Consider the following 56,104-nt stretch of genomic DNA (forward strand, 5'->3'; position numbering starts at 1 on the left):
GTGCCATCCCGCCGGCACGGCACGCACGACGGACTGCAAGCCGAATCACCTGCGCCGCTTGTCAATTCCCGATTCCGCGGGGGCACCGGCTCTCGGCCCCGGCGTCACCCTCGCCCCGCCGACATGGTGGTGGCGGCCGCGCGGACCTAGACTCCGATCATGACCACCGACGCCACCCCGGAACTGGTCGTCTACCGCCGCCCGGGTTGCCCTTACTGCTCCCGCATGCGCCGAGTGCTCAATCGCCACGGCATCGTCCACCGCGAGGTCGACATCTGGCAGGACCCGGAGGCGGCCGCCTTCGTCCGCTCGGTGGCCGACGGCAACGAGACCGTCCCCACGGTCGTCCTGCGCACTGGCGACTCCGAACGGAACTGGGTGAACCCGCATCCCAAGCAGCTGATCGCCACCGTGACCGCGGACGCTCCGAGCCTCACGGGCGGCCCGCGAAAGTTCTGGTCGTTCTAGCCGGGAATCCTTGGCGGGCAACGAATCTCATCGTGACATAGAGTCGCACCGCGACGCGGAGAGCCCGCCGCGATCATGGAATCGCGGCGGGCTCTCGGTTGTCCGGCGGGCGTCAGCCCAGCAGGCGCCAGTCCTCCAGGCCGTCGTACAGCGGGAAGTCCTGCGCCAGCGTGGAAACGCGCTGACGCAGCGAGTCCAGGTCGGCGGAGCCGGTGAGGGCGGCGGCGATGATGTCGGCGACCTCGGTGAACTGCTCGTCGCCGAAGCCGCGGGTGGCCAGCGCCGGGGTGCCGATGCGCAGGCCGGAGGTGACCATCGGCGGGCGCGGGTCGAACGGAACGGCGTTGCGGTTCACGGTGATTCCGATTTCGTGCAGCAGATCCTCGCCCTGCTGGCCGTCCAGCTGCGAGTTGCGCAGGTCCACCAGCACCAGGTGCACGTCGGTGCCGCCGGTGAGCACGGTGATGCCCTTGGCCTTGGCGTCGGGTGCGGTCAGGCGCTCGGCGAGGATCTTGGCGCCGGAGATGGTGCGCTCCTGGCGCTCCTTGAACTCCGCGCTGCCGGCGATCTTGAAGGCCACGGCCTTGGCGGCGATGGCGTGCATGAGCGGGCCGCCCTGCTGACCGGGGAAGACCGCGGAGTTCAGCTTCTTGGCGAATTCCTGCTTGGCCAGGATCAGACCGGAGCGGGGGCCGCCCAGGGTCTTGTGCACGGTCGAGGACACCACGTCCGCGTGCGGCACCGGCGACGGGTGCAGCCCGGCCGCGACCAGACCGGCGAAGTGCGCCATGTCGACCCACAGGTAGGCGCCGACCTCGTCCGCGATCTCGCGGAAGGCGGCGAAGTCCAGGTGCCGGGGGTACGCCGACCAGCCGGCCACGATCACCTTCGGGCGGGTGTCGCGGGCGATCTTGCGCACCTCGTCCATGTCGACGCGGTGGTCTTCCTTGGCGACGCCGTAGGCGTGCACCTCGTACAGCTTGCCGGAGAAGTTCAGGCGCATGCCGTGGGTGAGGTGACCGCCGTGCGCCAGATCCAGGCCGAGCAGCTTCTCGCCCGGGTTCATCAGCGCCATCAGCACCGCGGCATTGGCCTGCGCGCCCGAATGCGGCTGGACATTCGCGAATTCCGCGCCGAACAGCTCCTTGACGCGGGCGCGGGCCAGATCCTCGACGATGTCGACGTTCTCGCAGCCGCCGTAGTAGCGGCGACCCGGGTAGCCCTCGGCGTACTTGTTGGTGAGCACGCTGCCCTGCGCCTGCAGCACCGCGCGCGGCACGAAGTTCTCCGAGGCGATCATCTCGAGGGTGTCGCGCTGGCGAGCGAGTTCGCCGCCCATCGCGGACGCGACCTCGGGATCGAGTTCGGCGAGGGACTGGCTGTTGACAGAGGCGCTCGTCTGGGTCACGCCGCCGAGTCTATTGGCCGCTGCCACGGAGCCGATCCGGGGGTTCTCTGTCTCGTTCATCGCGCACCTCCGTTGTCCGGGTACCCCGAATACGGTTCGGGGGTCGCCAGGCACCCAGGCGCGCGGTGCCGGACTTCGGTGCTTCCCGGTGGTTGCTTCCACCTCGAGTGCGCCAGTCGCGGTCCGGTCATCCTATCCCGCGACCGGCGGAGACCATCCGCCGGTCGCCACGCGCGGACGAATCGTGCCCAGGAAATTGGGGGCAGAGGAATCGTCGGCGCAGGAGAGACGACCGAATAGCCGCGAGCGGTGGACATCACTCCGCAATCAGGCTATGGCAGAGCAACAAATCTCGGTAAGGTGACGCAACACTGGCCTCTTTGGGCCAGTGTCCTTGGCCCATCCCAAATTTCGAGGTATTCATCACCATGACGCTGTTCAACATCGCGACCGGCAGCCCCACCGACTTCCTCTTCACCATCCTGAAGACCCTGTGCACCATGTCGAGCGGCGGCGCCTCCTGCGCCTCCTGGGGCGCGTAAACCGCGGTCACGACATCGGGGAGTACCCCTCACAGCCGGCGGATCGCGCCGGGTGTGAGGGGTTCGTCCAAGAGACGGCGAAAACGCTCGGACCGGCCTTCCGGATCGGCTGCCCGGTCCAGCCACCCTCCCAGCAATCGATATCCCTCCACATATGTGGAGATATAGGCCCGCCACAGCGGCGATGACAGGAATCGCAGCGATTGCGCGGCCCGCTCCGGGGTGACCAGACTCCAGCGCTGCAGAAATTCCGACACCTCGCCGGCATCCCGCCGGCGATCGTGCAGCAGCAGCGCGGCATCCTGGCGCACGCTCAGCAGATTCGCGGACGCGTTCGAAATCCTTTCGGCGCGTTCGCCATCGAAGCGCAGCCCCAGGTCCGCGTAGATCTCCTGCGCCCAGCGGCCCCAGCCCGGGCCGACGATCGACTTCAGGGCCAGATCGGCCAGCCCCTCCGCCATCAGGCACTGCGGGGTGTTCACCAGGAACAGCGTCTGCTCGGCCTGCCCCGCGCCCACCAGCCCGGCCTCTTTCCGGCAGTGCTCGGTGTGATGACCCGGGTAGGCCTCGTGCGCGATCAGATGCGGCAGCTGTGACATGTGCTGCTTGAGATCGGAATTGATGGCCACCCGGGATTGGTAGTTGCCCAGGTAATAGTTGAAGCCCGACCACGGCTTGTCACCCACCACTTCGTATTCCACGTGCTCGTTGTCCGGCAGCGGATAGCGGTCGCGGACGAGTTCCCGCAGCGCACCGGAGAAGGCGGCCACGCATTCCTTCAGGCGTTCGGGCGGAATCTCGTCCTGGCGGCGGTGCACGGTAATGCGGTCGAGCAGTTCGCCGTCACCGGGCAGCACCTCGTCCAGCTGCCGGTGCGCCTCGCGGTAGTTCTCGGTATCGCCGGGGGTGATATCCACGTCGAAGTAGGCGCGGACCTCGTCGACGAAGTTGATGTCCTCGCCGGCGAATTTGCGGCCCGAGCATTCCATCGCGCGCAGGTGCGCCTCCAGGAATTCGACGCGCTCCGCGGGGAGGCCCGCCTCGGGCAGTTCCTTGCGCAGTGCGGCTGCCCGGTGCGCGATATCACGCGGCTCCGGCGCGGGCGCGTTCTCCACCTCGCGGCGCAGGCCGGGATCGCCGGTATAGGCGTCCACGAAACCCTCTTCGAGCCGGTCGAATGCCAGACCCAGCCGCAGATATTCAGTGACCAGTGGATGCGCTGCCATAGTCCGACCCTATGCGATCCGATCGCTCCGGGCGGGGCGGATCAGGCTGTCGCACAACCTCACCGGACACGCCCGACCACTGAGATGTAGTCCATCTCACTCTGGTTACCCGTCAGTAGCAACACCTGGTGTTCACCCCGATGTTGGAGCCGAGCACAATTCGGCTATGCGTGGAGTGTTGGCCGGATCGCCGGGCACGGCGACGATGCGGCTTCCCGAGAGCTGTTGTTGTCGGCCGGCCCGAATGCGGGGACACGAGTCTCGAGTGCGGGGACACGAATAATGGCGCGGATGAGCGAGCCCAGCCCCTACGTGGAATTCGACCGCAAGCAGTGGCGCACACTGCGCAAGTCGACTCCCCTGGTCCTCACCGAGGAAGAACTGGTCGGCCTGCGCGGTCTGGGTGAGCAGATCGACCTCGAGGAGGTGGCCGAGGTCTACCTCCCCCTGGCCCGTCTCATCCACCTCCAGGTCGCGGCCCGGCAGCGCCTGTTCGCCGCCACCGCCACCTTCCTCGGCGAGACCCACCCGGACCGTCAGGTGCCGTTCGTCATCGGCGTGGCGGGCTCGGTGGCCGTCGGCAAGTCCACCACCGCGCGTGTGCTGCAGGCGCTGCTGGCGCGCTGGGACCACCATCCACGGGTGGATCTGGTCACCACCGACGGATTCCTGTACCCGACAGCCGAACTCACCCGGCGCGGCATCATGCACCGCAAGGGCTTCCCGGAGTCCTACGACCGGCGCAAGCTGCTGCGCTTCGTCACCGAGGTGAAATCCGGTGCGCACGAGGTGTGCGCGCCCGTCTACTCGCACATCGCCTACGACATCGTGCCCGGCGAATACCACTGCGTGCGCCAGCCCGACATTCTCATCGTCGAGGGCCTGAACGTGCTGCAGACCGGGCCGCGGCTGATGGTGTCGGACCTGTTCGACTTCTCGGTCTATGTCGATGCCCGCATCGAGGACATCGAGAATTGGTACGTGCAGCGCTTCCTGTCGCTGCGCAAGACCGCCTTCCAAGATCCGGATTCGCACTTCCACCACTACGCGAACTTCAACGACCAGGAAGCCACCAACCAGGCCAAGGAAATCTGGCACAACACCAACCGCCCGAATCTGGTGGAGAACATCCTGCCGACGCGCCCGCGCGCGACGCTGGTGCTGCGCAAGGACTCCGACCACTCCATCAACCGGCTGCGACTCCGGAAACTCTAGAATCCCGGGGTCGACGGGTCAGAGCCGCCAGGCCGCGTCCAGCCGTGCGGCGACATCGATATCGGTGGCCGCCTGGATGTGCGGTTTGCGGATCTCCGTGGCGATATAGCGCGCGACGAAGCGCCGGATCTCGTGGTCGACGCTGGCGAGAATGCGCAGCAATTCTCCGCGGCGGGTCGCGCTGGCGACATTGATGCGGACATTGCTGGGCTGCGGCTCGTCGATTTCGATGAGCACCCGCAGCGGCTCCGCGGTGCGGACGGTCAGGTGCAGATGAATGGTGCCGTCCACCCGGAACGGATACCGATCCACCGCCAGGTCGATGAGCAGGTCGACCTTGAGCGGGATCACCAGGTCGAACGAAATCAGGTCGTCCACTTCGCGATTCAGCCGTGGCCGCCCGAGCCGCACGGTGGCCGAGAGTTTCGCGAGCTTGCCGGGGCCCGCCCCGATCGGCCCGAATTCGAACGCCTCCCCCGTGAGCTTCTCGAACGCCCCGGCTATCCGCTCGGTGGAGGCGGCGTATTCCAGGAATCGGCGGCCGAAGTCCTCGTAGCTGATGTACGGCACCGCCACGACCTGGCTCTCGGCCGGGCCACTCAGCCCTTCACGCAGCTCGCTCATACTCCCCGACGGTACTGCAGCGACCGTCCCGCGAACACGGAAGCCATTGCACTGCAATGGAACCGTTGATTCGCCGTGTTCTACACCCCGAAGCGGCGGTGCCGCGCCGCGTAATCGCGCAGGGCGCGCAGGAAATCCACGCGCCGGAATTCCGGCCAGTACGCCTCGGTGAACCAGATCTCCGAATACGCGCTCTGCCACAACAGGAATCCCGACAGCCGCTGCTCGCCGGAGGTGCGGATGACGAGATCGGGGTCGGGCTGGCCGGAGGTGTAGAGGTGCTGGCCGATGGCGTCGACGGTGATGGACTGGACCAGATCCTCGCCGGTCTCGCCCGCGTCCATCTCCTGGCGGACCAGCGAGCGCACCGCGTCGGCGATCTCCTGGCGGCCGCCGTAACCGATGGCGACATTGACGTGCACGCCGGTGCGGCCCTCGGTGCTCTTGGCCGCCTCGCTCAGGCGCCGGGCGAACTCGGCGGGCAGTTGATCGAGGGCGCCCACGATGCGGACGCTCCAATTCTGTTCCGGCGCAGAGAGTTCGTCGACGACGTCGGTGATGACCTCGAAGAGGGTCTCGAGCTCGTCGGAGTCGCGGCGCAGATTCTCGGTGGAGAGCAGGTAGAGGGTCACCATCTCGATGCCCGCCTCGCCACACCAGCCCACGAGTTCGGCGATCTTCAGCGCACCGACTCGATGGCCATGGCTGATATCGCTGAACCCGTTCTCCCGCGCCCACCGCCGGTTGCCATCGCACATCACGGCGACGTGCCGGGGATGTTGTTTGCCAGCCAGCTGCCTGGACAGCCGTGACTCGTATATGCGATATGGGAGTCCACGCACCTGACTCGCAATCTTCACGGCCGCAACCCTACGCCCCCGGAACGAATGGCGGAGCGACCGGGACAGACCAGCGAAACACCCGGGGCCCGTCGTGACGACAGCCACTATGAGGGGTAGCCCGCCGCCAACCTACGCTACCGTAGGTTACCGAGGAGGCAACTAATGGCCGAGGCAGTACAGCCGGTCGATCCGGCGGTGGGGCTCATCGAAACCGTCCGCGAGGAACTGGAACTCGTCAGGCCCCGCATGCGCGGATGGATTCACGCCTGGGCCGTGGGCGTCGCCGCCATCGCGGTGATCGTGCTGGTGTCGGTGGCGAGCACCGTGTCGGCGAAGGCCGCCTGGTCGACGCTGGTCTACGGGATCACGGTGTGCGGGGTTTTCGGGATCAGCGCGACCTATCACCGGGTGAACTGGAAGACCGCGCGGGCCCGCATGTCGATGAAGCGGGCGGACCATTCGATGATCTTCCTGTTCATCGCGGGCAGTTACACGCCGTTCGCCCTGCTCGGAGTGCGTGGCAGCGCCGGGACCATCCTGCTGGCCATCGCGTGGGCGGGGGCGCTGGCGGGGGTAGCGCTGAAGATGCTGTGGCCCACCGCCCCTCGCTGGCTAGGGGTGCCGCTGTACCTGCTGCTGGGGTGGGCCATCGTGCCGGTGGCCGGGACGCTCATCGGGCATGTCGGCTGGACGCCGGTGATCTTGCTGCTCGCGGGCGGTATCGCCTACAGCGTGGGCGGGATCCTGTACGCGTCGCGCTGGCCGGACCCGTGGCCGGAGGTCTTCGGGCATCACGAGTTCTTCCACGCGGCAACGGTGGTCGCGGCGCTGTGCCACTACGTTGCCATCTGGTTCGTGCTGTTGCGCTGATCCGAGCAATTACTCACAAACGTGCAATCCGAGGCGAACGTTCTCTAAAGTCTGCGACGTGACCAGCAGACTCATCCTGTGGGCGCTGCGGGCGCCGGGGGGTCTGTCTGCTGTCGTCATGGCGTGCAATCTCGGTGGCCTCGCGGTGATCACCACCGAACTCTTCCTGAGTGGTTTCCTGAGCCGGCTCGGACCGGACTGGATGGCCACCTTCATTCAGGTGTCGATCTATCCGGCCATCGGCGCGCTGGTCGGCATCATGCTCGCGGTGCGGGATCGGCACCACTACTTCAGCTGGCTGGACCAGCGCCGGCCACCGACCGAGGTCGAGGCGAAACGGCTGCTGCGGCTGCCGGTCGCGATCACCGGACGGGCCCTGGCCATCTGGCTGCCAGGTGTGTTCGTGGCCGCCTTCGTCTTCGCGCACGCCACCGAGGACCGCAGCTTCCCGGTGGTGCTGTCGATGTTCACCCTGGGCGGGCTGGAGTCGGCGGCGCTGACCTTCCTGATCGTGGACCGGCTGATCCGCCCGACCATTCCGGTGGTGGCCGAGGTGCTGGACGAGACCGCGCACTGGAGCAATACCGTGCTGGCCCGGGTGCTGGTCACCTTCGCGGTGGCGGGCGCGGTGCCGCTGTTCATGTTGATCACCGTGCTGGCCGACCCGTCCACCGATGCCCAGGACCGCATCCGGACCGGGATCTACATGGCCATCGTCGGCCTGTCCGCGGGCGCGGTGGCGACGGCGGCGCTGGCCCGGGCGGTGGCGACGCCCATGCACACGCTGCGCGACGCGCTGGACCGGATCGCCCGCGGCGATCTCGACGCCCGGGTGACGATCAACAGCACCAGCGAGATCGGGCGGCTCGAGCATTCGGTGAACGAGCTGGCCGCCAATCTCAGTGAGCGCGAGCGCATGCGGACCGTCTTCGGCCGGCACGTGGGTACCGAGGTGGCCGAGCGGGCGCTGTCGGGCAGCCCCAGCCTGACCGGCGACATGCGGGTGGCGACCGCGCTGTTCGTGGACGTGACCGGGTCGGTGGCCATGGCCACCGAGCTCGCCCCGCACGATTTCGTGGCCAAGCTGAATCGACTGCTGTCCATCGTGGTGGCGGCCACCGAGGACAATCAGGGCCTGGTCAACAAGTTCGAAGGCGATGCCGCACTGTGCATTTTCGGCGCGCCCATCGCGCTCGACGACAATGCCACCCCGGCGCTGCGGGCCGCCCGCCGCATGCGCGACGAGGTGGCCGCGCTGGGCGAGCTCGATGTGGGCATCGGCATCGCGCGCGGACTGGTGTTCGCCGGCGATGTCGGCACCGACACCCGGCTGGAGTTCACCGTCATCGGCGACGCCGTCAACGAGGCCGCCCGCCTCACCACCGAGGCCAAACTGGTGCCGCGCCGCATTCTGGCCAGCCAGGCGGTCATAGACGCCGCCTGCGACGCCGAGCGCACGCAGTGGATCCTGCACGACACTCTCCACCTCCGCGGCCGCAAGGAACCCACTCCGGGCTGGACCGACGTGGTGTCCCCCGCAGCGCCCCACCGCAACGGCAGTGCCCCGCAGGCCGGCCCCCGACCGGCCGCACCCCCATCTTCGGAGTCCGCCGGCCGGGCCGCGGATCGCTAATCATCAACCCGCGCAAGAGTCGGTCCCGCGCCCGGCGGGACCTGGCAATACTCCGGTGAGAAACATGAACCGAACACCTCCGGGACTGTATGGCCGCCCGCTCCGGGCGGCAACGGATTAAGCACCGGCAGCACGGCCGGGCTCGGCCCGTCGAATCGCGGTGTCGTACCTGAGGACTGGGCGCATGTCGTACTCGCGGGGGATTCGGTGCGGCCCGGGACGCCGGACAGTAGCGCTATGAATGAAATCGGCGCGTTCGAGCGGACCTCGGCGGCGGTGTGGGCGCGGCCGCAGCGGGCGGTACTGGCTTATCGAGCGATCGTGGTCGCGCTGATCGCGGGCGTGGCCGAGACATTGGGACGCGTCGCGCTCGCCCTCGATGAGCCCGGGGTCCACGTGGCCGGCATCGCACTCGGGCTGCTGATCCGGGCGGCGATCTATCTGACGGTCTTCGCGCTGGCGGCCCGCATGCTGGCCGGAAACCTGTGGGCGCGATGGATTCTCGTGGTGGGGTTGGGCACGCTCGGCCTGGCCTCGCTGGCGGTCGAGCCGCTGCGGGCAGCGCTGAGGGCCGAGCACCTCGGCGACCTCTTCACGCACTGGACCCCGAATGCGGTGATACTCGGGCTGTTTCGCGCCGCCCACATCATCGCGGTGCTGGTCGCGGTGCCCGCCGCGGTCATGGCCGGGCACCGCGTCGACAGCGCGACCTGAACGCCGACCGTGCCGTCAGCAGCGATCAGGCGGTGGGCGGGGGCAGCAGGCCGGCGCGCACATCCTCGACCGTGGTGACCGGGAGGTCGCAGACCGAACCGCGGCAGATGTAGGCGGCGGAGGTGTCGCGCACCGGGGGCCGGTCGGCCAGCAGCGGCTGGGAGCCGACAGGGCCGGACACGATCACCGATCCGCCCGGTGCGGCGGCACGGGCGGCCGCCACCAGCGTTGCGGCCCCGCCGGATTCGCCGTCCGGGCCCTCCACCACGGCCACCTGGATCGGACCGCGCAGGGCGGCCTCGGCGACGGCGAGCCAGTGGCCGGCCGAGCGGGGCGCGCGAGCGAGCAGCACCGCACCCCGGGTCAAGGTGTGATCGGCCAGCTGCCGGTAGCGGTCGGCCCGCTGCGGGTCGGCGAGGGCGGCCGCGGTGAGCAGTGCCTCCGCGAGAACCGAAGTGCCGGAAGGGGTTGCGCCGTCCAGCGGGTCGCGCGGCCGGGTGAGCAGGGTCTCGGCGTCGTCGGCGGTGTCGAACCAGCTGCCGGAGGTTTCCGGATCGGCGAAGTGGGTGATGGCGGCGTCCAGCAGATCCTGCGCCGCGTCCAGCCAGTCGCCCTCGGCGGTCTGGTGCAGCGTGAGCAACCCCAACGCCAGCCACGCGTAATCCTCCAGCACGCCCGGAGCCGCGCCGGGCACACCGCCCAGCGAGGCGCGGCAGACGCGGCCAGCGGTCATATGGGTGTCGAGCAGGAAGCGGGCGCATCGGACGGCGGCCGCGATCCACTCCGGATGTCCGTGTGCCGCACCGGCTTCCGCGAGCGCTACGATGGCCATGCCGTTCCAGGCGGTGACCGCTTTGTCGTCCCGCTCCGGCTGCGGGCGGCGCGCACGGGCGGCGGACAGCTTCGCCCGGATGGCCTCGAACCGCTCGTGATCGGCCGGTTTCGGATCGGTGTACCGGGTCAGCACCGAGGTGCCGTGCTCGAAGGTACCCGCCGTGGTGACATTGAAAACCTCTGCCGCCCAGGCGCCGTCGAGCGCGCCGAGCACACCGTTGAGTTCGGCGGGCGTCCACACGTACGTGGCTCCCTCCACGCCCGGCCCGCCCGGTTCGAGGTGGGTGTCCGCGTCCAGCGCCGAGGCGAAGGCCCCCTGCTCGGTGCCGAGGTCCGTCAGCAGGAATTGCACGGTCTCGCGAGTCACCCGCAGCGCCAGCGGTTCCCACGCATCGGTCGCACGCGCACCGGCCGACTCGTCGTACCCCCGCCGCGCCAGATGCGCGTACACGCGCAGCAGCTGGGCATTGTCGTAGAGCATCTTCTCGAAGTGCGGCACCACCCACGCCGCATCCACCGAGTACCGGGCGAACCCGCCCCGCAGCTGGTCGTAGATGCCGCCGCGCGCCATCGACTCGCAGGTGAACGAAACAGACTGCAACACAGTCGGATTGCCGGTCAGCTCGTAATGCCGGAGCAGTCCCTCCAGCAGGGCCGACGGCGGAAACTTGGGCGCACCCCCGAACCCGCCGTGCTGCCCGTCCACATCCTTCAACACCGCGCCGACCGCATGCTCGAGCAACTCCGGCCCGACCCCGATCTCCGCATCCGGCAACCCCGCGGTCTGTTGCCGCAGCGCGTCGGCCACCTGCGCCGCCGCCGTGTTCACCTCGTCGCGCCGGTTCCGCCAGGTCTCGCTCACCGCCGTCAGCACCTGCGTGAACGACGGCATCCCGTGCCGCGGCGTCTTCGGGTAATACGTCCCGCAGTAGAACGGCTCCCCCTCCGGCGTCAGGAAGCAGGTCATCGGCCACCCACCCTGCCCCGTCATGGCCACGGTGGCATTCATGTACACCGCATCCAGATCAGGCCGCTCCTCCCGATCCACCTTGATACACACGAAGTTCTCGTTCATGACCGCTGCCGTGGCCTCGTCCTCGAACGACTCGTGCGCCATCACATGACACCAGTGGCACGACGCGTACCCGATCGACAGCAGAATCGGCACATCCCGCTCGGCCGCCTCGGCCAGCGCCTCCGCATCCCACTCCCGCCAGTGCACCGGATTGCCAGCATGCTGACGCAAGTAAGGCGATGTCGCGCTGCCCAATCGGTTCATATCCCCACCCTTCCACACCCGGCGCGCACGCAACACGACCCAGACGCACCTCGCGCGGATCGGGATCAGTGGGCGAGCCAGCTGCCGAAGCGGCGGGTGAGGAACAGCATGACGATCCACACGGTCGGGGGCATTGACGGGGTCGTCGATCGCCTGCAGAACGCGGAACTGCCCGGCCGTCCGGCGGATGTGCGACCAGTCGAAATCGTCCTTGAAGAATTCCGCGAGCAGGTCGTAGCCGACCTCGTGCACCGACGCCGAGACCAGGACCACGCCGGCGAAAACCCCGGTGCCCGGGTCGTGTCCTTCGAGCATGCGCAGGACATTGACCGCGCCGATGCTGTGACCGACGAGCACGATATCCCGGGTCGGATTGGTCGCCGAGGTGCACACCGCAACCGGCTGGGTCGACGAGCCCGCCGCTGCCTGAATACCGCTCTGCTACTGTGCGCCGATGGCCGGGCTGATGGCGGTGCCGCCGCTCACATCGACCACATTGGCGGTGATCCAGCGGGCGTCCTCGGAGGCGAGAAAGGCCACCACATCGGCGATATCGGCAGGCTGCCCCACCCGGCCCAGCGCGGTCATGGCACTGATGCCGGCCCGCACCTGCGGATGGCCATCGAAAAAGGCGGCCATCCCCTCGGTCTCGGTCGCACCGGCGGCCACCGCGTTCACGGTGATACCGCGCGGACCGAGCTGTACCGCAAGGGTTTTGGTGAGCACATCGATCGCCCCCTTGCTCATCGCGTAAGCCACCTGCGACGGGGCCGCCACCCGCGGTGCGCACGAGGAGATGTTGACAATGCGACCGCCATCGCGCAGCAGCGGTATCGCCCGCTGCGAAATGAACAGCGGCGCAGACACATTCACCGCGAAGAGACTGTCCACCGCAGCCGGGGTCAGCTGCTCGATCGAGCCGTTACCACCGCCGCCGCCCGCATTGTTCACCAGAATGTCCAGCCGTCCGTCCGGCAGGCTCTTCGTCAGATCGGCGAACAGCGTGTCGATTCCGGCCGGCGTGCTCAGGTCGGCGCGGATGGCGAACGCCTGCCCGCCCGCCGCTCCGATGTCCGCCACGGTCTTCGCCGCCGCTTCGTCATCGTGTCCGTAGTGCACCGCGACCACCGCGCCGTTCGCCGCCAACCGCAGGGCAATGGCGCGGCCGATTCCGCGAGAAGCGCCGGTAACGAGGGCGAACTTGCCGATCTGAGACATTGGAACTCCTGTGCTCGGGTTTGTTTCCTTGACACAGACGTTCGCCGACCGCGCTCACCAAACCCTCACCGCGTGCTCACCGACGGTGCCCAGCAACGCCGGCCACGGGGTAGACACGGCCGTGCCGGATAGCGCGTCGAGCGGTTCTGCCTCTCGACGGCGAGCAGCCTCGCAGAGCCGAGTGGACAAATGCTCCCGTGGCGGTGGGGCGGGCGCTGCCAACCTCCCCGCCCCGCAGTGTCTTACGGGCGATAGTGGTCCCATGGGTAAAAGTGCGACGGTCGCGGCCGCTTTCACACCTCTGTTGCGACTCGCGTTCGGGTCGCAGCCGCCATTGCGGTTCGAGTTCTGGGACGGGAGCGCGGTGCAGCCCGACGGCGACCATCCCGGCACGATGCGGATCCGGTCGAAGAATGCGTTGAGCCATATGGTCTGGGCCCCAGGCGAACTCGGCCTGGGCCGCGCCTTCGTCGCCGGCACCGTGGACCTCGACGGCGATATCTTCCAGATCCTGCGAGCCCTGCAGTCCGCGGTGCCCGGTGATACCCGCCTCGGCGTCGCCGGTGCCTGGCAGGCCGTCGGTGCGGCCTGGCGGCTGGGTGCGCTCACCCACCGCCCGAAGCCGCCGCCCGAGGAGGCACGGCCTCCGCGCGGACCGCGGCACACCCGTCACCGCGACGCGGCGGTGATCAGTCATCACTACGACGTCGGCGACGACTTCTACCGCCTCGTCCTCGGGCCGGGCATGACCTACTCGTGCGCACGGTTCGCCGCCGCGGACGACGACGGCCGGGCTGCCGTGGACGCCACCCTCTCGCTCGAGGACGCCCAGCGCGCCAAACACGATCTGATCTGCCGCAAACTCGGCCTGACCGAGCGTCCCGGAATGCGCCTGCTGGATGTCGGGTGCGGGTGGGGCTCGATGGCCATGCACGCGGCCTCGGTCTACGGCGCGCAGGTCGTGGGCGTCACGATCAGCGGAACGCAAGCCGAACTCGCCCGCAAGCGCATCGTCGAAGCCGGGCTCTCCGCCACTGTCGAGATCCGGCACACCGACTACCGCGACCTGCGCGGCGAGCAGTTCGACGCCATCTCCTCGATCGGCATGTTCGAACACGTCGGCGCGAACCGCGCCGCCGAATACTTCGACACCCTGCGCGCCTTGCTCCGTCCCGAAGGCCGCCTGCTCAACCACGCCATCTCTTCGGCCGGTGGATCCAGGATTCGCGCCCGATCCTTCATCGGCCGCTATGTCTTCCCCGACGGCGAACTTCTCGACGTCGGGGAGGTCGTATTGGCAATGGAGCGAGCCGGATTCGAGGTCCGAGACGTCGAAGCCCTGCGCGAGCACTATGCCCTCACCCTCCGCAGGTGGGTCGCCAACCTGGAAGGCGCCTGGGATCAGGCGGTCTCACTGGTAGGCGAAGGACGCGCCCGAATCTGGCGCATCTATATGGCCGCCTCCGCCCTGGGATTCGAAGACGGCGGCCTCGGCCTCCACCAGGTCCTGGGCGTGGTCCCGGGCCCCCGAGGACGCTCGGGTCTCCCCGCCACCCGCCGCGCCTGGGGCTAGGCCATGTTGTTGCTGTGTCGGGATCGCGGCCCGCCGCGGACGCCACATCGCCAGGGACACTGATGGTTTCACGCACCGATACCCGCCCGGTGCCCACATCGAGGGCACGATCAGCATCCGAACGCAAGTCGCTCGGTGCGTCGTGACCGCCGACTCGACATGCCACGTGCCGTGCCCCACTCGGCCCGTCGCCGGGCGGCCAGGAAACAGCGCATGGGGAGACGATCAACTGGCCGGCCGCATTTTGTTTCGGGCAACGATCCGGAAACGATGTGCACACCGTAGGGTGAGCAGCAGAAGTAGTCGGCACGAGTCATTCGGATTCGTTAACCCGGCCAACCGGCGGGAAGTGTTCATATGACCCCTGCACGACAGACCACCCTCCGCCATGAGCAGAGCGGATTCAGCGCGGCACGTGCCGCCGAGAAGGCCGCAAACGAGAAACAGAACGCCATGGCCGCCCACACCGTCGCGGGTCACGCCCTCGATGCCGCGGACTGCGCACACCTGCTCCAGATGCTCGGCCTCGACGCCGGGAACCAGGAGGAGTAGCGGTCGACGGATGTGGGTCGAGATCCGCGATAGGCTCATTGGTTTTGTTCTGCCAACGCCTCGGCACCCACTCCCGCCGATCCACCGGATCATCGGCGTGCTGACCAGCGGTCAGCGTGCCTTCTTCTGGTTGCGCAGCTCTGTGCGCGCCAGTGCGCTCTTGTGCACTTCGTCCGGTCCGTCGGCGAACCGTAAGGAGCGGATGCTCGCGTAGGCGGCGGCCAGCGGGAAGTCCTGGGACAGGCCGCCGGCGCCGAATACCTGGATGGCCTTGTCCCGGATCCACTGCACCGTGGCCGGGGTGGCGATCTTGATCGCTTGGATCTCGGTGTGCGCGCCCTTGTTTCCGACCGTGTCCATCAACCATGCGGTCTTCAGCACCAGGAGCCGAAGTTGCTCGATACGGACCCTGGACTCGGCGATCCAATCCCGCACCACGCCTTGCTCGGACAGCGGTTTTCCGAATGCGACCCGTTCATCCGCCCGCGCGCACAGCAGCGCGAGCGCACGCTCGGCGACGCCGATGGACCGCATGCAGTGGTGGATACGGCCTGGTCCGAGCCTGGCCTGCGCGACGGCGAACCCGTCGCCCTCGTCAGCGATGAGGTTCTCGACCGGGACCCGCACATCGGTGAACGAGAGTTCCGCGTGGCCGCCGTGGTCATGGTCGTCGTAGCCCAGGACGTGCATGGGCCGATGGATCTCGAATCCCGGGGTATCCCGCTCGACCAGAATCATCGACTGCTGGCGGTGTCGCTGGGCGGACGGGTCGGTCTTGCCCATCACGATGAAGATCTTGGCGTTCGGGTTCATGGCGCCGGTGATCCACCATTTGCGGCCATTGATGACGTACTCGTCGCCGTCCCGTTCGATCCGGGTCCCGATATTGGTGGCATCGGAGGAGGCCACGTCCGGCTCGGTCATCGCGAAGGCGGAGCGGATCTCGCCCTCGAGCAGCGGTTCGAGCCACTTCTCGCGCTGTGGTCCGCTGCCGAAGAGCGAGAGCACCTCCATGTTGCCGGTGTCGGGGGCGGCGCAGTTCAGCGGACCTCGTGCAACGCGTCGAGACCGGCCTCGAGCAACGGGTGGATCGCCGCGCCGAGTTCGTCGAACCCCGCACCGACCGTCTGGCCGTTGAGATACCGGAAATGAATACCCTCGAGGATCGCGGCCAGCTTGAACGAAGCGAGACCGAGATAGAACCCGAACCGCGACAGGTCACGGCTGCTGGCCCGGGCGTAGCGTTCGATGATCTCCTTCTCATCGAGGAAGCCCGGAGCCGAAGCCGCATCGGCGACCACCGCACCACCGAGCAATTCGCCGAGCCGGTGATAGGTGAGCATCAGCGCCAGGTCGGTCAGCGGGTCGCCGAGCGTCGCCATCTCCCAGTCGAGCACCGCGGTGACCCGATCGCCGGAGTCGACGAGCAGATTGTCGAGCCGGTAGTCACCGTGCACGATGCCGGTGGCCGACTCCTCCGGCACGTCGGAGGCCAGGCGCTCGTAGAGGGCGTCGGCCGCGGGGAGATCCCGGCTGTACGAGGCGTCGAGCTGTTTCTTCCAGAGATGCACCTGGCGTGCGAGATAGCCCTCCGGCTTGCCGAATTCGGCAAGGCCGACCTCCGACGGGTCCACCCGGTGGAGCGCGGCCAGTGTGTCCACCAGATGCGTCGAGATCACGCGAGTGCGTTCGACGCCGAGCGACTCCAGCTCCGCGGCCCGGCGGTAGGGCACACCGGCGCAGCGCTCCATCACATAGAAGGGTGCGCCGATCACGGCGTCGTCCTGGCACAGCGCGTACACCATCGGCACCGGCACCGCGGTCTGCTGCAGCGCCCACATCACGCGGTACTCGCGGGCCATATCGTGCGCGGTGGCCAGCACGTGGCCGAGCGGTGGCCGGCGAACGATCCAGCTCGACGCGCCGTCGGTGACCTCGTAGGTCAGATTGGACTTGCCCCCGGCGATCAGGGACGCCCGCAATCGGCTTCCCGCACAGGGGATCTGGGCGGAGAACCAGGTACCGAGTCGCTCGAGGTCCAGGCCCGGGGGCGCCGGGACGTCCAGGTCGGGAAGCTGTCGGTTGTCAGACATTGATGGCACCCGCCGTCCGGAAGAGCCCGGCGTCACCCAGCCGCTGCCCGCCATCGATGACGAAGGTCTCCCCTGTCACCCAGCTCGCCGCGTCCGAGACGAGGAACGCGATGACGGAGCCGACGTCTTCGGGCTCACCGATCCGCGACAACGCGGTGGCCGAATTCAATTGGCCCTCTTGCTCTTTCCACAGCGCTTCGGCCAATTTCGTCCGCACCACGCCTGGCGCAACGGCATTCACCCGCACCCGCGGCGACAACTCGAGCGCCAATTGCTTGGTGAGATGGATCAGTGCGGCCTTGGATGCGTTGTACACACCGAGGTTCGCCTCGAAACCCATCCCGCCGATCGACGCCGTATTGACCACGACGCCCCCGTGCTCCCCCATCCATGCGCGGGTCGCCAGCGAGGTCCACAGGATCGGCGCCCACAGGTTCACTTCGAAGGTTTTGGCGAAGCGGGCGTAGTCCTGGTCGCAGACCGGTCCATAGGCCGGGTTCGTCGCCGCATTGTTGACCAGGATGTCGACGCTGCCGAACCGTTCCAACGCCGCGTCGATGCAGCACCGGGCATCGTCCTCGTCGGCCGCGCGCGCGGCGAAACCGATTGCATTGCCGCCGATTCCGGCCGCCGCGGCATCCGCGGATTCCTGCCCGCGCGACGTCACGACCACGTTGCCGCCCGCTGCCGCAATCGCTTGCGCCGCCGCCAGACCGATGCCGCGGGAGGCGCCGGTGACGATCGCGGTCCGGCCGGTGAGATCGAATCGGCTGGTGCCAGCGCCGGTTCTGTTGTAAGTCTGCAAGATCATCCTCTGTGTCGAATTCGGATGGCTGTCGCCGCGGGTGCCACGCCGCGCCTGTCAGCGCCAGTGATGGTGTCGAGAACCCGGTCGCTCATGCGAGCACTCCCGACTGTCGGAGCAGGGCCTTGAACTCGCCGTGATGACGTAGTTGAGAGACGAGCGTGGCGACCAGAATGAGCAGGGCACAAGCCAGCGTGACCACGTAGCCCACCGTGTAGAGAGATGCCGTCGGCAGGTGGGTGACCGGGTCGGTGTCGGCGCTGAGCACGCCGGTGATCAATGCGGAGCCGAAGGCAATGCCGATCGCCATCGTGGTGCCCGCCATGCCCGCGGCCATCCCGGCCTTGCGTTCCGGTACGAGCAGCTGCGGCACCGCGAAGGCGCCGCTGTATCCGGCGCGACTGCCGAGTCCGATGAGGGCGGCGCCGACGAGATACTCCCACCACTGCCGATGAGCGACGACCAGAAATGCGAGCCCGAAAGCGGAGATCGACGCGCCGAGGACGAGCACCTCGCCCGGACGACCCTTGGCGACACGTTTCTCCGCGACCTTGCCGCTGATGAACATCGTCAGGGCGAAGGGAAGCATCAGCAGGCCGGTGCCCAGGGCATCGACGCCGAGCCCGTAACCGGCGCCCCTCGGTGTCTGCGTGTAATAACTGACCAGCAACAGGAACCCGGCGTCCACGGCACCGAACAGACCCGCGGACAGCAACGCGACCCCGACGAACGGCATCTTGAGCAACTTCAGATCGAAAACCGCTGTTGCCGAACGCCGTTGCGCGCGCATCCAGGTGATTCCCCCGACGATCCCGGCCACCAGCGGAACCAGCACGACATCGCCCCACACCAGTCCCTGGGTGAAGGTGAGGAGCACGGCAGTGAGCCAGCCGAGCATCCAGACGGTGCCGAAAACACCGATCTTGCCGGCCGATTCCGGCTTCGCGGACGGGACGATGACCATCAGGGCCACCGTCGTCGCCGCGGAGACCAGTACCAGGATCCAGAAGAAGCTCGCGATCGACAGGCTGCGGACCGTCAGCCCGCCGCCGATCATGCCGGCGACGACACCCGTGCCGGTCGCCATGATCAGGACGCTGACGGCGGTCGAGACCTTGCTTCCGGGAAGGTGCCGGCGCAGGAATCCGATCGGCAACAGCTGCGCCGAGCTGCCGAATCCCAGTAGGGCACAGCCGAGAATGATTGTGGGGTACGAGTTTCCGATAGCCGGGATCAGCGCCCCCAGTGTCAGGATGCTGCCCGACAGCAGTGCGGTGGTGCGGTCGCTGAGGACGTCGGCGAGCCGTGGAAGCAGGACGAATCCGGCACCGCCGCCCAGCGTCAGGGCCGTGAAGATCCAGGTCTCATCCGAGAGGCCGAGTGCGAACTTCGCCTGCATCAACGGCAGCAGCGGCGGCAGCATGAACGTGACCGCGTTGGTGACGGTCGCCAGGAGTGCCGCGACGCCGATGAGCGAGAGACGCTTCGATGCGGCGCTCGGTGGTGGTGGTGTCATCAGGCTGGCGATATCGAACGCCTGGTGATTGTGGGCCATCGTTTTCTCCAAGGAACGTCGCCAGCTGTCTCAGCAAATTCGAATACGATTCGATTTCGAAGTAAGCTAAGTCACGATCCATCGCGTGTCAATGGGCTCCACGGAGGGCATTGACGGACCCGCCGGCCGACTCCATACTCAAACTCGAATTTAGTTCGACTTCAAGGTATCGAAGCTGCCTCGGCACACCGCGTGTACCCCCGTGCATCCCAGCCCCAGGAGATTTGACAAGCATGATCATCAAGCGCAATGGGCGCTCCACGGAACACCGCTCGAGGCACGTCGACGTCCTGGTCATCGGCGCCGGGATCTCCGGGATCGGCATCGCCCACCATCTGAAATGCGAACGCCCAGGGACGTCCTTCGCAATCCTGGAGGCGCGCGAGGAGATCGGCGGCACCTGGAGCCTGTTCCGCTACCCGGGAATCAGATCCGACTCGGACATGCCCACCTTCGGCTACAGCTTCAAGCCGTGGACCAGCCCCCTGTCGATCGCCGAAGGGCCGTACATCCTCGAATACCTGCGCAAGACGGCCGAAGAATGCGGGATCCGCGAGCGAATTCGCTTCGGCCACAAGGTGGTTGCCGCCGACTTCGACACCGGCTCAGGGCTGTGGACGGTAACGGTCCACCGGACCGGCAGTCGGCGTCCCGCGACCTTCACCTCGCGCTTTCTGTTCCTCAGCACCGGCTACTACGACTACGAGTCCGCCTTCGTCCCCGACTTCGAGGGCATCGGTGAGTTCAAGGGACGGGTCGTCCACCCGCAGTTCTGGCCCGACGACCTCGTCTACGCCGACAAGCGCGTAGTGGTGATCGGCAGCGGCGCCACGGCCGTCACCCTGATCCCGTCGATGACACCGCTGGCCAAGCACGTCACCATGCTCCAACGCTCGCCGAGCTACGTGCTCTCGGCCCCTGCCGTGGACGTCACCACCCACCTGCTGAACAAGGTCGTCGGACCGGAGCGGGCACACCGGATCAGCCGGCGCAAGAACATCGCACTCGGCCGGGGACTCTTCAAAGCGAGCAAGCTGGCGCCCGGGCTGATGCGCAAGCTGCTCATCGCACAGGTTCGGGCTCAGCTGCCCATGCACTTCGACGTCGACACGCATTTCACGCCGCGCTACAACCCGTGGGAACAGCGCCTGTGCATGGTGCCGAACGGCGATCTGTTCAAGGCCATCTCCTCGGGGAAAGCGTCGGTGATGACCGACCACATCGACAGGTTCACCGAGAACGGCATTCTGCTCCGGTCGGGCCAAGAGCTGGCCGCGGACGTGGTCGTCACGGCCACCGGACTCAATATGCTCCCGTTCGGCAAGATCACCCTCAGCGTGGACGGGCAGCAGGCCCATCTCCCGGACCTGGTCGCCTTCAAGGCGATGATGCTCTCGGGGATTCCCAACCTCGCCTACGCGGTCGGCTACAGCAATCTCTCCTGGACCCTCAAAGTCGAGCTGGTTGCCGAGCACTTCTGCCGATTGCTGGACCACATGAAGACTTTCGGCTACGACACCGTCGTCCCGGTCCTGGACAATCCGGGGATGGAGCGGTTCCCGATCCTGGATCTCCAGGCGGGCTACGTCAACCGCGGAATCGGCGCGTTCCCCCGGGCCGGTGACGAGGGGCCATGGACCCTCGAACATGTCTACGAGAAGGACGTCGAGCGCCTACGCCGCGGGCCCGTCGACGATCCTGCCCTCCATTTCACCACCGTGCGCAAGCCTGCCTTCGCCCGAACCGGGAGCCGGTGAGAAAGCGATGACGAATTCGATGACACGCAAAGAACTCTCATTCACCAGTCACGGAATCACCTGTGCCGCATGGCATATCCCCGCCACGAGCACTGCCTTCGAACGGCGTTCCGGGCGGCCGTGTGTTGTCCTGGCACACGGATTCGGCGGAACCCGGGACACCGGCCTGCTGTCCTACGCCGAGTCGTTCGCAGCAGCCGGGCTGGACGCATTCGTCTTCGACTACCGCGGATTCGGCGATTCGGAAGGCACGCCACGACAGCTTATTTCGTACCGCGGGCAACGTCAGGACTACCACGCCGCGATCGACGCTGCGCGCCGCCTACCCGGCGTCGACCCCGATCGAATCGCCCTGTGGGGCACGTCGTACTCGGCGGGCCACGCGATCGCGGTCGCCGCACAGTCACGACGGATCGCAGCCGTGGTCTCGCTGACACCGGCTACCGACGGCCTGGCCAGCCTCGCCTCGATCGCACGCAAGGACGGGGTCGGCCGCCTGGCTCGTCTCGCAGCACAGGGACTCGCCGATGCGGCGACCGTGATCACCGGCGGCCGGCCTCGGATGGTGCCCATCGTGGGACAACCCGGCAGCACGGCGATGATCACCGTGACGGGCGCGGAAGAGGCCTATACGTCATTCGCCGGACCTACGTGGCGCAACGAGATCGGTGCCCGCCATGCACTCGAGGTCGCCCGCAACCGACCTACGATCTACGCCGAACAGGTGACCTGCCCGGTACTGGTCCAGATCGGCGAGGCCGACCGTGTCGTCCCGGTCGCCGCGGCCCATCGCATGGCTCGGAAACTCGGCGATCACGCCGTCGTCAAGGAATACCCGGTCGATCACTTCGATGTCTATGACGGTGTGTGGCAACGACGCGCGCTCACCGATCAGCTCGAGTTCTTCGGCCGGGTTCTCCGCTGATAATGTGTCGAATTGTGATCGACTTTCCGGCTGAGGGCAGTATCCATGGCTGAGACTGCCCGCTCCCCCAAGCGTTCGGCTTCGACAAGGAAGCCGAGCACGAAGGCCGCGCCGGCGACCGATCGCATCCGCGCGAACAAGCACCAGGCACCCGCACGCCCGGACGCCGTCCTGCAGCGCCGCGGCGCCGAACGCGTCCAGGCCATCCTCGACGCGGCGGAGACTCTGCTCGCCGAAGAAGGCTACGAGGCCGCGACCCTCAAGGCCATCGGCGAGCGGGCCGGTATCCCGATCGCGTCGGTCTATCACTACTTCTCGGACCGCCACCAGGTCGACACCGAGATCATCGGTCGCCACATTGCCGAACTGGATCAGCAGCTCTCGAAGTCGCTCGACGGCGACGTGCGGCTGGACTCGGTACAGGATGTCGTCGATGCGGTGATCGATCCGATGCTCACCTATTTTCGTACCCACCCGAGCTGCGTTCAGCTGTGGTTCTCCGGGCGTAGCGATGCGGTGGCCGAACTCGTGCAGTCCTTCGACGAATCGACTGCCGAGCGAATGCTTCAGCTGGGCGTCCAACGCGAACTGCTCCGGCAGGACACGCCCCCGCTGGTGATTCAACTGGCTTTCGAGGTCGGCAACCGCCTGTTCGACGTCGCATTCCGCCGGACACCGAACACCGGCGACGACGCCACCATCGCCGAGGCACGCCGCCTGCTCGGTCTCTATCTGCAGTCGTACGCGCCGGAGTCCGAGCGTCCGGAGAACTGACCTCCCCCAACACCTTTCGCACCGCGCGGCGGCCTGGAGCCAGGTAACGCCCCGCGGTCCGCAGTCGCGCCCCGATCAACCCTCGTAAGGCTGCAACCTCCGAGCTGACGATGCGCCGAACCCGCGATCCGACCGGCTACGCAGTCTTCGATCCTTCATTCAGATCCCGGCACCTCCCCCATTGACATAGATCACACTTCTTCTTAATGTCGAACACGATTCGAGTTCTATTTCAACTCGATGATCGGCCGAACGGAGAAGGTCATGGCAGGCGATCACAACGAGGTGCGAAACGTCGACGTTGTCGTCGTCGGCGCCGGACTCTCCGGCCTCACCGCCGCCCACCGGCTGGTACAGAAGGGGCGCTCGGTGGCGGTCCTGGAGGCCGGTGACCGCGTCGGCGGGCGCACGCTCAACCTCGACGTCGCCGATGGAGTCATCACCGAAGGCGCACCCGAGTTCGAGGGCTACCTCGAGGGCGCCGTCCGCGCGGCCGAGCGCGCCGTGGGCGAGGCCCTCACCACGCACTGACACTCGCCGGCCCACTCGTCGGAGAGCCGCCGCCGCAGCAGCTGAAAGTCCGCCATTTACAGGGACTTCAGCGGAACGGAGGTTCCAACGCTCAACCAGTTCTAGTCGGCAAACAAATCAGCAGAACACACGACGACCCCAGCGTTGCCGCTCGATAACCCTGCGGCACTGTTCAATTCGCGCTTCTTGGAAGGTTCGGTTCACCGATGAGGAAGATCACCGCCTACACCGTCGCCGCCGTCGTCACGCTCGGCGTGCTCACCAACAATATACCCGACTCCAATGCCGCTCCGGCGCAGCCGATCCCGGCCCCGGCCGGCCCGGTCGATGCGCAGCAGGCCGGCATCCCCTGGACCGCCGACCGCGTCGGCGACTCCGTGGTCGTCAAGACCGATCTGGGCTCACTGGCCACCGACGACGGCCAGTTCCAGGTCCTCGACTCGACCGGAAAGGTCGTCGCCGGGCTGCCGCTGAGTTACGACATGCGCGGCCTGCGGTTCCCGATCGCAGCGAAGATCGACGGCAATACCGCCACCCTGACCCCGAACACCGACCCGACCGCGGCCGCCCCGGTCGACATGATCACCCTTCCTGCCGATCCGCTGAAGCCGGTCGATGCCCAGTTCGACGCCGATCTAGGCCGGGCGGCCGCCCAGTTCGGCCTGGCCACGGGCGTCGGGACCCTCCTCGGCACCATCGTCGGACTCGGCGGTGGCTGCATCCTGGGCGCGGTCGTCGGCGCCGCCCTGATGACCCCGATCTTCGTCCCCGGCTGGGTCGGCAGCTGTATCGCCGGTGCGGCGATCGGTACCGCGCTGGGGGCGGCGGCAGGCATCATCCTGCTGGGCGTGCCGGTGGGTATCGCCTCGGCGATCCAGTTCTTCCAGATGGAGAACGCACCGGCTCCCGTGCCCTGACAGCCCTATGTGGTTGCGCCGGTAGCGATCTCGCCCGGCGCAACCACAAGATCCACTGGTCGGTCCCGGTGGGTCATCATCGCAACGGAGCACCTCACTGCACCTGTCGGCGCAGAAGGTTCTTGAGCAGTTTGCCCCCGGCATTGCGCGGTAGCGCCTCGGTGACAACCGTGGCGTACTGCGGAATCTTGAAGTCGGCGAGATGGTTTCGGCAATGCGCGAGCACGGCGGCGATATCGATCGGCGCCCGGTCTCCGAACAGGACGGCGCCGACCTTCTCCCCCATCACGTCGTGGGGCACGGCGAGCACCGCGGCGTCGGCGACACCGGGAGCGGACAGCAGTACCGCCTCCACCTCCACACTCGAGATGTTCTCGCCGCCGCGGTTGATGATGTCCTTGATCCGGTCGATGATGTGCACGCGTCCGGCATCATCGACCCGGACGACATCGCCGGTGCGCAGCCAGCCGCCCACCATCGTCTCCGCGGTCGCCTTCGCTCGGTTCCAGTATCCCGCAGTGACATTCGGGCCTCGGACCACCAGTTCTCCCGTGCCCGGTTCACCGTCGATCGGCACGATGCCCAGATCCACCGACGGCACCGCGTAGCCGACCGAATCGGCGTGCTCGATCGCGTCCCGGTCCGGTAGCACGGCGATCAAGGACGCCGTCTCCGTCATGCCGTAACCGTTCATCACGGTCGCCTGGGGGAACGCCGCCTGCAACGCCTGTACCAGCGACGGCGCGATCGGCGCGCCACCGTACCCGACTATGCGGACCTGGGACACGTCCGCATCGGCGAAATTCGGATGACGGAGCAGCAGGGAGTACACCGCGGGCACCGTCACGAGGAAGGAAATGCGTTCCGCGGCAATCGCTTCGATCAGTGCGGGCAGGTCGAGTGCGGGCAGGATCACCGAGGTGCCGCCGGCGTAGGCGGCGACCAGCAGTTGTGAATTGCAGGCCGTCACATGGAACAGGGGCACGGAGATGAGGGTGCGCAGGTCCGAGCCGGCGCCACGGGAGATGCCGGAACAGCGAATCATGTTCTCGGCGCTGGTGATGAATGCCTCGCGTGTCGTCGGAACACCTTTCGGGCGTCCGGTCGTACCGGAGGTGTAGAAGAGCGCTGCCACATCACCGGCGCCGAGACCCTCCGCCACGTACGGATCACCGTCGGGCAGTGGAGTATCGGCCGCCAGATCGACCGTCACATCGGCGTCGTCGAGCACGAACTCCACCTCCGGAGGTGCCGAGCGCGTATTGACCGGCACCGCGATACCACCCGCGAACACCGTGCCCCAGAAGGCCAGCACCCAGTTCACACCGGCCGGATATCGCAGGGCGACTCGATCCCCGCGCCGCACGCCGAGCGCCCGGAGCCCACCGGCCACCCGCGACGCGCGTTCCCACAGCTGGGCATAGGTCAACCGATCGCCGCCGATCTCGACGACCGCCTCGACATCGGGGTGCGTGTCGACGTGCGCGCGCACCGTGTCCGGCAACGTCGCCGGCACATCGGTGTAGTGCGCGATCCCCCGCGCGTCTCTGGTCAACGCCGATTGATCGAAAGGGTTGCGCGAGCGCGTTATTTCGATGATCGCAGTGGTCATTCGGCGGCCTCCGGGCGGCGCAAGTCGGCTACGGACATCATGGTGATCTCTCCTCTGTCATCGCTGGGGGGGAGTCCGATTCGGCACAGGATGGCCCGCTAGAGCACGGCTCGGCCGGCAGCCTCCGCGATGCAGTTCGATGTCGAATCGAGTTCGAATTTAGGAGTCGTAGCGTTAGCGTGTCAACAGTCGGCCGACGTGCGCATGGCGTCCGACTCGACGGCGACTGCCCGACGGGGTCGAGACATTCCTTGCCTCAGCGCTGTGGCGCGTAGGTCCCCAGGTATGCAGCGACCAGGCGACGCGCCTCGTCGATCGTGGCGTCATCTCCATTCGGAGACCTCCGGAAAGCGACATCGAAGAGCCTGTCGGCGGCCTCGAAGGCGAGTTCGACAACGACCGGCGGGGTATCGGGACGAATCAGGGCACGCTCGGTGAGGTGGCACCACAGCTGCCGCGCCTGCGACGCGTCGAACATCTGCGCCAGTTCGCTGAGCAACGAGCTACGCCCCGAGAACCAGAGCTCGCCGAAGCTCGGATGTTCGCGCATGTAAGCGAGATACAGGTCACCGACCGTGTCGCAGGCGTCACGCAGGGTGCCCGGCTCGCTGCGACCCAATGCGGCACGCAGACGTTCGTCGAGTTCGCGCAGATACCGCTGCGCCAGCTCGGTTTCAACCTGATGCCGGTCAGCGAAGTAGTGATACACCGAGGCCACCGGAATGCCCGTTCGTTCGCCCATCGCCTTGAGGGTGGCAGCCTCGTAGCCCCGCTCACCGAGCAACGCTTCGGCGGCGTCGAGAATGGCCTGCACACGCTTGACTCCTCGGCGCTGAACCGGAGCAGGGCGGATGGTAGCCCGAGGTGTCGACAAATTTTCGAACACGATTCGAGATCGTAACAGCGTCGAAATCGGACATCGAAATCGATTCGACATCGATACTCCAGGACAGGGCCGGAGGGGCTACATCGCGGCAACCGTGCGATGAGGCAGCCATACCGTCGCCTATCAGGGTTTGCGGGCTATACCGCAGTAGCAGGAGACCTCGCTTTCCGAGCAGGGCAACCACCCACCTTCTTGCGACGAGTAGGAATGGCGCTAGATGTCATATACCCCTAAGGGGTATGAGATAGGTTACAGCAGCCAAGGATGTTCCCATATACCCCAGGCGGATTGGGCCGCGGGCTCGACCTGGGTGGTGCTGTTCGCGGCCGCCGTGCTGCTGGGTGCGTTCGTCGCGATGAAGGCCCGACTCAAGGATCCGCTGATGCCGCTGGCGCGGCGCTGCTGCCGATGACCGCGCTGATCATGGTCGGCATGATCGCGATCTCGCCGAAACTGTTCGCGCGCTTCGGGGCTCGCACCATGACCGTCACCGGTCCGCTGCTCGCCGCCGGCTACCGGCTCGGTTCCGCGCTCGGCTTCGCCGCGGCGGCGCTCGCCCTGGCCACCTTCCGGTCACCGGCCCGGCGCGCCCGGGCGGTCGCGGCCGGAGTGTGACGGGAGCCGGCCGGATCGGAAACCTGAACGGCCCGACGGGAACCCACCTCCGCCGGGCCGTTCGCCCGCACCGGAGATCGGGTGCCCATTCGCCGGGGTGCATGATGGGGCGCATGCTTCCCACCGACCGCCTGCACCAGGTCGACCGGCATCCCGCCGTGATCGATACGCCGCTCGGCACCGTCGTGTTCGCTGTCGCGCTCGGCTCGGAACAGGTACCGACCGGTCCGGATGCCGTGTGGCGCTTGGCGAACGGCTCGCACCTGCACCGCTGGCGGCACCGGGACGCCACGGTCGATCTGCTCCTGGGCCGCATCGAGATGCCGGCCTGGGACGGCGGCGCGGCCGTACCCATGTGGGCGGGAATCTGGCAGGTGCAGGCGCATTCGGCGGTGCCCGCACTGACCTTCTCGGCCGAACTGACCGATCTGTCCGCGGACACGTTCTGTGGTCCCGACTCCGGTGAATGCCTCGCGGCCGTGACCGCCGAGAACGACCGCTTCTCGGTGTCGATCGGCGGCCCGGATTCCGAACTGCTGGCCATGCAGGCCGCCGACGGCCGGCTCATGCCCGCCGACTGGGCGGACCAGCTGCCCGCCGACGGCAATGACGACGACTCCGAATACGGTGTGCGCTACCTGGATCCGGCCGGAATCCAGTGGCGGCTACCCGGTCTCGCCAGCACGGAGGTGGCCCGGCTCTGCATCGCGACCGCCTGGTGCCCCCGCGACGACGACCGGCCCGCGGCCTGGTTCGCGGTCGACATCCCCCTCGACACCGCCTACCTCCACCTCACCACCGACCGCCCCTGACGAACGCCGGCTACCCGGATACCGAACCGGTGGCCGCCCACCGGCGGAACTCGTCCGGGGATTGCCCCGTCTGACGGCGGAACGCCCGCCGCAGCGCCCTAGGGTCGGTGTAGCCGACCCTGGCCGCGATCGCGTACATGGGGAGATCGGTGCCGCGCAACAGATCCGACGCGTGCTCGTGACGGATCGTGTCGACCTCGGCCCGCCAGCTGGTGCCCAGCTCCTGCAGACGACGTTGCAGGGTGCGCGGGCTCACGGCGAGCCGGGCGGCGACCTGATCGAGTTCGAGTTCGCCGCACGCCATCGCCTCGCGCAGCACCGCGCGGATCCTGCCGATCGGGCTGGGCACGGGACGCGCACTGGCGAGCAGCAATTCCGCGTAGCCGCGATGGATCCGGCCCAGGTTCGGGTCGCCCCCGGTGGGCAGGGCCGCCGCATCGAGGAAGGTCAGCTCGGAATTCGGGGCCTCGAAGCAGATCCGGTTGGTACCGAACGCCTCGACGAGATGCCGGTGATTGCGCGGCGCGCGGTGCCGGAACGCCACCCGAACCGGAACCAGCGGATGCCCGGTCGCCTCACGGGCCCGCTGCAGCATCACCGCGAGCGTGAACTCCTCGACCAGCCCCAGGATCGGCCCCGGTTCGACGGTCGCGGTATCCCGGACGATAAGCAGCCCGCCGCTCTCCAGCACCTGGCCGCCACCGAGCGGATCCGCGACGACGGCGCGCAATTCGACCACGCTGCGCAGACTTTCGGCCAGCGTCGGCCCGCTCGAGAAGAGGTAATCCCACACCGACAGGCTCCCCCGCGTGGCCGTGGCCGCCGCGCACAGACCTCCCGTCGGCCCCGCGGCCGCATAGATCAGCTCCCAGACCCGCCACGCCGAGCCGGTCGGAACCCGCACCAGATCGTCGCCGAGCTGATCGGCCCCCAGCTCCAGCGCGCTGAAGAGTTGCGACGCCGACGCTCCCGCCCGCAGCGCCGCCTCCCGAACCAGGGCCGCCAGCCGCGACGAGATGGTATTGCCGATCATCGCCGCAGCTTAGCGACCACCGATTACTTCTGAACGGGACCTTCGGGACCGCGACCCGACCATTGCTACCCGGCCGCTGACCGGCCGGACCGCCGTCACCTCGGGCGCTGAAGTCACCCACGTCGTGCGTCCTGTTTCAAAAACCGCACCGCACAGTCTAATTTGGATCCTCGTGCATTGCACTGTGAGTGCAACGCGATGCCACCGCCCGTCGATGACGCTCCACTCCCGGGAACCCAATGACCATCCACCCCACCGGTATTCACGCCCCCACCGGGGCCGGGCTCGACCCCGACGCACAGGTGATGGACACCGTGCTGTTGCCCGGGTATGTGCTGAGCACGATCGGAGTGTGCGAGGACACGCGACATCGCCTGGCGCTCGCCGCGGACCTGCCGGGCTGGCTGCTGACCGCGCCCGAATCCATGGTGCCCAGCGAGCGGTATCTGCGGCTGTGGGAACTCGTCGAACACGAAACCCAGGATCCCGCCATCGCCGTCCGCACCGCACTCGAGTACACGCCCGGACAGCTCGGCATCATCGACTACCTGCTGCTGACCGCGCCCACCCTGGGTGCTGGACTCGCGCTGACCGATCGGTTCATGGACGCGTGCTCGACCAACCGGGAGTTCCAGGCGGTCGCCGACGCGGATCCGGACGGTGTGACGACGGTGTACACCGGCCTGGCCCGGGGTGAGGGCCGCGGTAGCGAGCTGGCCATGCACACCGGTCTGTGCGGGATGATCGTGAAAATGCGCACGGCCACCGGGCAGCACGTGGTGCCGGTGGACGTGCGACTGCGGCAGCGGGCGCCCAAGGGCCAGGCGGAGCTGACCGCGCTCACCGAGCTGTTCGGTACGCCCCGAATCGATTTCGGGGCGGCCACCAATCGCGTCACCTTCCGGAACGCCGATCTGGCGCTGCCGCTGCTGCGCGCCGACCCGGTCCTGAACCGAATCCTGGTGCAGCAGGCCGAGATGACGGCGCCACCGCGCATCACCACCTGGTCCGACCGGCTGCAGCAGGAGCTGGCGTCGATGCTGATCGACGGCGCGGTGACCATCGACGCGGTGGCCCGCCGGCTACTGACCGGCCGTCGCACCCTGCAGCGCCGCCTCGCCGAGGAGGGCACCTCCTGGCGGTACGAGCTCGAAAAGGCCCGCAGGCAACAGGTTCTCGACCAGCCGCTGGGCCTCACCCAGGCCGAGCGCGCCCGCCGCCTCGGCTACTCCGATCCGAGGTCGCTGCGCCGCGCCCAGCAGCGCTGGACCGACGTGAGCTGAGCGGGCCGCGGTGCGCCTGCGCGCCGGCGGTCACTGCGACTGATCCCAGCGGAAGCTCGCGGGCGACTGCCCGGTCCAGCGACGGAAAGCCCGGGCCAGCACCCGTTGATCGCGGTACCCGAGGCGCAACGCCACCGACCGCACCGGCACCGTGTGGTCGCGCAGCAGGGCGATCGCCGTGTCCCGCCGCACGATCTCGAGCTCCGCGCGCCAGCTGGTGCCGTGCTCGGCCAGGCGGCGCTGCAGGGTCCGGTCGCTGATCCGGAGGGCGGTGGCCACCTCCTCCAAACCCACCCCGTCGCCGCCGGACTCCGGCAGCGCCGCCTGCAGTGCCGCGCGGAAGACATCCAGCCAGGCCGGTTCGGGCCCGATCGAGTCGATCAGCTTCTGGGCGTGCGATCGCAGAATCCCCTGCAGGACAGGATCATTCGTCCGGCCACCAGACTCTGCGGTGGTGAGGAAGGTGATCGTGTCCCGGTCCTGACCGAAGTGGATGTTCCCGGTGCCGAGCGCGCGGACCAGGTGCGCGCGATCGTCGGGACCCCGGTGCGAGAAGTCCACCCGGACCGGCCGGCCCCCCTCACCGAAGCTCTCCGTCGCCCGCCGCACCATCACCGCCATGACGAATTCCTTGTTGACGGCCTCGGCCGCGCCCCGATGCGGCAGATCGAGATAGCGTGCGGTGAGCAGGGATCCGTCCTCCACCACCTCCAGATCGACCCGGCGGTCGCAGATGGTGTTGTTGTAGCGCGCCGCGTCGCGCAGGCCCTCGGCAAGGGTGGGCGCATTGCCGATGAGGTAGTCCCACACGTGCAGCCGCCCCAGCTCGGCCACGTCCGCGGCCAGCACCCCGGCCTCGGGTCCCGCCAGCCGGTGCAGCAGCTCCCACAGCCGCGACGCCGTCGCGGTCGGGATGCGCGCCGTGTCGTCGAACAGCAGAGCCGGATCGCGGCCGAGCAACTGGGCGATCTGCTCCGTCTCGGCGCCCGCCCGCCGGGCCGCGTCCGCGATCACCCCCACCACATGGGACGAGACGGTATTGACCGCATTGCCGGACCGGTCCAGGACCGTAGTCGCCATCTCTGCCACCTTCTCACGGAATTGCGCTGAGACTCCCGTTAACTCGGACCTTCCGGTACGTATTCCCCTCGCGCCGACCCGCAGAGTAAGCGCATCGGCAACTGTCACCGCCCTGCTCGAGGAGCTGGGCATAGGCGATGATGCCCGTCCGGCGTACTGTCGAGTCTGTGAGCAGTGGCGCCGCCCCGGCGGCAGCGGCGGAGGGCTCGGACCTGTGGGCCCGGGCTTTCGCGACGCTGTATGACCCTCTGCTGTGGATGGGCGAGAGGGCGGGGATGGGCGCTCGCCGGCGAAATTTACTCAGCCGTGCGAGGGGGCGGACTGTCGAGCTCGGCAGCGGTACCGGCCTCAACCTGGAGTACTACCCGGACGGCCTGGACGAGCTGATCTTGACCGAACCGGAGGCCGCGATGCGGACGCGGTTGGCGCGGAGGCTGCGTCGCAGCCGCAATCACGCACGTGTACTCGACGCATCGGCGGAAAAACTGCCGTTCGCGGATGGAACCGTGGATACCGTCGTCTCAACGCTCGTGTTGTGCACTGTCGATGACCCTGATCCGGTACTGCGGGAGATCGAGCGCGTATTGCGTCCCCGCGGCCAGCTGCTGTTTCTGGAGCACGTACGTTCCGAGTCGCCGCGGCTGTCCTCTTGGCAAGACCGTCTCGCCGAGCCGTGGCGCCGGTTCGCAGAGGGCTGCCACTGCAACCGCGCCACCCTCGAGCTGATCCGGGCGTCCGGGCTGGAGCTCGAAGACGTGCAGGAAATGCCATGGCGGGCAATGCCCCCGATTGTTCGACCGCTGATCACGGGCGTCGCCACCAAGAACGGTTAGGAGCCGGCGCCCCATCCGGGCGGTGGCCATTCGCGCCAGGAGAGTGCCCTTCCGCGTCAGCGGCGTGGTGAAGTGGCATCCTTCAGGGGTTCATGCCCTGCTCGACTCACCCCGATCAGGAGGCACCATATGGCCGGACTGGTCCGCATCCGCCACGTCAAACTGCCGGTCAGCGACCTGGCGCGCAGTGTCGCCTGGTACTGCGACCTGCTGGATCTGCGCCTGGCGGGCGAGTTCCGGGAAGAGGGTGAGCTGCGCGGGGCACAGCTCATGCACCCGTCCGGTTTCGGCATCGCGTTGTGGGAGCGCGAATACTGTGCGGGCACACCGGATTTCCGCGGCTTCGACGTCTTCGCCCTGGAGGTGGACTCGGTCGACGACCTGCACGCCTTCGCCGCCCGCGCCGACGAACTGGAGTACACCCGCGGTGAGGTGATCGATCGCGGCCCGTACGGCGCGATCCTGGATCTCGCCGACCCCGACGACACCGTGGTGCGGCTGCTGGCCAACAACCCCTTCCACGCGGATCGATTCCTCGGGATGGATACCGACGGCAAGGGCGGGTTCACCGTCTACGACACCCCGACCCTCGGCTGAGCGCCGAACCCTCCCGGAAACACATATCCCCAGGTAGGCATGCCTGAGACATTTGTACTAGACAAGTGTGCCAGTCATTTAGTACATTTGTCTTAGACGTTAGAGCCAACCGAGAGGGCCGACACCATGAACACCACCGCCAACTCGCTGCACATCCTCGTTTCCGGCGGCGGCATCGCCGGCAATGCCGTTGCGCTGCAACTGCTCCGGGCCGGAGCCCGGGTCACCGTCGTGGAGCGCGCCACCGCGCCCCGCCCCGGCGGCCAGGCCGTCGACCTGCGCGCCGCCAGCAAGGAGGTCGCCGAGCGCATGGGCCTGATGCCGGGCATCCGCAAGTGCCAGCTCGAAGAGCTGGGCATGGCCTGGGTCGACCGCAAGGGCACCGAATACGCCGCCCTGCCGATGGAGGCCTTCGACGGCAAGGGCCCGGTCGCCGAAATCGAGATCACCCGCGGCGATCTGAACCAGGTACTGCTCGACCTGCTGGCCGAAACTCCGGGCAAGCTCGACTACCGCTACGGCGAGTGGATCGAGACCCTCGACCAGGACGACACCGGCGTGACAGTCGGCTTCGGTTCCGGCGCGACCGGGCGCTTCGATCTGGTGGTCGGCGCGGACGGCGTGCACTCGGCGGTCCGTCGCCTCGCCTTCGGGCCGGAGGAACAGTTCTCCACGTACCTGGGCGGCTACACCGCCTTCTTCACCATGCCCACCCCCGCCGACACCAAGCCGGGCTGGTTCGCCATGCACTCGGTGCCCAGCGCCGCCGTCGGCATCCGCCCCGACCGCGACCCGCGCACCGCCAAGGCCATCCTGACCCTCCGCACCTCGGAGAACCCCGCGCTGCGCCGCGATGTCGCCGCCCAGCAGCGCCTCATCACCGACATGCTCGCCGAGGCCGGCTGGCACGCGCCCACCGCGCTCGCGGCCATGCCCGGCGCACCCGACTTCTACTTCGACGTGCTGGCCCGCATCGACATGCCGACCCTGGCCGCCGGGCGGGTCACCCTGGCCGGCGACGCGGGCTACTGCGGCTCCCCCCTGACCGGCATGGGCACGGCGATGGCGCTGGTGGGCGCGTACATCCTGACCGGCGAAATCGCCGCCACCCCGGACGATCTGCCCGGCGCGCTGGCCCGCTACGAGGAGCGGGTGACCCCGTTCCTGGACGCGGCCAAGGAACTTCCCGGCGGCGGCATCCAGATGATGCTCCCGAAGTCGAAGGTCCTGACCGCCCTGGGCCGGCTCAATATGCGGATCATGACCTCGGGCCCGATGCTCCCGCTGACCCGGAAGCTGTTCGAGCCCAAGGCCGAGGACTACCGGCTGCCCGCGTACGAGACCGAGACGCTGGTCTGAATCCCGGCCTCAGCCGAGATGCTTGCGCAGGAAGGCCGCGACCTCGTCGGTGGCGGCCGCCGCCTCCGGGGTGTCCCGCATGATCGGGTAGACATGCGGGAGACCCTCACCGCGCGACAGCGTCACATCGACGCCCACGGCCCGCGCGGCGGCCGCGAAACCCTCGGAGTCACCGAGCAGCAGTTCGGCCGTGCCGACCTGGATCAGCAGCGGCGGCAGGCCGGCCGGGTCACCGAAAAGCGGTGAGGCCGAAGGAATTCGGGGATCAGCGCCATTCAGGTAGGCGGCGAAGACACCCCGCAGCATGCCGGCGGTGAAGATCGCGTCCCGGCCGTCGAGCTCGGTCATGGAGACCCCGGAAGCGCTCATATCCAACGTGGGCGAGAGCAGCACGGCTGCCGCGGGCAGCGCCGCGCCGGCATCGCGCAGCTCCAGCAGCAGCGCCGCGATGAGATTGCCGCCCGCCGAATCACCCACCAGCGCAATGGAATTCACGGCCACACCCGGTTCCTCACGCAGCCGGCGCCAGACCGCCCGGATATCCTCCACCGCCGCCGGGTACGGATGCTCCGGCACCAATCGATACTCCGGGAACAGCACCCGCGCCCCGGCCGCCCGCCCCAGCCGCGCCGCCAACTCACCGTGGCTGTCCAGCGAGCCCAGCGAGAACCCGCCGCCGTGCACGTACACCAGCACCCGATCCGGCGAGGTCCCCGGCGCGTCCACCCAGTACGCGGGCACGCCCGCCACCGAAACCGCGCTCACCCGGACATCATCGGGAATCTCGTACCGCTTGCCCGCGGGCAGGAAATTGGCCCGCAACTCCTCGATCGACGGCGGCGTCGCCGGCCGCGCCACCCGGTTCCGCTCGAACAGCTCGATGTGCTCCCGCATCTCCGGGCTCGGCATGGCGATTCCCCTTCCGCTCCAAGTCCTTTTGATCTCGTCGCAGCCGACAACCCTGCCCGCCCGCCGTTTGTTCCGGCCACCCCCGGATATGCCACGACCCCGGTCACCGGACCGGGGTCGTGGAATGCCGAGGAGATTCAGGCGCTGCCGTTGGTGGCTTCCGGCTTGGTCTCGCTGCGCGGCTCGGACTCGGTGTCCTCCGCCTGCGCGGCCTCGTGATCCTCACGCGCCGCGATGCCGTGCTCGGTGCCCTCGTCGGCCTCCTGGTCCGCCTCCGGATGTTCCGGGGAGAACTCGGCGGGCAGGTTCTTGATGTGCCTGTTCATGTTCCGGATGAGCAGGATGGTGCCGGCCAGCAGCACCAGCACGATGACCAGACCCAGCGGGGACGCCTTGCCGAACTCGGGTCCGGTGGGCGAGTTGGTGCCCTGGGCGAGCAGCGTGAGCATCATCGGGCGGTGTCCTCGTTGTCGGCGGCGTCGAAGCCGGAATCGGCCTCGTCGATTCCCGCGAACAGGTCGGTCTCCGGGATCGCGGTCTTGACCCGGGTCTTGGCCAGCTCGAACTCCTCGGTGGGCCACAGTCGCTGCTGCATCTCCAGCGGAATCGCGAAGAAGGCGCCGTTGGGGTCGATCTGAGTGGCGTGGGCGCGCAGGGCGTCGTCACGCTGCGGGAAGTACTTGGCGCACTCTACCTGGGTGGTGACCCGCGCCATGATGTCGCCGCGCTCGGCGGCGTACTTGCGCATGCGGTCCATCCAGTCCTGCATGGGGAAGGGCTCGCCGCGGCGCGCGTACTCGTCGGCGAAGACCTCCAGCCGGGTGAGGCTGAAGCCGTGGTTGTAGTAGAGCTTGAGCGGCTGCCAGGGCTCGCCCGCGTCGGGGAACCGCTCCGGATCGCCCGCCGCCTCGAAGGCCGCGACCGACACCTTGTGGCACATGATGTGATCCGGGTGCGGGTAGCCGCCCATCTCGTCATAGGTGGTCATGACGTGCGGCCTGAACTGGCGGACCACGCGCACCATCGCCTCGGTGGCCTCCTCCAGGGGCACCAGCGCGAAGCTGCCCTCGGGCAGCGGCGGCAGCGGATCGCCTTCCGGCAGACCGGAATCCACGAAGCCGAGCCAGGTCTGGCGGACGCCGAGCGCCTCGGCGGCGGCGGCCATCTCCTCGCGGCGGACCTCGGTGATGCGGTCCTTGATGCCGGGGGTGTCCATGGCGGGGTTCAGGATGTCGCCGCGTTCTCCGCCGGTGAGGGAGACGACCAGCACGTCATTGCCTTCGGCGGCATAGCGCGCGGTGGTCGCCGCGCCCTTGCTGGATTCGTCGTCGGGATGCGCGTGCACCGCCATGAGGCGAAGACCACTCACTTCTCGTTCACCTCACCGATCACGTTTTTCACCTCGTAGCGTCGAGCTGTATCAATTGGCACGTGCAGGGGTCCTGCGTGGTTACGCAAGCTGCCTCCTCCGGACCCTGACCGCACGTGCCGAGTCCAGACACAGGCATCAGATATGCATTCCCTATAGTTCCATCCGATCGTTGTTTGTTCCGACCTACCCCCCGGGAGCGTCCCCGATATGAGTGAAAGACCGGCTGACCGGTACGGGATTACGCCTCGGAAGACCCGCCGCTGGCTCCCCTACGCCCTCGGAGCGGTCGTCATCCTCGCCGGGCTCGGGGTCTCCTATCTGGGCTACCGCACCTACGGGCCGCAGGCCATCGAACCGGATCGGATCGGCTACACGATCGTCGACGACTCCACTGTCAGTGTGGATTTCAAAGTGACACGCAAGGATCCGGGCCAGGCGGTCGTCTGCTTCGTGCGCGCCATGGACGGCGACACCGACGAGGTCGGCCGCCGCGAGATCCTGGTGCCCGGCTCCGACTCCGGCACCGTCCGCGTGGTCACCACGATCAAGACCACCCGACGGGCCGGCGCCGGCAATGTCTACGGATGCACCGACCATGTGCCGGCCTATCTGCGCGCCGGGTGAATCGTCCGTTAAGCGACCCGCATTGACGCTTCTACCTGCGCCTTTCCGAATCGTGCTAAAATGACGCGATACACGGTTCCGACGTTCGGAGCCGTGTTTGCTGCATTGACGGCCGGCGCTGTCGGGACTCTCCCCAGGGATCGCTCTGGCTGTCCGGTTGCTGCTGTGCCCATCTCCGGATGGCCACGGTAGCGGGCATCAGGGAATCCCGGCTTGCCGGGGACAACTACTAGGGAGTGATCGAGATGACTGAGACCGTGACTTGGCTGACCCCGGAGTCGCACGAGAGGCTCACGAGCGAACTCGGCGCGCTCATCGCCAACCGTCCCGTCATCGCGGCCGAAATCAACGAGCGCCGTGAAGAGGGCGACCTCAAGGAGAACGGCGGTTACCACGCGGCGCGTGAGGAGCAGGGCCAGCAGGAGGCGCGCATTCGCCAGCTGCAGGAGCTGCTGAACAACGCCAAGGTCGGCGTCGCGCCCACCAAGTCCGGCGTCGCCCTGCCCGGCTCGGTCGTCAAGGTCTACTACGACGGCGACGAGACCGACACCGAAACCTTCCTCATCGCCACCCGCGAAGAGGGCCTCGGCAGCGCCGACCTCGAGACCTACTCCCCCAACTCCCCGTTGGGCGGCGCGCTCATCAACGCCAAGGTCGGCGAAACCCGCGAATACACCCTGCCCAACGGCAACACCATGAAGGTGACGTTGGTCTCCGCCGAGCCTTACCACAGCTGATTTACGACCGACGGATTCGCGGCCCCGGTCCACACGGACTCCGGGGCCGCAATGTTTGTCGGCACCGGTAGCGATATGACGAAGCGCCGCACCAAGAATGGTGTGGCGCTTCGCTTCTTTCCGAAGGTGACAACTGATTTCGCGAGGTTCCGGGTAACTCACCGGGTACACCCGAAATCGGTTCGGCTCCCGACCGCCGGCACGGGTGCGTGACCGAGCACGGCACCCGGCCGCCCGCTAAAGGCTCGGGGAGGCGGTCAGGCCAGGGCCTGCTCGATGTCGGACAGCAGGTCGCTGATGTCCTCGATGCCGACGGAGAGGCGGACCAGGTCGGCGGGGACCTCGAGGGCCGAGCCGGCGGTGGAGGCGTGGGTCATGGCGCCGGGATGTTCGATGAGGGATTCGACGCCGCCGAGGGATTCGGCGAGGGTGAAGACCTTGGTCTTGGCGCAGAAGGCGAGGGCCGCGTCCTTGCCGCCGTGGACGCGAACCGAGATCATGCCGCCGAAACGGCGCATCTGCTTCTGGGCCACGGTGTGGCCGGGGTGCTCGGGCAGGCCGGGGTAGATGACCTGAGCGATCTTGGGGTGGTTGGCGAGGAATTCGGCGATGGTCTCGGCATTGTCGCAGTGCCGATCCATGCGCAGGGCCAGCGTCTTGATGCCGCGCATGGTGAGGAAGGCGTCCATCGGGCCGGGGACCGCGCCCGCACCGTTCTGCAGGAACGCGAACTTGGCGTCCATCTCCTGATCGTCGGTGATCAGCGCGCCGCCCACCACGTCCGAGTGCCCGCCCAGGTACTTGGTGGTCGAGTGCAGCACGATGTCCGCGCCCAGCAGCAGCGGCTGCTGCAGGTACGGCGAGGCGAAGGTGTTGTCCACCACCAGCTTCGCGCCGCCCGCGTGCGCCACCTCGGCCAGCGCCGCGATATCGCCGACATTCAGCAGCGGGTTGGTCGGCGTCTCGACCCACACCAGCTTGGTGTTGGGGCGCATGGCCCCGGCGACCGCGTCCACATCCGACACCGGCGCGACCGAGTACTCGATCCCCCACTGGGTGAACACCTTGTCGATGAGCCGGAAGGTGCCGCCGTACGCGTCGTTCGGGACCACCATGTGGTCACCGGGCCGCAGGTTCGCGCGGATCGCGCAGTCGGTGGCCGCCATACCCGAGGCGAAAGCCCGCCCGTAGGTACCGGATTCGAGCGCCGCCAGGTTCGCCTCCAGCGCCGTGCGGGTCGGGTTCCCGGTGCGCGCGTACTCGTACCCGCCGCGCATCCCGCCGACACCGTCCTGGGCGAACGTCGAACTCGCATAGATCGGCACGTTCACCGCACCGGTCTGAGGGTCCGGATCGAACCCAGCGTGCACCGCCCGTGTGGAGAAACCCAGCTCGCTCATGCGAACAGCCTAAGGGCTCCCCCGCCACGCTCCCCCGCCTCCCCGGGAATTCAGCGGGCGGCTGAGAGCCGCTTGCTGTCGGCAACCCGTACCGGCGGTTGGGTGCCGAACCGATTTTGGTCGTACCCGGCGAGTTACCCTCCCCTCACGAAATCAGTTGTTGCGTTCGCATGGACCGGTGTAATGCCGTGGCGGCCGAGTTCGGGTGGGGGCGCGGCGCGGCGTTGTCGGTAGGGCGGAGACGGTCTTATGGTGGGGCGCATGGTCACCGTGGACGAGCTGTTCGCCATCGATTCCCTGCTCAGTGACGAGGAGCGGGCGATCCGGGATACGGTGCGCGCGTTCGCCGCGGAGCGATTGCGGCCACGGGTGGCGGAGTGGTTCGAGGCGGGGACGTTTCCGGCGCGGGAGCTGGCGCCGGAGCTGGGGAAGCTCGGGCTGCTGGGAATGCATCTGGACGGGTACGGGTGCGCGGGGACGTCGGCCACGGCGTACGGGCTGGCCTGCCTGGAGCTGGAGGCCGTGGATTCGGGTGTGCGCAGCATGGTTTCGGTGCAGGGGTCGCTGGCCATGACCGCGATCCACAAGTACGGGTCCGAGGAGCAGAAGCTGCGGTGGCTGCCGGAGATGGCGGCGGGCCGGGTGATCGGATGCTTCGGGCTGACCGAGCCGGACTTCGGCTCGAATCCGGGCGGCATGCGGACGCGAGCGCGGCGGCACGGGAACGACTGGATCCTCGACGGGTCGAAGATGTGGATCACCAACGGGTCGGTCGCGGACGTGGCCGTCGTGTGGGCGCAGTCGCGCGAGGGTGAGCGGGATGTCATCCGCGGATTCGTAGTACCCACGGACACACCGGGTTTCAGCGCTCGCGAGATGAAGCACAAGCTGTCGCTGCGCGCGTCGATCACCGCCGAACTCTCCCTCGACGGCGTCCGGCTGCCCGCCGACGCCCTGCTGCCCGAGGCCCGTGGACTCCGCGCGCCGCTGGGCTGCCTGTCCGAGGCGCGCTTCGGCATCATCTTCGGCGCGCTCGGCGCGGCCCGAGACTGCCTGTCCGCCACAATCGAATACGCGCAGACCCGCGAGGTGTTCGACAAGCCGCTGGCGGCCTACCAGCTCACCCAGGCCAAACTGGCCGACATGGCGCTCGAACTCGGCAAGGGCGAACTGCTGGCGCTGCACCTCGGCCGTTTGAAGGACCGGCACGAGATCTCCAACGAGCAGATCAGCGCCGGCAAACTGAACAGCACCCGCGAGGCCATCAAGATCGCGCGCGAGTGCCGGACCATCCTGGGCGCGAACGGCATCACCCTCGAGTACCCGGTGCTGCGGCACGCCAACAACCTGGAGTCCGTCCTCACCTACGAGGGCACCGCCGAAGTGCATCAGCTCGTCCTCGGCGAGGCCCTGACAGGCGCGAAAGCGTTCCGCTGACCGGCGGTTCCGGCGAATTGCGCGATATGTCACAGCCGGCCCCCCGGGTGCCGGTCGATTGCTAGCATCACCGGGTGTTTGTGCCCGGCTCCGCCCTGCTCGTCGTTTCGGCGCGTAAAACCCTGAACCGCCTGCAGCGCACCCATGGAGCCCCCGCCGCGGAGGCCGCGGCCGTCTTCCCCGGTGTGTCCGCAGCGATCGACCAGCATGCCGCGGCTATCCGCGACATCCTCGACCTCGGCGTCGACAACTCCGGTCTCGTCCCGGCAAGTGTCCTGCTGGCCGGCTACGCCCGCGGCATCCTCGAGGACCTGCGCGAAGCCGAGGCCATCCTCCCCCACTCCCTGCTCGACTGGCAGGACGCCGACTGGCTCCACCTGCGCCTGGCGGGCGTCTGCGCGCTGGCCCGCGCCTCCTGACCTCACGATGAAGCAGCCCCGGGGTAGATACCCCGGGGCTGCTCGGTTTCTGACGGCACGGGATCAGCCCATGTCGTCGCGATCTCCCCGGTCCTGATTGCCGGGCCGCGGCATCGGCCCACTGGAACGTGGGGGCTGTCCGGGCGGCATCGGCTGTCCGGGCGGCGGCATCTGGCCGGGTTGTGCAGGCATCTGGCCGGATTGGGGCGGCATCTGCCCAGGCTGCTGCGGCGGCATTTGGCCGGATTGCTGCGGCGGCATCTGGCCGGATTGCTGCGGCGGCATCTGGCCGGGCTGCTGCGGCGGCATCTGGCCACCGCCCGGTCCCCAGCCGCCCTGTTGGCCGTATCCCGTTTGCCCGTAACCCATCTGGCCGCCGCCCTCTGGCTCTGCCCACTTGCCCGGAGGCATCTGGCCCATACCCTGCCCCGCCATCATGGGCCGGGTGGCCGAGCGCTGCGCCCACATGGCCGCCTCCTGCGCCTGCCGCTGACGGGCCGCATCCTCACGGCCCCGCTGATAGGCCTGCGCATGCCCCTTCACCTCGGGCATTTCGCCCTCGATGGCGTCGAGCCAGCCCGCCCACCGCTCCTGCATGGGCCGGATCAGGCCACCGCCGAGACCGACGATGAGGATACCGCCGATCGTCGCCAGCACCGTGATGAGAATCGGCATGGTGACCGACGTTCCCACCCCGATCTGATTGAGGGCCGCGATGATGCCGATGCCCCAGATGAACACCGCCGCAATGCGTCCCAGCGTGCGGCCGTAATCCAGACCGCTCAGCATGTTCGACACCATGTCCTGCACGACGCGTGCGATCGCGCCCGCGATGCAGATGATGACGATGGCGACCGCCAGCCGGGGTAGCCAGGCCACGATGCCGTTGAGCATGGTGCTCACCGGGTTCGGGCCGAAGACGCCGAAGCCGAGCTGCAACGTGATCAACAGAATCGCGTAGTACGCCAGCTTGGCGATGATGCCGGTGGCGTCGTAACTACCGCGGGCCAGCATGTCCTTGATGCCGCCGCGTTCCACCAGCCGATCGAACCCGACTCGGTTCAGGATCCGGGTCACCAGCTTGGCCACGAGTTTGGCCACAAGCCAGCCGATGAACAGAATGACCAGGAACCCGACGAATTTGGGCACCCACGTGGCGATGGAACTCCACGCGTTCGAAAGCCCCTGCCCGATCTGAATATCGATAGCCGAACTCGAGGTGTGCATGACCCCGTCCCTTCGCTATCCGTTCCGGCCGTGTGCCGGAACTGCTCTCCGGGGTCGTTATACGCCTGGTCGATCGTTGAGTTCGCTTGTTTGCGAAATAGTTGCCAAATCGGATGCCTGAGATTAGCCAAATGGCGGTACGACCGCCACCAAGACTCCGGCGACAGGCACCGCGGGCGGAGACGCAGCGATGGCCCGCCCCATCGGGCAGGCCATCGCGGTGTCGTCCGGTACGTCGTCGGACCGGATCAGTAGGCGCTGAAGACGTTGTCCATCGAGCCGTAGCGGTGCGCCGCGTAGTTGCAGGCAGCGACGATGTTCGCGACCGGGTCCCAGACGTCGAAGGCGGTGCCGTCGACGTGGTACGCGTTGAAGGTCGGGTCGATCACCTGGAGCAGGCCCTTGGACGGGATGCCCATGGCCGCGTTGGAGTCGTACAGGTTGATCGCCTGCGGGTTGCCGCTGGATTCGCGAATGATGTTGCGGTAGATGCCGTCGTAGCTACCCGGGATGCCGTGCTGAGCCATGATGTCCAGCGCGTGGTGGATCCAGCCGTCCAGGTTGTCCTCGTAGACGGGGGCGGGCGGCGCGGGGGCCGGAGCCGGCTCGGGAGCGGGCAGCGGGGCCGGCATGGGCGCCGGGGCCGGAGCCGCAACCTCGGCCGCGGGGGCGGGAGCGGGAGCGGGCTGTTCCTCGACCGCAGCGGCGGCGGGCGCGGCGACGGCCAGGGAGGCCTTCAACGCGGCCGGCTGGATATCTCCGCTGGCGGCGGCGCCGGCGGCGGTGATGATGGAGCCGAAGACGCCCAGGGCGAGGGCGGCGGCGCCGGCCGTACGAGCGGCGGCAACTACCTTGCTACGTCTAGCAGGGTCACTGAGAGCAGTCATAACATTCTTGGGCATGGCGAATTTGGATTCCTGTTCGGTTTCGGGCTCGCGGGCCTGAAGAAGGCAGCGCAGGACCATCCGGACGTCTCACGACCCCCGTCTGCGTACCTCGGGCTGTTGTGGATGCTGTTGTGAAACCCGGTATGGGTCAATGGGTTTGGCACACTGCGCGGAGTGCAGTGGGTACCTGTGCGACCTTCCGGCCGCGGTGCCTCATCGCACCGATGTAGTGATCACGTTCCGCATGTGTGTTCACATCTCCTTGCGCCATTCAGACTTGCGGTCTGTTTCCGACAAGGTCACAGCTTGATTGCGTCTTGTGAACACAGCCTGAATCAAAAGTGAACAGAAGGTGAACTGGCCCGTCGGGAAGCTCCTGGACCTGCATTAATACATGCGCTGACCTGGTGATTCAATTCGAAACGCAAAGTGTTTCGGATCACAGAAAAATATCGCCCCAAGATCGCGATATACCGATATTTGCCTGATTTCTCGGCGTTCATCGGCGTTTCACATTCCAAAAGTAACAGCTCAGCAAATTCACATTGGCTATCACGAATCACATCAGCCCCAATTTTCACGCGATATAAAGGCGCCGCAACGCTGCATATCGCGGCCTGCACCGTGGGCGACGCGCCTGTCGGCTGTAACCCGCCGAGGTATCTCCAGTGCCCCTTCTGAGAACACCAACCACAGAGGCGAGATGTCCTTGCTGACAGACGTTTTCACCGTGTCTCGGCGCAATCTGATCGCGGTGCCGGTGCTACTGGCCGGTGCCGCGGTCGCGATCGCGCTCGGGATGGCAGGCACCCACTACTGGCCCGGCACCCAGCCCCTGCCCACCTGGGGCTTCTCCGCACCGCAGATCTTCAAGGCGTACCTGAGCAGCGTGGTGCTGGTGCTGATCGGCGGCCAATTGCTGACCGCCGTCTGGATCTACCGCTTCCACGCGCCGCGATCGGTGCACATCTACCACCGGCTGTGCGGCGTGCTGGCCTTCCTGCTCAGCCTGCCGGTGGCCTTCTACTGCCTCTACAGTTTCGGCTTCCAGTTCGGCCGGGGTGTCACGGGCCGGGTCATGGCGCACTCCGTCGCGGGTGTGGTGTTCTACGGCGCCTTCGCCTCGAAAATGCTGACGCTGCGGCTGAAGCGGACACCGGGCTGGCTGCTGCCGATCCTCGGTGCCCTGGTCTTCACCAGCTTCGTGCTGGCATGGACGCTGGCGTCACTCTGGTGGTTCCGTACCGTCGGATTCGCGAGATGAGCAGCCGCGAAAAGCAGACCGCCCGCCGGAACCAGCTGTGGTTCCGGCGGGCGGCAAATACTCGGGCTGCGACCTAGGAGAGGGCGCCGGTGCTGAGGAAACCGAGCAGGTCGTGGCGGGTGATGACGCCGACCGGCTTGCCGTCCTCGACGACCATGAGGGCGTCGGTGGACTCCAGCAGCTTGGTGGCCGCCGCGACCGGCTCGCCCGCGCCGATGAGCGGGAAGGCCGGGCTCATGTGCTTGGCGACCGGGTCGGTGAGCTTGGCGCGGCCCTCGAAGACGGCCGACAGCAGATCGCGCTCGGTGACCGAACCCGCGACCTCGCCCGCCATCACCGGCGGCTCCGCACCGACCACCGGCATCTGCGAGACGCCGTACTCGCGCAGGATCTCGATGGCGTCGCGCAGCGTCTCCTGCGGGTGGGTGTGCACCAGGTCCGGCAGCTCACCGGACTTGCCGCGCAGCACGTCTCCCACGTGCACCTCGGTGTCCGAACCGTCGAGGCGGGTGCGCAGGAAGCCGTAGGAGCTCATCCACTGGTCGTTGAAGATCTTGGACAGGTAGCCGCGGCCGCCGTCCGGCAGCAGCACGACCACCACGGCGTCCGGATCGCGCTCGGCGACCTTGAGCGCCGCCACCACGGCCATACCGCAGGAGCCGCCGACCAGCAGGCCCTCCTCGCGGGCCAGGCGACGGGTCATCTCGAAGGAATCGGCGTCGGAGACGGCGATGATCTCGTCCGGGATGGCCGGGTCGTAGGCGGTGGGCCAGAAGTCCTCGCCGACGCCCTCGACCAGGTAGGGGCGGCCGGTGCCGCCGGAGTAGACCGAGCCCTCCGGGTCCGCGCCGACGATCTTGACCTTGCCGCCGGAGATCTCCTTCAGGTACCGGCCGGTGCCGGTGATGGTGCCGCCGGTACCGACGCCCGCCACGAAGTGTGTGATCTTGCCCTCGGTGTCGCGCCAGATCTCCGGGCCGGTGGTCTCGTAGTGCGATTCCGGGCCGCCCGGGTTGGAGTACTGGTCCGGCTTCCACGCGCCCGGGATCTCTCGCACCAGGCGGTCGGAGACGTTGTAGTAGCTGTCCGGATCCTCCGGCGCGACCGCGGTCGGGCAGACCACGACCTCGGCGCCGTAGGCGCGCAGCACGTTCCGCTTGTCCTCACTGACCTTGTCGGGGCAGACGAACACGCACTTGTAGCCGCGCTGCTGCGCGACCAGGGCGAGGCCCACACCGGTATTGCCGGAGGTCGGTTCGACGATCGTGCCGCCGGGCTTCAGCAGCCCGGCCTTCTCGGCGGCGTCGATCATCTTGACGGCGATGCGGTCCTTCGAGCTGCCGCCCGGGTTCAGGTATTCCACCTTCGCCGCCACCAGTCCCGAGTTCGGACCCACCACGGAGTTCAACCGAACGAGCGGGGTGTTTCCGATCAGATCGACGACATGGTTAGCGATGCGCATACCCCTTATCGTTGCAGAAAGGAGATCCGCGCCCACGCGCACGTCGGAGATATCACGGCGCCGCGAACTACGATCGGCCCTATGTGGATGCCGACGAGCGTGCCCGCCGCCTCCCTGCTCGCCGCCTCCGGCCTCGCGACCATGATCGTCGCGGCCGCGCCCGCGGAGGCCGCAACCGTCGAATTCCCGCAGGTCCCGAGCATTTATCACGATGCTTTGATCTGTGGCGGCAATATCCGATCCTGGGCCGACACCGGCCCGCAGTGGCCCGGCCGGGCGATCATCAGCATCCAGGCGCTGCCGGTCGCCGGGTTCGATCCGGGCGAGTACAGCTTCGCCCCGCAGTGCATCACCGTGGCCACCGTCGCGTGGCGGAACATGGACACCGGCGCGGCCGGCGAATATCGAGTTCCCGTGCTGGCCGGCTTCTACGGCAGCGAGCACTACGCCCTGTTCCAGGACACCGGGCCGGGGCACATCATCGTCACCGTCTACACCGACATGCCGAACATCCCGGCGCACAGCGCCTTCGACGTCCCCGGGTGACCCACCTTCATCGCTGTGCTGCCCCATCTTTCCCCCTGTCCGTGCCGCGCTGCCGGCAGGCAGCGCGGCACGAGAGCCGCGAGAGTGAGCGATATCCCACAGTTCAGTAGTTGGGATACGGGCACACCGGATGTTTGAGCCGGAACACACCCGTCGTAAATTCGAAGAGGATCACCCCAGCAAAAAAGGAGTCCTCATGGCTGAGGCCGTCATCGTTTCGTACGCCCGCTCGCCCATCGGCCGCGCTGGCAAGGGTTCTCTGGTGAGCATGCGACCGGACGACCTCGCCGCGCAGATGGTGCGCGCCGCCCTCGACAAGGTGCCCTCGCTCGCCGTCTCCGACATCGACGACCTGCACCTGGGCTGCGGCCAGCCCGCCGGTGAGGCCGGTTTCAACATGGCGCGCGCCGTGGCCGTGCAGCTGGGCTACGACTCCCTGCCGGGCGTCACCGTCAACCGCTACTGCTCGTCCTCGCTGCAGACCACCCGGATGGCCTTCCACGCCATCAAGGCCGGCGAGGGCGACGTGTTCATCTCCGCCGGCGTCGAGACCGTCTCGCGCTTCCCGAAGGGCACCGCCGACGGCTGGCCGGACTCGCACAACCCGCTGTTCGCCGAGGCCGAGGGCCGCACCAAGGCGAGCGCCGAGTCCAACGCCACCTGGACCGACCCGCGCAACGACGACATCCTCCCGGACGTCTACATCGCCATGGGCCAGACCGCGGAGAACGTCGCCACCTACACCGGCATCTCCCGCGAGGACCAGGACCACTGGGGCGTGCGCTCGCAGAACCGCGCCGAGGAGGCCATCAAGTCCGGCTTCTTCGAGCGGGAGATCACCCCGGTCACCCTGCCCGACGGCACCATCGTCACCACCGACGACGGCCCGCGCGCCGGCACCACCTACGAGAAGATCTCGCAGCTGAAGCCGGTCTTCCGCCCCGACGGCACCATCACCGCCGGTAACGCCTGCCCGCTGAACGACGGCGCGGCCGCCCTGGTCGTCATGTCCGACGTCAAGGCGCGCGAGCTGGGCCTGACCCCGCTGGCCCGCATCGTGGCCACCGGCGTCTCGGGCCTGTCCCCGGAGGTCATGGGCCTCGGCCCGATCCAGGCGGTCCGCAACACCCTGAAGACCGCGGGCATGACCATCGACGACCTCGACCTGTACGAGATCAACGAGGCCTTCGCCGTGCAGGTGCTCGGCTCCGCCCGTGAGCTGAACATGGACCTGGACAAGCTGAACGTCTCCGGTGGCGCCATCGCCCTCGGCCACCCGTTCGGTATGACCGGTGCCCGCATCACCGCGACCCTCATCAACAACCTGCAGACCCACGACAAGCAGTTCGGTCTGGAGACCATGTGTGTCGGTGGCGGCCAGGGTATGGCGATGATCATCGAGCGCCTGAGCTGAGGCACGAGATACCCGCAGCTGAGCTACGGCATTAGTTGGGCCGCCCCACCCCCCCGTCCGGGGGCCCCCCTTTTTTTTGGGGAGGTGGGCCCCACCCCCTTCGGAGTTGGCTTTTCCCCGTTGGTCGCCCCCCTCTTTCCCTCTCGGCGGAAATATCAAGGGCAGCAAAGCAATCCGACCGAGGAGCCTGAAATGCCCGCCTACGCCATCGCCAATCTGTGGGACGTCGACATCAATGCCGAGATCGTGGAATACCTGGAGCGCATCGACGGCACGCTGGCGCCCTACGGCGGGAAGTTCATCGTGCACGGCGGCACGCAGCGGGTGATCGAGGGCCCGGCCAGTGCGATCGTCATCGTCATCGAGTTCCCCGACTATCAGGCCGTGACCGACTGGTACGAGTCGGCCGCCTACCAGGAGATCCTGCCGCTGCGGCTGCGCAACTGCTCCAGCGTCGGAGTCCTGGCCGCGGACTGCGCCGAGAATCACGTCGCCACCGACGTCCTGAAGGAGGTGGTGACCAACGACTGAACGCTCTCAGGCCGGCTACACAGCAGTGGGCGGGCACCGGATTCCGATGCCCGCCCACTCATGTATTCAGCTGTGCGTCAGCCCTTCCCGGACTACCTGTCCTGGAAGTAGCTGAGCAGGCGCAGGATTTCGAGGTACAGCCAGATCAGGGTGACGGTCAGGCCGAATGCCACGCCCCAGGCCGCCTTCTCCGGAGCCTGGGCCCGGATGAGCTGGTCGGCGGCGTCGAAGTCCAGCAGGAAGCTGAAGGCAGCGACACCGATGACCACCAGGCTGAACACTATCGAGAGGGTGCCGCCCGAGCGCAGGCCGAAGCCGTCGGCGGTGAAGAAGCTGGCGACCAGGTTGCCGAGCATGAGCACCAGGACGCCGATCATGGCGCCCACGATCATGCGGGTGAAGCGCGGGGTGACGCGGATCGCGCCGGTCTTGTAGACCACGAGCATGCCGAAGAAGACGCCGAAGGTGCCCAGCACCGCCTGCGCGATCAGGCCGGATCCGCCGACGCCACCGAACTGCACATTGGTGAACAGGAACGAGAACGAGCCCAGCAGCAGGCCTTCCAGCGCCGCGTAGCTGAGCACCAGCGCCGGGTTGTCCTGCTTGCGGCCGAAGGTCATGATCATGGCGAGCGCGAAACCGCCGAGGCCGCCGACTGCGAGGAACAGCACGGCCAGGCCGTGGTTGGCCGAGGTGAGCGCGTAGGACAGGATCGCCGTCAGGGTGACCACGCCGAGGGTGATGCCGGTCTTCTGCACCACATCGTCGATGGTCATCGGGCGGGTGGTCGGTACGGCCGGCTGGTAGGGCTGCTGGTAGCCCGGGTACTGCGGCTGCTGACCGTACGGGTTGTTGGGGAACTGTCCGGCTCCAGGCGCCGAGCCGAAGCCGGCGTAGCCGCCCTGCTGCGGCTGCAAGTTCCGGAAGACCGGGTTGGATGTGGAGCGCATTTCCGTGCGTCCCTTTCTGGAGTCGCGGCTCACGTCGGTCGTGGCCAGTGAAGCTACTCGTCCAACGCGCTGTGGGGGCCCGGAGTTCCCGAACCCCCACAGGTCGGACGAACCGGACTTTACCTTAGCTTTACCGAGTGCGCCGCCCGATAAGCCGCGGCCCGGCCGCCCCGGAAGCCGGTCTCAGCCCAGCTGGCTCATCACGCGAGTTGCGATGAGCTCCAGGTGATCCAGATCGGACAGATCCAGAATCTGCAGGTAAACCCGGCTGGTACCGGCGATCTCGGCATAGCGGCCGATCTTCTCGACCACCTCGTCCGGGCTGCCGGCCAGGCCGTTGGCCTTCAGCTCGTCCACCTCGCGCCCGATGGCGGCCGCGCGCCGCGCCACCTCGGCATCGCTCGCGCCGACACAGGCGACCAGCGCGTTGGAGAAGGTGATGTCGTGCGGATCGCGGCCGGTGTCCTTGGCGGCCATGCGGACTCGCTCGAACTGCTCGGCACTGGCCTCGGCCGATTGGAACGGCGCGTTGAACTCGGTCGCGTACTGCGCGGCCAGGCGCGGAGTGCGCTCGGCGCCCATGCCGCCGATGATGACCGGGATACGCGGCTGCGCGGGCTTGGGCAGCGCCGGGGAATCGGTGAGCGTGTAGTGCTCGCCGGCGAAGGAGAAGGTCCCACCGACCGGCGTCGACCACAGGCCGGTGACGATGGCCAGCTGCTCCTCGAAGCGCGGGAACCTCCGGGCCGGGAACGGAATGCCGTAAGCGGCGTGCTCGGCCTCGAACCAGCCCGCACCGAAACCGAATTCGACGCGGCCGCCGGACATGGCGTCGACCTGGGCCACCTCGATGGCGAGCACGCCCGGGTGACGGAAGGTGGCCGAGGTGACCAGGGTGCCCAGCCGGATGCGGCGGGTCTCGCGGGCCAGGCCCGCGAGGGTGATCCAGGCGTCGGTGGGGCCCGGGAGGCCGTCGGCGTCGCCCATCTTCAGGTAGTGGTCGGACCGGAAGAAGGCGTCGTAGCCCAGGTCTTCGGCGGTCTTGGCGACGGTGCGCAGCGTGTCGTAGGACGCGCCCTGCTGGGGTTCGGTGAAGATTCGAAGATCGATTCGTCCCATGCGCCCGATTATTCGACGTCGTGCGGGCCGGGTACCCAGCGGGTCACAGTGGGCGGATCCCGGCGGGTCACAGGGGACGCACCGAGCGGGTCACGGTGAACTTGCGATTGCGGCCCATCACATCGGTTCTGCCGACCATGCGTTCCATGACGCCCCGGTAGTTGAGGTGGGTGTTGTAGACCGTCCACAGCTCGCCGCCGGGGCGCAGCACCCGGCCGGTCTGCTGGAACATCTTGATGGCCGAGCCGGTGTGCACGGCCGCGCCGACATGGAAGGGCGGGTTGCACAGCACCAGGTCGGCACTGTTGTCGGGGGCGCTGGACATGGCGTCGTCCTGCAGCACGGTGACGCGGTCGGCGACGCCGTTGGCGGCGACGGTGGCGCGGGTGGAGGCCACCGCGGCCGCGGACTGGTCGGTCGCCGTCACCCGGATGCCGGGGCGGGCCTTGGCGAGTGCGACCGCGAGAATGCCGGTGCCGCAACCCAGATCGATGGCATCGTGGGCATCGGGCTTCATCCGCTTCAGGTGGTCGAGCAGGAAGCGGGTGCCGATGTCCAGGCGCGGGCCGGAGAAGGCCGCACCGTGGGCCACCACCTCCAGGCCCTGCTCGTCGAGCCGGTTGCGGATCGGAAAACGGGGCTCGCCAATGGTTTTGGGCTCGGCGGCGAGCAGGATGCGGGATTTCTGGCGGCCGCGGGTGGCGCGCACCGAGCCGAAGGATTCGGCGAGCACCTCGTTCATGGCGGGGGTCAGGTACTTGTCGCGGCCGCCGGCGAAGACCTCGACATCGGGTGCGGCCCAACGCGCGATGGCCTCGGCGGTTTCGGCCAGGCCGGACAGCGCACGCGGCAGCCGCCACAGCACCACGCGGACATCGGAGAGCAATCCCGCACCCAATTCGCGGGTCGAAAAGCGATCGGCTAGACCGACAATTCGGGCATTGTTGGCGAGTGCCAATTCACCGGTGAGCAAATCCTGATGCACCCGGACCCCGTGCAGGTCGTGCGCGGCGATGGCCCCGAGCGTCAACGCCCCGTAGCCGTCGTCGATCACGGCCACCCGCCCGTCCCCGGCGGTGGCCAGCGAATCCGCGGCGACATCCAGCATCAGGCGGTCGGCGGCATCGACCGCATACAGGTTCACCGCTTCGACATCCGGATACCGCCGTAACCGGCCCAATACGTCCTCGACCTCAACCACACCTACAGTGTGCTAGATCATTGCCGAAGGATTCCATTCGGCACGGTCGGCGGCCTTTTTGCGGAATTAACCGATCCCGGCGCTATTCTGCGATTCCGCAAATCACATGTCGATCGTGTTCACGCCGAATGGATTTCCGAGTTGCCCGCGCTTCGCCGGGGCATGACGGCCGCCGCACCGATGAGGACCACCGCCATGGCGGCCACGCCCAGGAACACCAGGTGCACCGCCGGCGCGAGGTCCGACGCGGCCGGATGGCCGGCCTTCCCGAGCCGGGCATTGACCAGCGCGCCGAACACGGCCACGCCGACCGCGCTGCCCAGCGAGCGGGCGAACATATTGGTGGCGGTGACCACGCCCCGCTCCGACCATTCGGCGCTCGCCTGGGCGGCGATCAGGGTCGGGCTGGCCACCAGGCCCATCCCCATGCCGACGACGAAACAGCCGATCGCCAACTGCCACAGGCTCGACCGCGCGTCCACCACCAGCAGCGACGCCGCGCCCACCACGGCGATCAGGCTGCCGATCACCGCCGTCGCCCGGAAACCTATGCGCAGGTACACCTTTCCGGCCTGCGACGCCGACACCGGCCAGCCCAGCGTGAGCGCGCCGACGGTGAGACCCGCGATCAGCGCCCCGCTGCCCAGCACACCCTGGGCGAAGGTCGGCACGTACGAGGTGAGACCCAGCAGGATCGCGCCGACCAGCAGCGAAGCCAGGCTGCTGGCCACGACGATGCGCCGGGTGAAAACCCACAGCGGCAGAATCGGATTCGCGGCCCGCCGCTCCACCAGCCCGAACAACGCCAGCGTCACCCCGCCGGCCGCGAAGAGCACCAGGCTCGCGGGTGAGCCCCAGGCCCACGCCTGGCCGCCCTCGAGCAGGGCCAGGATCAGCGCCCCGGCCCCGACGGTGAGCAGTCCGGCACCGAGGTAGTCGATCCGATGGCTCTGCCGCGGAGCGCTTTCGGTGAAGTTCCGCAGGATCATCCAGGCCGCCAGCGCCGCCAGCGGCAGGTTGATCAGGAAGATCCACCGCCAGCTGATGTACTCGGAGAACACGCCGCCGAGCAGCGGCCCCAGCACCGACGAGGTCGCCCATACACTGGCCAGATACGCCTGCACCTTGGCCCGCTCCGGCACCGTGTAGATATCACCCGCGATGGTCATCGAGATCGGGCTGACCGCGCCCGCCCCGATGCCCTGCACCGCCCGGAACGCGATCAGCGCGGGCATGCTCGTCGCCAGCCCGCACAGCAGCGACCCCACCGCGAAGGCCCCGATCCCGAACAGCATCACCGGTTTCCGCCCGACCATGTCGGCGAGCTTCCCGTAGATCGGCACCGTCACCGCCTGCGCCAGCAGGTAGATGCTGAAAAGCCAAGGGAACTGCGCGAACCCACCGAGCTGATCGGTGATCGTCAGCACCGCGGTGGCAATGATGGTCGAGTCCAATGCCACCAGCGACGTCGACAACATGATCGCCGCGAGAATCGGCCCCCGCTCCGACCGCAAACCGATCGACGACGTCACATCCGTAGCCGTCACCGGCAGCCCCTTCCCTCAACACAACTCACCACCACAGTCGAACACGCCATCCGGGCCGCTATTCCCGGCGCGGTTGCGCCGGATCGTGCCGGACACGAAACACGAAGGCTCGCAACGGCCGGCACGCGGCCGCGCCGACGGCGAGCCGGCGTGCCCATGGAATCGGGGGCGCAACGATCTGCGTCCGGGACTCGACGTGCTCGGTAGTACCGAGTGGGAGGGATTTTCATGAAGAGGATCGTTGGCATCATCGCGGCGGTCGCCGCGGTGGCCCTGGCGACGGCATGTCAGGACGGTGGTTCGACACCGGCGACAAGCGGGGCGTCGGTGCCGAGCTCCGCCACCGTGACCGCACCGGGAACTGTTCAGTCTCCGGCCCCTCAGCAGTCGCCGGGCGCCACACCGCCCGCCGGTGACGGCGCTCCCGCCACCGCCGCAAACGGCAAATGCGTCGATCTGAAGTCGGTGGTGGTCAGCGCCGCGCTGGGCAAACTCGGCCCCGGAGTCGGCGGTGACGGGTACTACGCGGACAGCGGTACCGATGCCGCCGTCGGCTCCTGCCCCGCCCTGCTGTGGGTGCTCGCCGGGACTCCGCACGGCACGGCCAGCTCACCCTGGCACGTGATGCTGTTCAACCACGCGGGTTACCTGGGTACCGCGACCAAGAAGTCGACGTCCTACACCCAGGTGGTCGGCTCGTCCGATCGCAGTGTCCAGGTCCAGTACCGGTGGCTCTCCGGTCAGGACGCCAGCTGCTGTCCCTCGGGCGGACCGGTCACCGTCACGCTCACCCTGGGCGCGGACGATCACACCGTCACCCCGGATCGTGACTTCCCGGCCGAGGTGACCGATCCGAGTTCCGCGGGCACCCCGCCGGTGTGCCCGGTCACCAAATCCGTTCTGCTCCAGGCGTTGCACGGCACCGACATCGAGTCGCGATTGGCGCAGCCGGTCGAACTCGAGGATCGAATCGACTGCTCGGGCGATTGGGCGATGGCCCACAGCGGAACCCACAACAATACGGTCAACCGAGCCCAGGTCCTGTTCCACTACGTGGCGGCCGACGGCGGCTGGAAGCCGGTGGACCTCGGCAGCGCCCTGCACTGCACCGAGATCGGCGTTCCTGCCGATGTCGCGGACAAGATCTGCCACTGATCGATCTGTCACCGGGGCGATCTGTCACCGGCCTGCCCGCCACAGAGTGTCAGAGGGAGTCGGCTAGATCGCGCAGAACCGGGAGGCTGACCGAGCCGGAGCCGAGCACCGTGTCGTGGAAAGCCTTGATGTCGAAGGCGGATCCGAGGCGGTCGGTGACCAGGGCGCGCTGGCGGCGGATCTCGAGCTGGCCGACCTTGTAGGCGACCGCCTGGCCGGGCATGGCGATGTAGCGGTCGATCTCCACCCGGATTTCCTCGAGCCCGACCGGGGCATTGGCGGACATGAAGTCGACGGCCTGCTGACGGGTCCAGCCCTTGGCGTGCAGCCCGGTGTCCACGACCAGGCGGCAGGAGCGCCACGAGTCGGCGGCGAGCATGCCGATGCGGGTGAGATCGTCGGGGTACAGGCCCATTTCGTCGGCGAGGCGCTCGGTGTAGAGCGCCCAGCCTTCGACGAAGGCCGTATTGGAGAAGGACATGCGCTGGAAGCGCGGGAGATGGTCCAGCTCGTTGGCGATGGTGAGCTGGAGGTGGTGGCCGGGGATGGCCTCGTGGTAGGCGACCGCGGCTGTCTCGTAGCGGTTGCGGCTCTTGGGTTCCCGCAGGTTCACGTAGTAGGCGCCAGGCCGGGAGCCGTCGGCCGCGGGCGTGAAGTAGTAGGCCGCGGGCGCATCCGCGGCCAGGAAGTCGGGGACGGGCAGGATGTCGCAGGACTGGCGTGGGAGCCGGCCGAACCAGTTACCCATCTCCGCCTGGGCGGCGGCCAGATATGCCCGGGCGTCCGCCATGATCTCCGCACCGTCGCCGTAGCGCAGCGCCGAATCCTCGCGCAGCCGGGCGAAGATGGCGGTCTGATCGGCGAGGCCGAACAGGCGGCCGCCCACCTCCTCGTATTCGGTGCGCAGACGGGCCAATTCGTCCAGCCCGAGCTGGTGGATCTCTTCCGCGCCCAGGTCGGGCAGCGTGGTGTGATGGCGCAGCAGGCGGCGGTAGATGTCCGCGCCATCGTCGCCGAGCCAGCAGAGGCCGGGCTTGTCGTCGGGGCGCGAAACGGGTTCGAGCTCGGCGGCGAGCACCGCCCGGTAGGCGGCGAAGGCGGGCCGGATGACCTCCCGCGCGACCTCGGCCAGCTCTGCGCGCCAGGCGGTTTCGCCATCCCAGCCCGCCGGGCCGGCCAGGGTGACGAACGGGTCGTCGGCGAGATCGGAGGCCAGGTAGCCGTCCAGCTGATTGAGCGAGCGCTCGATGGTGATGTGCGCGGGCGTGCGCCCGGCCGCGATTCCCGCCCGGAAGCGCTCCACGGCCTGGTTCATCAGGGTGCCGAACTGCCGGTAGCGCTGCACCAGCCGCTGCGCGTTCTCCGGTTCGGGCGCGTTCACCAGGGGAGCCATGGTCAGCATCCCGGCGTGCACGCCCGTCATCTGATCCGAGGCCAT

The 56,104-nt window shown here is 67.9% G+C and carries 52 protein-coding genes and 2 pseudogenes (1 of these 54 cut by a window edge); 28 read left to right on the plus strand and 26 right to left on the minus strand.

Going from position 1 to position 56,104, the window contains the following annotated elements; all coding sequences use genetic code 11:
• The first annotated feature begins 159 nt into the window (after positions 1–159).
• The gene (locus ACFXN1_RS24015; protein ID WP_379441798.1) at positions 160–468 is read left to right on the plus strand and encodes a glutaredoxin domain-containing protein; all 309 of its coding nucleotides are present in this window, start codon (positions 160–162) and stop codon (positions 466–468) included.
• A gap of 112 nt (positions 469–580) precedes the next feature.
• On the opposite strand, the gene glyA is transcribed toward ACFXN1_RS24015, so the two are convergent.
• Together glyA and ACFXN1_RS24025 are read right to left on the minus strand one after the other, a co-directional pair.
• Positions 581–1,876, minus strand: a complete 1,296-nt coding sequence (glyA, locus tag ACFXN1_RS24020; protein WP_354833434.1) for a serine hydroxymethyltransferase — start codon at positions 1,874–1,876, stop codon at positions 581–583.
• A 571-nt stretch (positions 1,877–2,447) separates the two neighbouring features.
• Entirely contained in the window at positions 2,448–3,644 is a 1,197-nt protein-coding gene (locus tag ACFXN1_RS24025) for a DUF885 domain-containing protein (RefSeq protein ID WP_379441797.1), read from the minus strand.
• 282 nt (positions 3,645–3,926) lie between these two features.
• Between ACFXN1_RS24025 and coaA the strand changes: the two genes are divergently transcribed.
• Positions 3,927–4,859, plus strand: coding sequence for a type I pantothenate kinase (gene coaA / locus ACFXN1_RS24030; protein WP_379393790.1), 933 nt, complete (start codon positions 3,927–3,929; stop codon positions 4,857–4,859).
• An 18-nt stretch (positions 4,860–4,877) separates the two neighbouring features.
• Here coaA and ACFXN1_RS24035 read toward each other — a convergent pair whose 3' ends face one another.
• Positions 4,878–5,483, minus strand: a complete 606-nt coding sequence (locus ACFXN1_RS24035) for a hypothetical protein (protein ID WP_379441796.1) — start codon at positions 5,481–5,483, stop codon at positions 4,878–4,880.
• Between the two features lie 80 nt (positions 5,484–5,563).
• Positions 5,564–6,343: an isoprenyl transferase gene (locus tag ACFXN1_RS24040; RefSeq protein ID WP_354833426.1), complete on the minus strand. Its 780-nt coding sequence runs from the start codon at positions 6,341–6,343 to the stop codon at positions 5,564–5,566.
• Between the two features lie 144 nt (positions 6,344–6,487).
• On the opposite strand from ACFXN1_RS24040, the gene ACFXN1_RS24045 reads away from it, so the two are divergent.
• From ACFXN1_RS24045 to ACFXN1_RS24055, 3 genes are all read left to right on the plus strand, one after another.
• A complete protein-coding gene (locus tag ACFXN1_RS24045) occupies positions 6,488–7,195 on the plus strand; it encodes a hemolysin III family protein (RefSeq protein WP_379441794.1) in 708 nt (235 codons plus the stop codon).
• 58 nt (positions 7,196–7,253) lie between these two features.
• Positions 7,254–8,828 (plus strand): adenylate/guanylate cyclase domain-containing protein, encoded by a 1,575-nt coding sequence (locus ACFXN1_RS24050; protein ID WP_379393784.1) that lies wholly within the window; start codon positions 7,254–7,256, stop codon positions 8,826–8,828.
• A gap of 237 nt (positions 8,829–9,065) precedes the next feature.
• Positions 9,066–9,542 carry a hypothetical protein gene (locus tag ACFXN1_RS24055; protein WP_379441793.1) on the plus strand — a complete coding sequence of 159 codons (477 nt, stop codon included), beginning with the start codon at positions 9,066–9,068 and terminating at the stop codon, positions 9,540–9,542.
• A 25-nt stretch (positions 9,543–9,567) separates the two neighbouring features.
• Here ACFXN1_RS24055 and ACFXN1_RS24060 read toward each other — a convergent pair whose 3' ends face one another.
• On the minus strand, positions 9,568–11,655 hold the full coding sequence (locus tag ACFXN1_RS24060) for a thioredoxin domain-containing protein (RefSeq protein WP_379441801.1): 2,088 nt from the start codon (positions 11,653–11,655) through the stop codon (positions 9,568–9,570).
• A gap of 441 nt (positions 11,656–12,096) precedes the next feature.
• Positions 12,097–12,873, minus strand: a complete 777-nt coding sequence (locus ACFXN1_RS24065; RefSeq protein WP_379441792.1) for an SDR family NAD(P)-dependent oxidoreductase — start codon at positions 12,871–12,873, stop codon at positions 12,097–12,099.
• 262 nt (positions 12,874–13,135) lie between these two features.
• On the opposite strand from ACFXN1_RS24065, the gene ACFXN1_RS24070 reads away from it, so the two are divergent.
• Positions 13,136–14,446: a class I SAM-dependent methyltransferase gene (locus tag ACFXN1_RS24070; protein ID WP_379441790.1), complete on the plus strand. Its 1,311-nt coding sequence runs from the start codon at positions 13,136–13,138 to the stop codon at positions 14,444–14,446.
• A gap of 357 nt (positions 14,447–14,803) precedes the next feature.
• The gene (locus tag ACFXN1_RS24075; protein ID WP_379441789.1) at positions 14,804–14,998 is read left to right on the plus strand and encodes a hypothetical protein; all 195 of its coding nucleotides are present in this window, start codon (positions 14,804–14,806) and stop codon (positions 14,996–14,998) included.
• A gap of 111 nt (positions 14,999–15,109) precedes the next feature.
• Here ACFXN1_RS24075 and ACFXN1_RS24080 read toward each other — a convergent pair.
• From ACFXN1_RS24080 to ACFXN1_RS24095, 4 genes and pseudogenes are all read right to left on the minus strand, one after another.
• Positions 15,110–16,078, minus strand: a pseudogene (locus ACFXN1_RS24080) (acyl-CoA dehydrogenase family protein); the annotation flags it as partial.
• A complete protein-coding gene (locus ACFXN1_RS24085) occupies positions 16,039–17,091 on the minus strand; it encodes a phosphotransferase family protein (RefSeq protein WP_379441788.1) in 1,053 nt (350 codons plus the stop codon). The gene ACFXN1_RS24085 and the pseudogene ACFXN1_RS24080, both read right to left, overlap by 40 nt.
• Positions 17,084–17,902 (minus strand): SDR family oxidoreductase, encoded by an 819-nt coding sequence (locus ACFXN1_RS24090; protein ID WP_379441786.1) that lies wholly within the window; start codon positions 17,900–17,902, stop codon positions 17,084–17,086. Before ACFXN1_RS24090 ends, ACFXN1_RS24085 begins: the two co-directional genes overlap by 8 nt.
• An 85-nt stretch (positions 17,903–17,987) precedes the next feature.
• Entirely contained in the window at positions 17,988–19,451 is a 1,464-nt protein-coding gene (locus ACFXN1_RS24095) for an MFS transporter (protein WP_379441785.1), read from the minus strand.
• A 233-nt stretch (positions 19,452–19,684) separates the two neighbouring features.
• Here ACFXN1_RS24095 and ACFXN1_RS24100 point away from each other — a divergent pair, with 233 nt between their 5' ends.
• The 5 genes and pseudogenes from ACFXN1_RS24100 to ACFXN1_RS24120 all read left to right on the plus strand — a co-directional run bounded on the left by ACFXN1_RS24100 (position 19,685) and on the right by ACFXN1_RS24120 (position 24,355).
• Entirely contained in the window at positions 19,685–21,208 is a 1,524-nt protein-coding gene (locus ACFXN1_RS24100; RefSeq protein WP_379441783.1) for a flavin-containing monooxygenase, read from the plus strand.
• A 19-nt stretch (positions 21,209–21,227) separates the two neighbouring features.
• Complete coding sequence (locus tag ACFXN1_RS24105; protein ID WP_379441782.1) at positions 21,228–22,133, plus strand: alpha/beta hydrolase; 906 nt, start codon at positions 21,228–21,230, stop codon at positions 22,131–22,133.
• Positions 22,134–22,178: 45 nt separating this feature from the next.
• Positions 22,179–22,907: a TetR/AcrR family transcriptional regulator gene (locus tag ACFXN1_RS24110; protein WP_379441780.1), complete on the plus strand. Its 729-nt coding sequence runs from the start codon at positions 22,179–22,181 to the stop codon at positions 22,905–22,907.
• A gap of 264 nt (positions 22,908–23,171) precedes the next feature.
• Positions 23,172–23,349 (plus strand): annotated as a pseudogene (locus ACFXN1_RS24115) (FAD-dependent oxidoreductase); the annotation flags it as partial.
• A 295-nt stretch (positions 23,350–23,644) separates the two neighbouring features.
• Positions 23,645–24,355, plus strand: coding sequence for a hypothetical protein (locus ACFXN1_RS24120; protein ID WP_379441779.1), 711 nt, complete (start codon positions 23,645–23,647; stop codon positions 24,353–24,355).
• Between the two features lie 94 nt (positions 24,356–24,449).
• Here ACFXN1_RS24120 and ACFXN1_RS24125 read toward each other — a convergent pair whose 3' ends face one another.
• Entirely contained in the window at positions 24,450–25,967 is a 1,518-nt protein-coding gene (locus tag ACFXN1_RS24125) for a class I adenylate-forming enzyme family protein (RefSeq protein ID WP_379441778.1), read from the minus strand.
• A 256-nt stretch (positions 25,968–26,223) separates the two neighbouring features.
• Positions 26,224–26,781 (minus strand): TetR/AcrR family transcriptional regulator, encoded by a 558-nt coding sequence (locus tag ACFXN1_RS24130; protein WP_379441776.1) that lies wholly within the window; start codon positions 26,779–26,781, stop codon positions 26,224–26,226.
• A gap of 289 nt (positions 26,782–27,070) precedes the next feature.
• On the opposite strand from ACFXN1_RS24130, the gene ACFXN1_RS24135 reads away from it, so the two are divergent.
• The 3 genes from ACFXN1_RS24135 to ACFXN1_RS24145 all read left to right on the plus strand — a co-directional run bounded on the left by ACFXN1_RS24135 (position 27,071) and on the right by ACFXN1_RS24145 (position 28,280).
• The gene (locus ACFXN1_RS24135) at positions 27,071–27,265 is read left to right on the plus strand and encodes a hypothetical protein (protein WP_379441775.1); all 195 of its coding nucleotides are present in this window, start codon (positions 27,071–27,073) and stop codon (positions 27,263–27,265) included.
• Positions 27,262–27,468 carry a hypothetical protein gene (locus tag ACFXN1_RS24140; protein ID WP_379441773.1) on the plus strand — a complete coding sequence of 69 codons (207 nt, stop codon included), beginning with the start codon at positions 27,262–27,264 and terminating at the stop codon, positions 27,466–27,468. The genes ACFXN1_RS24135 and ACFXN1_RS24140 overlap by 4 nt, the downstream gene beginning before the upstream one ends.
• A gap of 113 nt (positions 27,469–27,581) precedes the next feature.
• A complete protein-coding gene (locus ACFXN1_RS24145; protein WP_379441772.1) occupies positions 27,582–28,280 on the plus strand; it encodes a hypothetical protein in 699 nt (232 codons plus the stop codon).
• A 10-nt stretch (positions 28,281–28,290) separates the two neighbouring features.
• On the opposite strand, the gene ACFXN1_RS24150 is transcribed toward ACFXN1_RS24145, so the two are convergent.
• Positions 28,291–29,313 (minus strand): helix-turn-helix domain-containing protein, encoded by a 1,023-nt coding sequence (locus tag ACFXN1_RS24150; protein WP_379441771.1) that lies wholly within the window; start codon positions 29,311–29,313, stop codon positions 28,291–28,293.
• Between the two features lie 239 nt (positions 29,314–29,552).
• Here ACFXN1_RS24150 and ACFXN1_RS24155 point away from each other — a divergent pair, with 239 nt between their 5' ends.
• A complete protein-coding gene (locus ACFXN1_RS24155; protein ID WP_379441769.1) occupies positions 29,553–30,596 on the plus strand; it encodes an AraC family transcriptional regulator ligand-binding domain-containing protein in 1,044 nt (347 codons plus the stop codon).
• Between the two features lie 30 nt (positions 30,597–30,626).
• On the opposite strand, the gene ACFXN1_RS24160 is transcribed toward ACFXN1_RS24155, so the two are convergent.
• Positions 30,627–31,676 (minus strand): AraC family transcriptional regulator ligand-binding domain-containing protein, encoded by a 1,050-nt coding sequence (locus tag ACFXN1_RS24160; protein ID WP_379441768.1) that lies wholly within the window; start codon positions 31,674–31,676, stop codon positions 30,627–30,629.
• A gap of 167 nt (positions 31,677–31,843) precedes the next feature.
• On the opposite strand from ACFXN1_RS24160, the gene ACFXN1_RS24165 reads away from it, so the two are divergent.
• The 3 genes from ACFXN1_RS24165 (at position 31,844) to ACFXN1_RS24175 (ending at position 34,465) form a co-directional block, all read left to right on the plus strand.
• Entirely contained in the window at positions 31,844–32,509 is a 666-nt protein-coding gene (locus tag ACFXN1_RS24165; protein WP_379441766.1) for a class I SAM-dependent methyltransferase, read from the plus strand.
• A gap of 129 nt (positions 32,510–32,638) precedes the next feature.
• Complete coding sequence (locus tag ACFXN1_RS24170; protein ID WP_379441765.1) at positions 32,639–33,106, plus strand: VOC family protein; 468 nt, start codon at positions 32,639–32,641, stop codon at positions 33,104–33,106.
• A 126-nt stretch (positions 33,107–33,232) separates the two neighbouring features.
• Positions 33,233–34,465, plus strand: coding sequence for an FAD-dependent monooxygenase (locus ACFXN1_RS24175; protein ID WP_379441764.1), 1,233 nt, complete (start codon positions 33,233–33,235; stop codon positions 34,463–34,465).
• A 9-nt stretch (positions 34,466–34,474) separates the two neighbouring features.
• Here the strand turns inward: ACFXN1_RS24175 and ACFXN1_RS24180 are convergent, their stop codons facing one another.
• The 3 genes from ACFXN1_RS24180 to mca all read right to left on the minus strand — a co-directional run bounded on the left by ACFXN1_RS24180 (position 34,475) and on the right by mca (position 36,725).
• A complete protein-coding gene (locus ACFXN1_RS24180) occupies positions 34,475–35,374 on the minus strand; it encodes an alpha/beta hydrolase (RefSeq protein WP_379441762.1) in 900 nt (299 codons plus the stop codon).
• Between the two features lie 137 nt (positions 35,375–35,511).
• The gene (locus ACFXN1_RS24185; protein ID WP_379393734.1) at positions 35,512–35,826 is read right to left on the minus strand and encodes a hypothetical protein; all 315 of its coding nucleotides are present in this window, start codon (positions 35,824–35,826) and stop codon (positions 35,512–35,514) included.
• Positions 35,823–36,725, minus strand: coding sequence for a mycothiol conjugate amidase Mca (gene mca, locus ACFXN1_RS24190; protein WP_379441799.1), 903 nt, complete (start codon positions 36,723–36,725; stop codon positions 35,823–35,825). Before mca ends, ACFXN1_RS24185 begins: the two co-directional genes overlap by 4 nt.
• Positions 36,726–36,953: 228 nt before the next feature.
• Here mca and ACFXN1_RS24195 point away from each other — a divergent pair, with 228 nt between their 5' ends.
• Both ACFXN1_RS24195 and greA read left to right on the plus strand, forming a co-directional pair.
• Entirely contained in the window at positions 36,954–37,370 is a 417-nt protein-coding gene (locus tag ACFXN1_RS24195; protein ID WP_379393732.1) for a DUF4307 domain-containing protein, read from the plus strand.
• A 245-nt stretch (positions 37,371–37,615) separates the two neighbouring features.
• Positions 37,616–38,107 carry a transcription elongation factor GreA gene (gene greA / locus ACFXN1_RS24200; protein WP_354833370.1) on the plus strand — a complete coding sequence of 164 codons (492 nt, stop codon included), beginning with the start codon at positions 37,616–37,618 and terminating at the stop codon, positions 38,105–38,107.
• 257 nt (positions 38,108–38,364) lie between these two features.
• Here greA and ACFXN1_RS24205 read toward each other — a convergent pair whose 3' ends face one another.
• Positions 38,365–39,507, minus strand: coding sequence for a cystathionine gamma-synthase (locus ACFXN1_RS24205; protein ID WP_379441761.1), 1,143 nt, complete (start codon positions 39,505–39,507; stop codon positions 38,365–38,367).
• Between the two features lie 261 nt (positions 39,508–39,768).
• Between ACFXN1_RS24205 and ACFXN1_RS24210 the strand changes: the two genes are divergently transcribed.
• Positions 39,769–40,944: an acyl-CoA dehydrogenase family protein gene (locus tag ACFXN1_RS24210; RefSeq protein WP_379441759.1), complete on the plus strand. Its 1,176-nt coding sequence runs from the start codon at positions 39,769–39,771 to the stop codon at positions 40,942–40,944.
• 74 nt (positions 40,945–41,018) lie between these two features.
• Positions 41,019–41,363, plus strand: coding sequence for a DUF6401 family natural product biosynthesis protein (locus ACFXN1_RS24215; protein WP_379441758.1), 345 nt, complete (start codon positions 41,019–41,021; stop codon positions 41,361–41,363).
• A 63-nt stretch (positions 41,364–41,426) separates the two neighbouring features.
• On the opposite strand, the gene ACFXN1_RS24220 is transcribed toward ACFXN1_RS24215, so the two are convergent.
• Together ACFXN1_RS24220 and ACFXN1_RS24225 are read right to left on the minus strand one after the other, a co-directional pair.
• Positions 41,427–42,590, minus strand: a complete 1,164-nt coding sequence (locus ACFXN1_RS24220) for a hypothetical protein (protein ID WP_379441757.1) — start codon at positions 42,588–42,590, stop codon at positions 41,427–41,429.
• A 248-nt stretch (positions 42,591–42,838) separates the two neighbouring features.
• Positions 42,839–43,492 (minus strand): transglycosylase SLT domain-containing protein, encoded by a 654-nt coding sequence (locus ACFXN1_RS24225; protein WP_379441755.1) that lies wholly within the window; start codon positions 43,490–43,492, stop codon positions 42,839–42,841.
• Positions 43,493–44,180: 688 nt separating this feature from the next.
• Between ACFXN1_RS24225 and ACFXN1_RS24230 the strand changes: the two genes are divergently transcribed.
• A complete protein-coding gene (locus tag ACFXN1_RS24230) occupies positions 44,181–44,741 on the plus strand; it encodes a DUF6529 family protein (RefSeq protein WP_379393720.1) in 561 nt (186 codons plus the stop codon).
• A 73-nt stretch (positions 44,742–44,814) separates the two neighbouring features.
• On the opposite strand, the gene ACFXN1_RS24235 is transcribed toward ACFXN1_RS24230, so the two are convergent.
• A complete protein-coding gene (locus tag ACFXN1_RS24235; RefSeq protein ID WP_356995699.1) occupies positions 44,815–46,203 on the minus strand; it encodes a cystathionine beta-synthase in 1,389 nt (462 codons plus the stop codon).
• Positions 46,204–46,284: 81 nt separating this feature from the next.
• Between ACFXN1_RS24235 and ACFXN1_RS24240 the strand changes: the two genes are divergently transcribed.
• From ACFXN1_RS24240 to ACFXN1_RS24250, 3 genes are all read left to right on the plus strand, one after another.
• The gene (locus tag ACFXN1_RS24240) at positions 46,285–46,749 is read left to right on the plus strand and encodes a hypothetical protein (RefSeq protein ID WP_379441754.1); all 465 of its coding nucleotides are present in this window, start codon (positions 46,285–46,287) and stop codon (positions 46,747–46,749) included.
• Positions 46,750–46,945: 196 nt separating this feature from the next.
• On the plus strand, positions 46,946–48,163 hold the full coding sequence (locus ACFXN1_RS24245) for an acetyl-CoA C-acetyltransferase (RefSeq protein WP_379441753.1): 1,218 nt from the start codon (positions 46,946–46,948) through the stop codon (positions 48,161–48,163).
• A gap of 192 nt (positions 48,164–48,355) precedes the next feature.
• Positions 48,356–48,694 carry a DUF1330 domain-containing protein gene (locus tag ACFXN1_RS24250; protein ID WP_379446000.1) on the plus strand — a complete coding sequence of 113 codons (339 nt, stop codon included), beginning with the start codon at positions 48,356–48,358 and terminating at the stop codon, positions 48,692–48,694.
• Positions 48,695–48,786: 92 nt separating this feature from the next.
• Here the strand turns inward: ACFXN1_RS24250 and ACFXN1_RS24255 are convergent, their stop codons facing one another.
• From ACFXN1_RS24255 to ACFXN1_RS24270, 4 genes are all read right to left on the minus strand, one after another.
• Positions 48,787–49,644 carry a Bax inhibitor-1/YccA family protein gene (locus tag ACFXN1_RS24255; RefSeq protein WP_379393714.1) on the minus strand — a complete coding sequence of 286 codons (858 nt, stop codon included), beginning with the start codon at positions 49,642–49,644 and terminating at the stop codon, positions 48,787–48,789.
• Positions 49,645–49,827: 183 nt separating this feature from the next.
• Positions 49,828–50,754 (minus strand): LLM class F420-dependent oxidoreductase, encoded by a 927-nt coding sequence (locus tag ACFXN1_RS24260; RefSeq protein WP_379394329.1) that lies wholly within the window; start codon positions 50,752–50,754, stop codon positions 49,828–49,830.
• 76 nt (positions 50,755–50,830) lie between these two features.
• Positions 50,831–51,964 carry a class I SAM-dependent methyltransferase gene (locus ACFXN1_RS24265; protein ID WP_379445999.1) on the minus strand — a complete coding sequence of 378 codons (1,134 nt, stop codon included), beginning with the start codon at positions 51,962–51,964 and terminating at the stop codon, positions 50,831–50,833.
• Between the two features lie 119 nt (positions 51,965–52,083).
• Entirely contained in the window at positions 52,084–53,511 is a 1,428-nt protein-coding gene (locus ACFXN1_RS24270) for an MDR family MFS transporter (RefSeq protein ID WP_379445998.1), read from the minus strand.
• A 228-nt stretch (positions 53,512–53,739) separates the two neighbouring features.
• Here ACFXN1_RS24270 and ACFXN1_RS24275 point away from each other — a divergent pair, with 228 nt between their 5' ends.
• Complete coding sequence (locus ACFXN1_RS24275) at positions 53,740–54,666, plus strand: LppP/LprE family lipoprotein (RefSeq protein ID WP_379445997.1); 927 nt, start codon at positions 53,740–53,742, stop codon at positions 54,664–54,666.
• Between the two features lie 49 nt (positions 54,667–54,715).
• Here the strand turns inward: ACFXN1_RS24275 and ACFXN1_RS24280 are convergent, their stop codons facing one another.
• Positions 54,716–56,104: the 3' portion of a DUF885 domain-containing protein gene (locus tag ACFXN1_RS24280; RefSeq protein WP_379393706.1), read on the minus strand. Its footprint extends 288 nt past the window's final position; only the last 1,389 of its 1,677 coding nucleotides appear in the window; its start codon lies beyond the right edge, outside the window; its stop codon occupies positions 54,716–54,718.

The organism is Nocardia sp. NPDC059154, assembly GCF_042755705.1.
Lineage (GTDB): Bacteria > Actinomycetota > Actinomycetes > Mycobacteriales > Mycobacteriaceae > Nocardia.

Bases quoted from the DNA above. Each gene is read 5' to 3' on its own strand.
- ACFXN1_RS24140 (WP_379441773.1), top strand. From the start codon at position 27,262: ATGACCGCGCTGATCATGGTCGGCATGATCGCGATCTCGCCGAAACTG.
- ACFXN1_RS24065 (WP_379441792.1), bottom strand. From the start codon at position 12,873: ATGTCTCAGATCGGCAAGTTCGCCCTCGTTACCGGCGCTTCTCGCGGA.
- ACFXN1_RS24245 (WP_379441753.1), top strand. From the start codon at position 46,946: ATGGCTGAGGCCGTCATCGTTTCGTACGCCCGCTCGCCCATCGGCCGC.
- ACFXN1_RS24025 (WP_379441797.1), bottom strand. From the start codon at position 3,644: ATGGCAGCGCATCCACTGGTCACTGAATATCTGCGGCTGGGTCTGGCA.
- greA (WP_354833370.1), top strand. From the start codon at position 37,616: ATGACTGAGACCGTGACTTGGCTGACCCCGGAGTCGCACGAGAGGCTC.
- ACFXN1_RS24170 (WP_379441765.1), top strand. From the start codon at position 32,639: ATGGCCGGACTGGTCCGCATCCGCCACGTCAAACTGCCGGTCAGCGAC.
- ACFXN1_RS24105 (WP_379441782.1), top strand. From the start codon at position 21,228: ATGACACGCAAAGAACTCTCATTCACCAGTCACGGAATCACCTGTGCC.
- ACFXN1_RS24160 (WP_379441768.1), bottom strand. From the start codon at position 31,676: ATGGCGACTACGGTCCTGGACCGGTCCGGCAATGCGGTCAATACCGTC.
- ACFXN1_RS24210 (WP_379441759.1), top strand. From the start codon at position 39,769: ATGGTCACCGTGGACGAGCTGTTCGCCATCGATTCCCTGCTCAGTGAC.
- ACFXN1_RS24045 (WP_379441794.1), top strand. From the start codon at position 6,488: ATGGCCGAGGCAGTACAGCCGGTCGATCCGGCGGTGGGGCTCATCGAA.
- ACFXN1_RS24275 (WP_379445997.1), top strand. From the start codon at position 53,740: ATGAAGAGGATCGTTGGCATCATCGCGGCGGTCGCCGCGGTGGCCCTG.
- ACFXN1_RS24055 (WP_379441793.1), top strand. From the start codon at position 9,066: ATGAATGAAATCGGCGCGTTCGAGCGGACCTCGGCGGCGGTGTGGGCG.
- ACFXN1_RS24100 (WP_379441783.1), top strand. From the start codon at position 19,685: ATGATCATCAAGCGCAATGGGCGCTCCACGGAACACCGCTCGAGGCAC.
- ACFXN1_RS24110 (WP_379441780.1), top strand. From the start codon at position 22,179: ATGGCTGAGACTGCCCGCTCCCCCAAGCGTTCGGCTTCGACAAGGAAG.
- coaA (WP_379393790.1), top strand. From the start codon at position 3,927: ATGGCGCGGATGAGCGAGCCCAGCCCCTACGTGGAATTCGACCGCAAG.
- ACFXN1_RS24090 (WP_379441786.1), bottom strand. From the start codon at position 17,902: ATGATCTTGCAGACTTACAACAGAACCGGCGCTGGCACCAGCCGATTC.
- ACFXN1_RS24250 (WP_379446000.1), top strand. From the start codon at position 48,356: ATGCCCGCCTACGCCATCGCCAATCTGTGGGACGTCGACATCAATGCC.
- ACFXN1_RS24225 (WP_379441755.1), bottom strand. From the start codon at position 43,492: ATGCCCAAGAATGTTATGACTGCTCTCAGTGACCCTGCTAGACGTAGC.
- ACFXN1_RS24195 (WP_379393732.1), top strand. From the start codon at position 36,954: ATGAGTGAAAGACCGGCTGACCGGTACGGGATTACGCCTCGGAAGACC.
- ACFXN1_RS24240 (WP_379441754.1), top strand. From the start codon at position 46,285: ATGTGGATGCCGACGAGCGTGCCCGCCGCCTCCCTGCTCGCCGCCTCC.
- ACFXN1_RS24155 (WP_379441769.1), top strand. From the start codon at position 29,553: ATGACCATCCACCCCACCGGTATTCACGCCCCCACCGGGGCCGGGCTC.
- ACFXN1_RS24035 (WP_379441796.1), bottom strand. From the start codon at position 5,483: ATGAGCGAGCTGCGTGAAGGGCTGAGTGGCCCGGCCGAGAGCCAGGTC.
- ACFXN1_RS24175 (WP_379441764.1), top strand. From the start codon at position 33,233: ATGAACACCACCGCCAACTCGCTGCACATCCTCGTTTCCGGCGGCGGC.
- ACFXN1_RS24180 (WP_379441762.1), bottom strand. From the start codon at position 35,374: ATGCCGAGCCCGGAGATGCGGGAGCACATCGAGCTGTTCGAGCGGAAC.
- ACFXN1_RS24015 (WP_379441798.1), top strand. From the start codon at position 160: ATGACCACCGACGCCACCCCGGAACTGGTCGTCTACCGCCGCCCGGGT.
- ACFXN1_RS24220 (WP_379441757.1), bottom strand. From the start codon at position 42,590: ATGCACACCTCGAGTTCGGCTATCGATATTCAGATCGGGCAGGGGCTT.
- ACFXN1_RS24150 (WP_379441771.1), bottom strand. From the start codon at position 29,313: ATGATCGGCAATACCATCTCGTCGCGGCTGGCGGCCCTGGTTCGGGAG.
- ACFXN1_RS24095 (WP_379441785.1), bottom strand. From the start codon at position 19,451: ATGGCCCACAATCACCAGGCGTTCGATATCGCCAGCCTGATGACACCA.
- ACFXN1_RS24255 (WP_379393714.1), bottom strand. From the start codon at position 49,644: ATGCGCTCCACATCCAACCCGGTCTTCCGGAACTTGCAGCCGCAGCAG.
- ACFXN1_RS24060 (WP_379441801.1), bottom strand. From the start codon at position 11,655: ATGAACCGATTGGGCAGCGCGACATCGCCTTACTTGCGTCAGCATGCT.
- ACFXN1_RS24135 (WP_379441775.1), top strand. From the start codon at position 27,071: ATGTCATATACCCCTAAGGGGTATGAGATAGGTTACAGCAGCCAAGGA.
- ACFXN1_RS24185 (WP_379393734.1), bottom strand. From the start codon at position 35,826: ATGATGCTCACGCTGCTCGCCCAGGGCACCAACTCGCCCACCGGACCC.
- ACFXN1_RS24125 (WP_379441778.1), bottom strand. From the start codon at position 25,967: ATGACCACTGCGATCATCGAAATAACGCGCTCGCGCAACCCTTTCGAT.
- ACFXN1_RS24120 (WP_379441779.1), top strand. From the start codon at position 23,645: ATGAGGAAGATCACCGCCTACACCGTCGCCGCCGTCGTCACGCTCGGC.
- ACFXN1_RS24145 (WP_379441772.1), top strand. From the start codon at position 27,582: ATGCTTCCCACCGACCGCCTGCACCAGGTCGACCGGCATCCCGCCGTG.
- ACFXN1_RS24075 (WP_379441789.1), top strand. From the start codon at position 14,804: ATGACCCCTGCACGACAGACCACCCTCCGCCATGAGCAGAGCGGATTC.
- ACFXN1_RS24230 (WP_379393720.1), top strand. From the start codon at position 44,181: ATGTCCTTGCTGACAGACGTTTTCACCGTGTCTCGGCGCAATCTGATC.
- ACFXN1_RS24235 (WP_356995699.1), bottom strand. From the start codon at position 46,203: ATGCGCATCGCTAACCATGTCGTCGATCTGATCGGAAACACCCCGCTC.
- ACFXN1_RS24070 (WP_379441790.1), top strand. From the start codon at position 13,136: ATGGGTAAAAGTGCGACGGTCGCGGCCGCTTTCACACCTCTGTTGCGA.
- mca (WP_379441799.1), bottom strand. From the start codon at position 36,725: ATGGCGGTGCACGCGCATCCCGACGACGAATCCAGCAAGGGCGCGGCG.
- ACFXN1_RS24085 (WP_379441788.1), bottom strand. From the start codon at position 17,091: ATGTCTGACAACCGACAGCTTCCCGACCTGGACGTCCCGGCGCCCCCG.
- ACFXN1_RS24205 (WP_379441761.1), bottom strand. From the start codon at position 39,507: ATGAGCGAGCTGGGTTTCTCCACACGGGCGGTGCACGCTGGGTTCGAT.